Consider the following 54,609-nt stretch of genomic DNA (forward strand, 5'->3'; position numbering starts at 1 on the left):
CGTTCGGCGCCAGGCCGGCGACGTCGAGGCGCTCCAGCAACTCCAGCAACAGGTCCGCCAGCCGATCATGCGCGTTGAGGCGGCTCAGGCGCGTGATCTGGGCGAGGAGATAGGCCTCCTCGGTGGCGCGGCTGAGCTTGTAGGCGCGATCAAGCGCGGGGGACTGTCCGCGCGGCGGGGCGGGGCAGACGACCACGCGCGTCAGCGCGACGACGGTGGAGGCGGCGACGGGATGATCGTAGTCGCAATTGCCGATGAGGTCGCCCGGGAGCAGGAAGTTCATGATCGCGCGACGCCCGTCGGGCAGATTGCGCACCCGCGCCGCCCAGCCGTCGAGAAACAGCAGGGTCTCGGTGATCTTCCGCCCTTCGACGAGAAGTTCGTGCGGCGGGTGATAGGCGCGCACGCGAACGAGCGCGGCGCGGAGAGCCTCGATCGCGTCTGCATCCAGAGCGGTGAGGGCGTTCAGCCGACGCACGGCGGGCGTCAGGATCGACGTATTGGGCTGGGACGTGGCGAGGCCGATCATAGGGGCGGCCTCCCACCAGCGTGCGCAGGAAGCCGCGCAGCGCTCTTCGCAGCGCGATGCGCAGTTGTCCGGATTGTCATGGCTTGTTCCTTCAGGCGACCGATGCCGTTGCCGAGAGCACGATCGACGACCTGAACGCCGCGGTTGCGGAACTTGAGGCAGAATCCGGCGGCCCAGGCGCAGCGCGCCTGAAAAACCTGTTCCCGTCCAAAATCATCCCCGATCGCTCGCGCGAGAAGGGAACGTCCTCAATTCACAGTTTTAGGGGAACGTCCTGCCGCCCACTATGATCCATGTTATTCGACCGGAGGCAACCTCGGCGATCTCGGCCGGCTCGAGCGTCGGGAGCTCCGTTCCCGTGACCGCGAACCGGTTCCAACGCGATCCATGGGCGGCTTGAAGCCTCGCGCGCCACGATGGAGAGCCCCGGACGTTGAGATTGACACGTCTTCCAGGAGGAAGGCAGCGACACCCGGCCCTGTAGGCAAGGTTCTCGTAAGCGAGACGCGGCGAGGCGCAGACAGGCGGCAGGCCCGTTGACGACCGGGCCAGCTCCTGTTCGGAGCTTTTGAGCGGACGAGGAACCTCTCTTGCGGAGACGCTTCGCGGCGACGCCCTTGGGGCCGTCGGCGTCGAGGTTGATCCACAGTTGCGGCGAGGCGGATTGCAGGGGACCGCGCTCTCGTCACGCCCGCGTTCCTCCAATCTCCGGTATGGCCCAGCGCCGCTGGGGAATAGGTCCCGCGACGTGACGTCTACGACCACTCCGCCCAGGCTCCCCACCGCACAGGTCGCATAGGTGGGCGGAACGTCGTTCATCCCGGGGTGGGCCGAGGAGCCGTGTAAATCTGGCGTCAGATGTCCGCTGCGGGCTCCGATTCCAATGTCGGCAACTTGCGAACCTGAGACGTCAGGCTGCGTCTCACCAAGAGCTGCGTCGTTCCATCCTTCGTGGTTCCGCCATCGGCTGGAGACGCACAGGTCCCTGGTTCAGCTCCCTGGTTCCCCGCCATCTGGCGGCGGACGGCGAGACGCCGTTTGGGCGGATTCACCCGAATGTCGGCGCCGCAAAAGGTGTGGGCGGATGGACCTGAAGCCCCGCGCCCGAGGTCATCCAAGCGGCGCCGCGGCTTTAGGACACCCTGGCGAGCAGTCTCTCAAGTGCGGCTCGCACCGCTTCACCGTAGCCGTCGGCAGGCAGGTTGCGCGCGCGGCCGAGCCCGGCTTGCGCGTGGAAGCGCGCCAACTCCGGGTCGCCCACGCGCCGCAGGGCGTCCCCGACATTGAGATGCAGGGACGGGAGAAACGCCGCGAGTGGCTGCGTCACGGCGTCCGCGTCACCCGATGCGTCTCCGGTCGCCGCCTCGAGGGCGATCCGATCCCAGCGAAGCTCAGCTGCCGGGTTTGTCTCGGTATCGGCGAGGAAGTGCGCCAGGGTGCAGCGACGTGTTGCAGACGCCTGCGGCGCTGACGTCCACAGGTCCATCAGCTCCAGCCTGGCCTCGACGTCCCCCGACTGCAGCCGGGCCAGCGCCGCCATGACGTCGGCCATGTCGTTATCGTTCACGTCGCTCGTCCTCGCGGGCCGGGATCGGGCGTCGGCTTTTCGTGAGACCTGTCGAAGGCGCGCCTGTAGGCGTCCCGGGCCGTCGTGCGGTCGAGGTAGGCCTGTTCGGCGTCGCTCAGCACAAACCCGGGAATGTTCGTGCCCAGCCAAAGGGCGAAACTCACCGAGATGTCGGCGGCGGTGAACCGATCGCCGGCCATGAAGGGGCCGATCGTCAGCTGCCGCGCCACGAGGCGCCGTCGGCGATCGACGGCGCCGCGCGCCCAGCGCGCGGCCCAGTTATCCCTTTCCGCTTCCGGGGCCAGGAAGCTGCTGACGAGCGGCGCCATCATTAGGGTCGCGAGGCCCGCCTCGCCCATATGCAGGAATTGCTGGTAGGCCGGGAACGCCGCGTCGTGGGAGGACGGACGCAGGGGCGTCGGGCCGTAACGCTCCATCAGGTACTCCAGGATCGCAATGGACTCGACCATTGTCGCCCCGCCGTCCTGGATCGCGGGCAGGAAGTCGCCGGGATTGACCGCCAGCCACGCCGGATCCCTCTCCGCGGCCAGCATGTCCACCTGCCGGATCTCATAGGGGAGGCCCATCTCCTCCAGCAGCCAGACCACCCGCAGCGACCGCGACGTCTGCCCGCCCCAAACTGTGATCATCGTCATTGGCCTCCGCTGCTACCTACCTACAAGACGGTGCCGGGCCGCACGGTTCGACATCGAGCGCTACGCATCAGGTGTTGCTGGCGATCCGGGGCGGGGCAGAGTCGGCTCTGGTCCTCGCGGGCCAGCCTGACGAAACCAGGAGGCGGGTTGAGGCAGCGAGCTTTCGGCGCGCCCTCAGCGCCGACGTCGCAAGACGTCTTGCGACAAAGCCTCCACGTCAACAGGACGGCCGAATTCGTCACACACGGTGACACGCCGGCCCGCCGCGGCCAGGACCAGCGTCGCCTGGACCGCCATTTCGGCCTCGACGGGTTGCGACGCGATCGCGCGGCCCGCCTCAGTCCGGCTCAGCCGAGGCCTGTCGATGGACGCCGGCCTGAGTCCGGATAGTCGGCTTCGCAGTCCAGGGGAGGGGGAGGGATGGCGGGTAGGGGGCGGCCCCGCTTCGGGGGTCGCTTCCGTGCGTGAAGACCGACATGCCCTGCCCCATTCCCGATCATTCCGAAGCGCTCGCCCGCCTCAAGGACTTCGGCCCCGCCGCGCTTGACGACCGCGAGGCCCTGGAGGTCGCGGCCGGTCTGACGGCCGAAGAGGGGGCCGCGTTGTTCGCTGAGTTCGGTTCGTTGCCGGAGGTACTGGCGGCGTCAGGCGGCGCGCTGTTGCGCCTCGCGCCGCCGGAGGCCGCGGCGCGCCTCGCCCTCGTCAAGGACATCGCCCGGCGACTTCTCGCCTCGCCGCTGCGTCAGCGGCCCGTGCTGAGCGGCTGGGAGACTGTCGCGGCCTACCTGCACGGTGTTCTCGCCGGACGCTCGCGCGAACAGCTGCTGGGCCTTTTTCTGGACAAGCGTAATCGGCTGATCCGTGACGAAGTCCTGGGCGAGGGGACCGTGGACCACGTGCCGGTCTATCCGCGCGAGGTGATGCGCCGGGCGCTCGAATTGGATGCGGCCGCGGTGGTGCTCGCCCACAACCATCCCGGCGGACACCGTGTCCCGTCGACAGCAGACATCGAATCCACCCGGCAAGTCGTCGAGGCCGGCCGGCTGCTGCGGATCGCCGTCCACGACCACTTTCTGGTCGCCGACGAGCAGGTCGTCAGCTTCCGCGGCCTGGGCCTCCTGTGACCCGGGACGGGACGCTGGCGGCGATCGTCCGTGCGCTGGGCGGAGATCTCTGGGCGGGCGGGCGCCGCGCCAATGTGCCGGGACCCCGTCACGGCGCGAACGACCGGTCGGTGTCGCTGTTGCTTTCGCGCGGCCGGGTGGTGGTGAACTGCTTCGCGGGCGACGACTGGCGCGAGGTCCTCGCTCTTCTGGCGGACCTCGGCCTGGTGGATGGCGAAGGCCGGTTGATCGCGTCAGATGGCGCGGCCGTGGCCGGGCCGCCCGCGCCCGGCCGTCGTGAACGCCTGGCGGCCGCGCAACGGCTGTGGTCGGAAGGCCGTCCGCTCGGGCATTCGCTCTCGATGCGGCATCTCGAACTGCGGGGCGTCGCGGCGCCGGCTGAGGGGCTGCGTCACCATCCCGCGGTTCCGGCGGCTGTCTACGCCTGCGCGGGTCCGCGACGGCCGGCCCTGCTGGCCGCCATCCGGGCGCCGGCCTCGGGGGAGGTGGTGGGGGTGGAGGTGACCTATCTCGCCCCCAACGGCGACCGCGCTCGCCTCCGGCTCCCGCGCAAGACCGTCGGCCTCTGTCCGGCCGGTGCCGCCGTGCGTCTGGCCGCTCCCGGCCCGCGTCTGCTGGTGGGGGAGGGCGTGTTCACCTGCTTGTCGGCGGCCGAGCGGTTCGGTCTGCCGGCCTGGGCGCTGCTCGCGACCCGCAATCTGCGTCGGTGGCGTCCGCCGCCCGGCGTTCGCTTCGTGCTGATCGCCGCGGACCGCGGCGCGGACGGGGAAGCCTCGGCGCTGGCGCTCGCCGCCGACCTTCGGAGGCTTGGCCTTGCGGTGGCGCTGCGCTGGCCGCCGCCGCCGTTCGGGGACTGGAACGAGGCGCTCGGGGCGCGCCCCGGGGAGCGGGAGGGGGAGGAAGGGCGGGACCGGGCGGGCGCGGCGGACGGGTGGTCCGGCCCGGCGGCCCGGAGACCTCTCCCATGATCGACACCGAGCCCCACGATGACGGCCTCGTCCTCATCCCCGATGCGCTTCGGCCGCAACTGGCGGCCAACGCCGCCGAGCCGGACGGCGATCCGATCCCGGTCCTGAAGCTGTTCAACCCGACCGGGCCGGGAACCTGGCTGATCACGGAGCTGGATTCCGACGGCGACACGATGTTCGGCCTCTGCGACCTCGACATGGGCTCCCCCGAGTTGGGCTCGGTGAGCCTGCGCGAGCTCGCCGGCGTGACCTTACCCTTCAAGCTGACCATCGAGCGCGACGTCCACTTCGAAGGCCGGCTGCCCATCTCGCGCTGGGCCGAGATCGCGCGGCGCTGCGGCTCCCTCCGTGAGGCCGAACAGATCGTACGCGCCGTCGCCCCGCTCCGCAGCCTCCTCGCCTGAACTCCCGCCCTTCGCCGACGGCTGCGGCCGCCGGCGGGCCTGTCCGGCCGCCTGGCTAGGCGATCCGCGCCATCCCGGCGCAAGCGCCCTCGCGGTTGTCCCGCCGAAGCGTGGGTGGCGAGGGCCGACTCACACCCCTGACCCCCAGGCCAAGGTCTGGGGGTGTGGTGACGGCGCCGGCGGCTGCATCCTAGATCGCTGCATCACGATGATCGCCTGGGGGCAGGCGGCCTCACCAGGGGAACTCGCCCACCTGCAGCGCGAGGTGGACCAGCTGCGCGACGAGCTCGTCGCGCGCTTCGGGCGCAAGGCGCCTGTCCGCGTGCATTGAGACCCAGGGCCGGTCCCGGCGGCGACGCTCCGGCGGACGGCGCGCCCGGCGACGGCCTTGCGACGCCGGCGGTCGTAGGCCTGATGCCCACATCCTCAAGATCGATCGTGGCCGTGCGGCCGGATCGCGCGCCGGGAGAGTCCGGTTTACAGGGGCCCTGTCGCCGCCCCATCTGCCTGAAGTTGCGTTGGGGGGAAGTCGCGTGCGTCTAAATTGGTTTTGGTCCCAAGCGGCCGCAGCGTTTGTGCTGGGCCTGGCGATGATCGCCTCGCCGGCGCCCGCGGGGGCGGGCGTCCTTTTCGAGACTCACAGCCAGGGGGATCGCGAAGGTTCGGTATCGATCTTCTCGGGCGACTACAACGACGTCCTCGGCAACCCGCAATGGCTCGGGGTGCGCTTCACCCTGGACGCTGCGGCGCACGTGACGGCCATCGGCGCCGCCTTCGATTATGTCGAAGGCTCGCTTTTCGGGGCGATCGTGGCATTGCCCGACGGGCTGTTGCTGCCAACAGGAACGCCCTTCGACGACGGCGAGGTCCTGGGCTACACGACCTTCTCGGGCGGCGAGCCGCTCTATGATCTGTCGCTCGACCTTGGGCCTGGCGTCTACGGGCTGGTCTTCGGCAGCGGCTATTTCGGCACCCAGGGCTTCTCCGGCATCTGGGCGGGCGGCTTCGACGAGCCCGACGACGGCTACTTCTTCTACGGCAATCAGGGCCAATTCCCCGGGGGGCCGCGCTGGCAGCACGCCGGCTTTCGGGGAACCTACCTTACCGTGCACGGCGAGCTCGCGGCCGTTCCCGAACCCGCCGTCTGGGTGACCCTGATCCTGGGGTTTGCGCTCGTCGGACGGGCGATACGACGCAGCTCGGCCCGCCCACGGGCGGCCCTTCCGAGCGGCGAAGCCCACCCAGGCTGAAGCCAAGGGGCCGTCCCTCGAACCGCCGCGGCGGATGGCGTCGGCGTGTGGCTCGCCGTCCCGGTCTCGGGCGCGGCCGAAGCGGAGGATCGCGACGGAGCGCCACCGGCCCGGGCCGCCGGCAAGGGTGCGCTTCGCCGCCTACGGCGCCCTGGCCCGCGGCCCGGGCCGGCGGCCGGAGGTCGCGAGCTTCGGCTCGCAACCCAGGAGACCGCCATGCGACCGCTTCCAAGCTTCTTCAATACCGCCGACCTCGACGGCTTCGACGCCCGCACCGCCGCGCTGCAGGACCCGCGTCCCCATCCGACCGAGCCGCAGCTCGCCCAACTCGGTCGCGCCCTGATGGGCGAGGTGCTCGACATGCTGCTGGGCGGCGCGCTCGAGGACCAGGTCGTGCCGATCTGCGAGACCCTCATCGGGGGGCTGCACGCGGGCGTGCATCGCCTCGAGCGGGACGCCGACCGGGAACGCGAGCAGCTGGCGGACCGGCTGCGCGACTTCGACGGCTCAGAAGTCGCCGACGTCGATCTGCAGGAGGCCAAGGCGCGCGCCGACGCGCTCGATGTGGCCGCCGACGCGATGGGGTTCGTGCGCGACGCCGCCGCCGAGGCCTATGCGGTCGCGACCGGCGAGGTCTGGAGCCCCTGGCGCGGATCGGTGCGCGGCGGGACCAGCGCCGCACAGCTGGACGCGCAGGCGGCGCTCCGGGCGCTCGAGGATCGCAAGCGGGCCGGGGCCGATCCGGGCGACGCGGTGGTGGCCTTCCGCGCCTCGCCCCGCAGCGACGCGCCGGAGGATGCGAACCGCATCTTCGACGCCCTGAACTGGGCGCGCACGGAATATCCCGGCATGAGCCTGGCGCTCACCGGCGCGAAGGGCGGCGAACGGCTGGCCAAGCGCTGGGCCCAGCAGAAGGGCGTCCGCCTGGTCCTGGCCCGGCCCGACTTCGAACGCTTCGGCCGCGCGGCCCCGTTCCGCGCCAACGACCAGCTGATGGCGCTGCAGCCGGTCTGCGTCCTGGTGTTGCCCGAGAGCCTGGGCCCGGCGGCCGAGGCGGGCGCCCCGCCGTTCGGGCCGGCGATGAACCTGGCCGAGCAGGCGCGGGAGCGGGGCGTGCGCTGCGTGCGCATCGCGCCGAAGGCCGAAGGCGCGCGTCGGGCGTAGGCGACCGGACCGGCGGGCCGTGTCGGATCCGGCGACCGGCCCGCCATTTCCTGGCGTGCATTGTGAATATTCGCGGGCCGGCCAGGCGGCGCCGCGCGCGCTGGGGAAATATCGCCCTTGTCACGGTCCGGAGCCGCCGCGCCTCCTTGCCGCTTCGCCTGACCCAGGCCCGCGGAGTTTGTGATGGCCGAGCCCCAGGCCGAGCCCTTCCATGTCGCCCTGTCGGCGCTGCGCGAGCGCCTGCAGGACGGGACGCTTGCGCCGGGCGTCCGGGTGACCGCCGTCGACCTCGCCGACGAGCTTGGCCTCTCGACGACCCCGGTGCGCGAGGCGCTCTCGCGCCTGGCGGGGGAGGGGCTGCTGGAAGACCGGCGCGGGCAGGGCTACTTCGTGCGCCTGCTCGGCGCCGTCGAGGTCGCCGACCTCTACCGGCTGAGCCTGGCGCAGCTCCTGATCGCGCTGGACCCACGACGCGCGAACCGCGTGGCCCCGGCCCTTGCCGGGCCGCCGGACGCCGAGCCCGCCGGCCCCATCGATCCGGTCGCCGGCGTGGAGGCGCTCTTCCGCCGATGGGTGGCCGCCACCGGAAGCCGGCCGCTGTACGCCGCCTTCCGCATCGGCCAGATCCAGCTCGGGCCGGTCCGCCGGCTGGAGGCCCGGCTGTCGGCCGACCTCGACGGCGAGGCGCTGGCGCTGCTCGCGAGCGGGGCGGTGTCCCGGGCCGAGCGGCTGGCGCTGCTGCGCCAGTTCCATGCCGTCCGGATCCGGGAGTCGGACCGGCTCGCCGCGCTCCTCGAGGCCGGTGTGCGTGACCTGAAAAAATAGACCGAATATAGGTTGAATATACACATCCCAGGTTGTGGAGTTGTCGCGTCGCAATCAGCGGCGGTTACGACCCAGGGAGGTCATGATGATGAAGCTGTTCGGCCTGCGGGGCTTCCGGCTCCTGAGCCTCGGCGGCGCCAAGGCCCGCACCAACGACGACACGGGCTTCGACGCCCTCGAGCACGACCAGGTCTACTACGACATCCCGTGATCGCAGGCGGCGCCGGCTCCCCGCCGGCGCCGTTCGCCCCATGCCCCTGGCGCTTGCCCCCCATATCCACCTCGCCGTCATCGGCGATGACGCCGTCCTCCTCGACACGGCGGCGGACGCCTACCTGTGCGTGCCCGACGGACGGCGGCTCCTGCGTCCCACGGCGGACCGCGCGGCGGTGTCGCCGGCGTCCCCGGACGTGACGGCGCAGCTGACCGCGGCGGGTTTCGTCGATCCGCAGGCGCCCCCGGCGCCGCGCCGTCGGCCCGACCTGCCGCGCCGCGATCTCGGCGATCCCGCCGCCGGAGAGCCGGTCTCGGCGCAGGACGGCCTTCGCCTCGCGGGCGCCCTGTGGGACCTGTTCTGGCGCTATCGCGGCCGACCGCTGCCGGCGATCCTGGCCTGGGTGCGTCGAGCCGCGCCGAAATGCGCCGATCCCGATGAGGTGGCCCGCCTGGCGCGGGTCTTCCAACGCGCCGCCGTCTGGCTCCCGATGCCGCGGAAGTGCCTCGTGCGCAGCTTCGTGCTGCTGCGCTTCCTGCAGCGGTCCGGGCAGGACGCCCGCTGGGTGTTCGGCGTGACCACCTGGCCGTTCAGCGCCCACTGCTGGCTGCAGCTCGAGGATGTCGCGCTCGACGACTGGGCCGAGCGCCTCGTGATCTACGAACCGATCCTGGCGGTGGGCTGATGCAGGCCCCCTTCGTCGTCCTGACCTGGGCGCCGCCGGCGGCTGCCGGCCGGGCGATGGCGCGCGCCGTCGGCGAGCGCCTCGCCGACGGCGGATGGACGATCGAACATGCGGGCGACGGGGTCGCCGTCTGGGGGCGCGCATCGCGGCCGGCGCCGGTCGTCGCCGACGCCGACCTCGTGATCGTCGGCCGGCGGTTTCCCCGCCCTGGGGCGGCGCCGCAACCGCGGCCGCCGAGCGGCCCGCTGCCGCAGCGGGCCCGCACGCTCTGCGAGGAGTGCTGGGGCCCCTACGTCGCCGTGCTGCGCGATCCCGCCACCGACCGGTGGCACGTCTTCCGCGACCCGTCAGGCGCGGTCGAGGCCTTCACCTGGCCGCTGGCCGACCTGCAGGTGACCGCCTCGGGGCTGCGCCGCCTGCCGCCCGGCCTGCTCCCGGCGCGGATCGGGCTGGACTGGACGGTGATCGCGGACCTCGTCCGCCGCCCGGCGTCGCGGGACGCCAGCGTCGGTCTCGCCGGCGTGCATGGGGTGGCGCCGGGGGTCCTCCAGCCCGCCGGCGCGGGCGCCGATCGGGCCGAGCGCCTCTGGCGGCCGAAGGACTGGGTCGGCCGGGGGTGCGGCGAGGCCGCCGCCGAGGCGCGCCTGACCGGAACGCTCCGCGCGGTGGTCGAAGCCCAGGTCGGCGCCTACGGCCGCGTCGCCACCGAGGCCTCCGGGGGGCTCGACAGCTCGATCGTCAACGCCGCGGTCGCCGAGGCCGGGCTCGCGGGCCGGGTCGTGGCCGCCCTGCACTATGTGGGCGACCGGCGCGAGGCCGACGAGCGGGCCTGGGCGGCGGCCTTGTGCGAGCGCCTCGGCCTGCCGTTCGTGCCGATCGACCGTGCGCCCGGGCCGGTCGCGCCGCAGGCGGACTTCGCCGCGCTGAGCCGGGATGCGCGTCCCGCCTTCGGGGCGCTCGACGCCTTCCGCGACCGGGATACCGCCGCCCGCCTGCGGGCGGGACGGGCCCAGGCCCTGGTGACCGGGAAGGGTGGCGACGCCCTCTTCTTCCAGATGCCGTCGGCCCGGGTGATCGGCGACCTCTGGCGCGACCACGGCTGGCGCGCGCTCGGCCACCCGCTCAACGGACAGGTCGCGCGCTGGCTGCGGCGGTCGGTGTGGGCGGTGTGGCGCGAGGCCTTCGCCGAGCCGGGGACTCTCTCCGGGCGACCGGCGCGCTTCGCGGGGCCCGCGCTGGCCGACCTGCCGCCCGCGCCGCCGCACCCGTGGCTCGCGGACCTCGAGGACGTTCCGGCCGGCAAGCGGGTGCAGATCCTGGCGCTGACCACCAGCCTCGCCGGGCAAGGGGCCCACCGGCGCGGCCGGGCCGCCGACATCGTCCAGCCGCTGCTGTCCAAGCCGATGATGGAGCTGTGCCTGTCGATCCCCAGCTGGGCGCTGGTGCGCGGCGGGCGGGATCGGGGCCTGGCCCGCGCCGCGTTCGCGGGGTGGCTGCCCGATGCGGTGGTCCAGCGGCGCGCGAAGGGCGCGCTCACGTCCCTCTACGCGCGGCGGGCCGCCGCGAGCGCGCCCGCGTTGCGCGAGCACCTCCTGCACGGGGTGCTGGTCGACGCCGGCCTGCTCGACCGGCGCGCGGTGGAGGCCGCCCTCGATCCCGACGCGCTGATCCGCCGGCTGGACGGCGTTGACCTCATCGCCGCGGCGGCGCTGGAGTCGTGGGTGCGCTACTGGCAGACCCGCGTGCCGGATGCGCCGGCGGCGGTGCGGTGGAGCTGCCGCTGAAGGCGAGGCGCTCGTCCAGGAAGGCGAGGGCGCGACGGTAGAAGTCGCGCAGGTTCCCCGGGCTGCCGAACAGGTGCGGCTCGCCCCAGTAGGTCAGCAGGATGGCGTCCTTGTCCTGCCGGTAGAGCGCCGAGAACAGCTGCTCGGCCTGGGCCGGATGGGAGCCGTCGATCTCGCCGTAGGCCAGGAGCAGGGGCGTCGCGATCCGGCCGGCCCCCATCAGCGGGCTGTTGCGCAGGTAGCGCTGCGGGTCCGCCCAGGGCGGGGCGCGCATGTCGCCCTGCAGGTCCTCCACCCAGCCGGCGGTCCAGGGCGTCGAGACGCCCGCCTCGGGGTAGATGCGGCGGACGGGATTGAACGCCCCGTGGACCCCGATCAGGTCGGTGGCCGGGGCGCTGGCCACGGCGGCGCCAAAGCGGTCGGTCTGGCCGATCGAGGCCACCACCGCATAGGCGCCGAAGCTGTGGCCCCAGAGCGCCAGGCGCGTCGGGTCGAAGCGGCCGGCGAGGTCGGGTTGGCGGGCGGCGGCGTCGACGATCGCCAGGAGGCGGCCGGCGAGGTCCTCCGCCGGACCGGCGTCGCCCGCGGGCGGGGGGAGGCTCGGCAGCAGCACGGCGTAGCCGTGCCCCACCAGCACCGACGCCGACGCCATCGGGCTGTCCAGCCGCGCGGGATCCGGCGGCCGCCGGTAGACCGAGCCGGGGTAGGGCATCACCACCAGGGGCGGCGGGGCAGCGCCGGCGGCGCCGGGCGGGACCAGCAGCCAGCTGGTGAGAGGCTCGCCGCGCGGCCCGACGTGGCGAACCGCTTGCGGCGTCGGGCGCTCGATGTCGGCCTGGTCGGGGTTCAGTCGAACGAGGGGGAAATCCCGGGCGGGGGTCCGCCACGCGAGCGCCGTCGCGTCGCCGGCGATGGACTCTTCGATTAAGGCCCCGGTTCGCCCGGCGGCGAGCGCCCGGGTCCCCGGCGGCAGTGCGGCGAGGCGGCTCGCGCCCCGAACGGCGTCGAGGTGCGCCACCCAGGTTGCGCCGCCGTCGGACGCCAGGGCGCGCAGCCCTTCGGGACCGTTGAGCGGGGCGCGTGTGCGGTCGGGATATTCGCCGCCGGGGCGGGGCAGGGGGCGCACGTCCGGCGTGGGGAGTCGCCGCGCCTGGCCCTCCGCGGTGATCGCCCAGGCCGCGCCGTCGGCGAGCGTCAGCAGTTCGCCGCCGGCCACGACGCTGTCGGCGGCGCCGGGATGGGCGAGCGCGCCGGTCAGCACGGGCGTGGTTCCGTCAGGGGCCAGCCGCAGCCAGTCGTCGCGCGCCGCCGCCGCCGGGCGACCGAACACGACGGGATCGTCGCCCAGCCAGCCCGCGTAGACCCGTTCGGGACGCCCGGCGATTGCGGCCCGCACGTTCGGGCCGAGCGGGGTCGCCGCGCCGGAGGCCGCGTCGATTCGCACGAACCGCCCCGCCGTCCAGGGCGCGCCGTCCGCCCGCGCATAGACGAGCAGGCGCCCGCCGTCCGCCGACCACGCCAGCAGGCTCGCCAGGAGATCGCAGCCGGGGCACGGCGCGACGTCCGCGCCGGACGCCAGGTCGAGGATCCGCAGGCGCATGCGACGGTCGGCGACGCCGTAGGCGCCCTGCACCGGGCGCCCCGGCGCGAGGCGGATGTCCTCCGCGGCCTCGAGCAGCGCGATGCGCCGGCCGTCCGGCGAGGCCTCGAGGTCGACGATGTCGCCGCGGGCGATCTCCCGGACCCGGCCGTCGGCCGCGATCGTCACCAGCCGCTTCGGCGGCCCGTGCGGCCGCAGGCCGATGTACCGGCCGCTCCCGACCGCCGTCACGGCGGCTTGCCCCGCCGCGGTGGCCGCCCAGCGCGCCGGCAGGGCGAGCTGCGGCCGCTGGGCGCGTATCTCGTAGGGAAGCGCCCCCGGCGGGAGGACGACCGCGGCCAGTCGGGTGGAGGTGAGCCACTGCACCGTCCGACCTGCCGAGGGCGCTTCGGGCGTGGTCCCCGTCCAGAGGACCTCGCCTGTGGCGATGATGACGATTCCGAGGTCCCAGCGCCCGGCGGTGAGCCGGAACACGGCGACGCGGGCGCCGTCCGGCGAGACCGGCCCCGCGAGGTAGCCGGCGCCCGGATCGTGACGCATCAGCGGGCGCAAGGCGCCGCCGGCCCTGAGGTCCGCCACCATCAGCCGGGTACGGAAGAGCGGATTGAACCGCCCGAAGTCGAAGCGCGCGGCCTCGGCGGGACCGCCGCGCAGCTCGACCAGCGCCCAGCGGTCGTCGGGCGTGATCGAGACCGCCCCGACGCTCTGCTGGCGCAGCAGGTCGTCGAGTTCGAGCGGCCGCGCGCCGGCCGGGACGCCGCCGAGGAGCAGCGTCGCGGCCAGGGCGAGGCCGGCGGCGTGGGCCGCCCCCCGTCCGGACCCTGCGGGGGACATCACCAGCTCCGGGTGAGCTGGACTTTGACGAAGCGCCCGACGATGTCGGCGTTGGCCGGGTCGAAGGGGAAGCCGAAGGGGTTGTTGTAGAAGGGCGGGTCCTTGTCGAAGGCGTTGCGCACATAGAGGTTGAGGCCCGCGCCTTCGAAGCGGCCCTTCGGCGCCTTCAGCCGCAGCTGCAGGTCCACCGTGGCCTGGTCGTCGACCCGTTGGCCGGTGAGGTCGTGGAAGGCCCCCACGTAGTTGATCGCGACGCCGCCGCTCGCCCAGCCCTTGCGGAAGTCGGCGGAGAGCCGCCCGCGCAGCTTGGCCGGATAGGTGGTGACCCCGGCCAGGTCGATCGCCGGAGCCGCCGGCGTCAGCCGCTGGTCGTAGGCGAACAGCCGGGTGGCGTCGGCCCGCACCGTCAGCTGCCCGCCGAACGCCGCGAGCTCCTGGCTGGCCTGCACGTCGAGGCCGCGGATGTGCAGCTGTCCGGTGTTGACCTGCCGCAGCTCGATCACCGCGATGTAGCTGGTCGGCGGGAAGAGCCGCGCCGAGGCCTGGGTGATCGGGAGCGCCAGCGCCGCGTTCACGAAGGCCAGGTCGTCCGGGTTTGTGGCCGGGCTGATGCGGCGCACGAAGGCGGCCAGGCGCGGGTCGGTGAAGACGCCGGCGAGGTTCTCGGTCACCGGCCGGCCGATACGGTCCTGGAAGTCGGTGTCGAAATACGTCAGCGACAGGCGCGTGCCCCGCGACCAGGCGGGGCGGTAGTCGAGCCCGGCCGTCCAGGTCTCCGCCGTCTCGGGCTGCAGGTCCGGGTTGCCGCCCTGGAAGGCCAGGGTCTGCTGCTGGACGCCGTTGATGGTGAAGCCGACCGCCGTGAGCATCTGCTCGTTGAGGAGCTGGGTGAGGCCCGGCGCGCGGAACGACTGGCCGTAGGTGGCCCGCAGGGTGAGGTCGCGGATCGGCGACCACATCACCCCGACCTTCGGGTCCACTGTGCGGCCGAAGTCGCTGAACCGCTCCAGGCGCACGGCGCCGGAGAGCTCGAGGCGCGCGACGCCCGGCCGCGCATTGTCCCCGCCGACGAGCGGGGCGCGGACCTCCGCGAAGGCGGCGGCGACGGTGCGGTCGCCGTGGACGCCGGTGGAGATCACCGGCGCGGCGGTGGAGGTGTAGCTCGCGCCGCCGCGCAGGAAGGTCTCGCGCCGGGCGTTCAGCCCGACCGCGAGCTTGAGATCGCCGCCGGGCAGCCGGAAGAGCGGGCCGTCGGCCTGCAGGTTGACGCTCGCGACCCGGCTCTTCGAGCGGCTCTGGGTGAAGCCGGACGAGATGGCGCTGAGCACCGACTGCGGGTTCGACGGCGCGCCCGTGTACGGGTTGAAGAAGCCGTCGCGGGCGGGGCTGTAGGCGGTCTCGGGCCGGTCCGGCGAATTTCCCAGCGCCTCGGCCAGGATCAGGGTGTTGATGAAGCCCCGGGGACGCGCCTCGTCGATCTCCTGCGCCCAGGCGACGTAGCCGTCGGCCGCCCAGTCGCGGGGCAGCCGCACGCGCGCGCCGAACGAGGTCGAGATGGTCTCGGCGGTGGCGCGGGTGATGGGGTTCGGCAGCTCGCCGATGAACGAGTACTGGATCTGGTTCGAGGCGGCGCCGTTGGGCGAGACGAAGAACGGGTTGTTGCGCCCGACGGTGAGGTTGGCGGTCGGGGCGGCGATGTGGGTCTTGGCGGCCCGGAACCCGTAGCGCAGGTCGCCCGAGACCTCGACCCTGTCGCTCAGCTCCTGGTGCAGCGCGACGTAGCCGCCCTGCCGGCGCTGGCCGGGCAGGAAGTCGAAGCCGGTCTGGCGGCTGGCGCGGTTCAGCTGGCCGGGGCGGAAGTCGGACGGGCGCAGGCCGACGCCGGCCTGGCCCGGCGGGATCCCGTAGTAGGGGCCGGTGACGCCGGTCGCCGGATCGATGGCGACCACGTTGCCGGGGTAGGCGTTCGTGGACCGCCGGTCTGTCCCGCCGAACGGGCGCAGGTCGGCGGAAGCGGCGAAGGGCCGGTCGTCGGCGTTGAGGGCGTCGCGCTGGTAGCCCTCGTAGGCGAACAGGACGCTGCCGGTGCGCCAGGTGTGGCCGAGGACCACGCCCACCTCGAACTCGCGGGGGCTGTCGGCGCGGCCCGCGCCCGCGCCGACGCGGATCTCGCCGCCGTCGAGGTCGCGCCGCAGGATGACGTTGACGACGCCGCCGACCGCGTCCGAGCCGTAGGTCGCCGAGGCGCCGTCGAGCAGGATCTCCACGCGCGAGACCGCGATGCTCGGCAGGTTGGAGATGTCGACGAAGTCGCCGTTGCTGCCGGACCCGCCCGAGCGGCGGCCGTTCACCAGCACCAGGGTGGCGTTGGCGCCGAGGCCGCGCAGGTTGATCCCCGTCGCATAGGTGTTGTTGCCGCCGGTGGTGTCGGCGCTGGTGGCGACGGTGCCTTCGGTGCTCTGGCCGCCGAAGGCCTGGGGCAGGGTGTTCAGGGCCTCGGCGAGGGTGGTGCGCCCCAGGCGGTCCAGCGCGTCCCGGTCGATGACGACGAGGGGCGAGGCGGTGACCGCGGCCCCGCGGATGTGGCTGCCGGTGACCTTCACCTCGTCGAGGAGGATGGGCGCCGCCTTCGGGATCGGCTGCGCCGTGGCGATCGCGGTGTCGGCCGGCGCCGGGGCGGATTGGCCTTCGCCGTCACCGCCGAAAGGGCCCGCGGCCGCGCCCCCCGCCGCGCCCCGGTCCGCCGCCGGGCGCCGGGGCTTGAGCACCACGATCCGCGGGCCGGTCCGGCGGGCCTCGATGCCCTGCGCCGAGAGCAGGCGGCGCAGCGCGTCCTCGGTGGTGAAGCGGCCGGCGAGGGCCGGGGCGGTTCGGCCGGTCACGAGGTCCGGCGGGAAGATGAGCTGGTCGCCGGTCTGGCGGGAGAGGACGCCCAAGGCCTGTTCCAGGGAGCCGGCGGGGAGGCTGATCGGCTTCGGGCCCGCCGCCAGGGCGGGCGTCGCCGCGGCGGCGAGGACGCTCGTCGCCAGGGACCCCAACAGAACGCGGCGCAGACTCCGACCCAACGCAACCCGTCGCATGCAAGCTTCCCCCGCGGGCCGCGGTCGAGCCGGTCACGTCAACCGGGCTTTCTGACGTCGCAGTCCGTCAGGCGCGGGAGACGTGCACCGGCGCGGGCGACCCTACCGGGGGACGAAAAAAATCTGTCATGCGCCCGGACCGGGCGGGGCGGCGGCCGCGGGCGCGAGCTTCCAGGCGCCGCGGTCGCCGCGGCTGAGGCTGAGGTCGAAGAGGTCGGCGACGCCGCGGGCGAAGGACTCGGAATCGCCGACGTCGAAGAAGCCGCTGACCGGGCGGTCCGCCAGGCCGGGACCGGCGAGCTCCACCTTCCGGTCGCTGTAGCGGTTGACTTCGGCCACGGCGGCGGCGAGCGGGGTGTCGCGGAAGACCAGGCGGCCGGTGGTCCAGCTCGTGGTGCGCGCCGCGTCGGTCGAGACCTTGCGGATCGCGCCGTTCGAGGAGACGAGGGCTTCCTGGTTGGGGGCGAGGACGACGCCGCCCGGACCGGCGTCGGGTCCGACCCGGACCGAGCCCTGGAGGAGCGTCACCCGCACGCCGCCGTCCAGCCGGCGGACGTCGAACTTGGTGCCGAGCGCGCGGATGCGCGCGCCGTCGGCTTCGACGACGAACGGGCGGGCGGCGTCGTGGGCGACCTCGAAGAAGGCCTCGCCGCGCGTCAGGGTGAGGCGGCGCTCGCCGCCTGTGAAGGCGACCTTCACCTGGCTGTCGACGTTGAGGTGCACCCGGCTGCCGTCCTCGAGCCGGACGACCTTCTGTTCGGCGGCGTCGGTGGCGTAGGCGGGCTCGAGCTGCTGGACGGCCAGGACCGTGGCGCCCGCCGCGGCGAGGGAGGCGAGGGTGAGGGCTCCGGCCAGGCGCGGGCCCCTCAGCCAGGCGCGCCAGCTCGTGCGGCGCTTGCCGCGGTCGAGCGCCTCCTGCGTCATCCGCAGGATCTCGGGGTCGGCGGCGTGCTGGCCGGACGCGTCCCAGAAGGCCTCGGCCTCCACGTAGGCGGCGTCGTTGGCGGGGTCGTCGCGCCAGTCGCGGAATTCGCGGACCGTCTGGGTGGAGATGGAATGGTTGCCGAGGCGGGCCAGCCATGCGGCGGCCTCTTCCTGGGCGCGCGTCCGCGGGGGTCCTGGGGGCTTCGGTTGGGGATCGCTCATTGCGTCGTCGCCTAGCCGCGGTATCGCGCCATGCAGAGCTTGAGCGCCTGGGTCATCCGCTTCTCCACGGCCTTGACCGAGATCCCGAGGTGCGTGGCGATCTCAGCATAGGTCAGACCGCCGAAGCGGCTCAAGACATATACGTCGCGCAGGTTGCGGGGGAGCTTCGCCACCACTTGGCGGTGGAGGAGGGCTTCGTGCTGGTCGGGGAGGGCGACGCCTTCGGGGACGTCCTCGCCGGTGACCAGGCGGGGACGCTTCTGGGCCGTCTCGCGGCGCAGGTGGTCCTGGCCGACGTTGAGGGCGATCCGCGCGAGCAGGGCCTTGGGGCTGCGCCAGTCCAGCGGGTGCTGGGTGAGCCGCAGGAAGGTCTCCTGGGCGAGGTCCTCGGCGATCTCGCGGCCGAAGCGGCGGGCGAGGAAGGCGACGACCCAATTGCCGTAGGTGCGGTAGAGGTCGGCGACGGCGGCGGGCCAGTCGCTGGCCGGCTCGGCCGCCGGTCGGCGATCCTTCTTGAACTCGAACATCATGCGCTCCGGAGAGCGACGGTAAGCGAATATGGAAAATCGTCATATGTAATATCGTCATCTAGTTGGAAGGCCCTCCCGCGGACGGGCCTTCATGCCGAAGACGATCTTCACCGGCGCAAATCAGGTGATCGTCGACGTGCTGCGCCGTACGCGAGAAGACGCTGGACTGAGGCAAGAGGAACTTGCCTCCCGTATTGGTCGCGACCAAAGCCATATCTCATTGATCGAAGGCTCTCAGCGACGTCTGGATCTGGTCGAGTTCATGCGGATCGCGCAGGCACTCGGCCGCGATCCAATCGAGCTGTTCGCTGAATTGTATCGCGCGGTCCAACGCTCAGGCCATGACTTGAGCTGAGGGCACAGTTCGGGCGGATTTCCGTAAAGGGTGGCGGGTCGAGTTCTTCCGCCAGGGGAGGGGGTGCTGCTCGTTTTATGTGGCTTGCCCAAAGGTCGCGACGCTAGCTCCGTCTCCGACACCGCAGTCGTCCCTTGCAATGTCACTGACGCGCCAGGAGGCAGACCTTCTGCGGCCAAGCGCCAGGGGTGCCTGAAGGTGGATGTCTCCATCGTCAGCTAGGCGCCATCAGGCGACATTGGGATCGATCCAGCAAACGGACGTTCGCATCGCCACGGCAACGGAAGCAACGGTTCGCCAGACTAGCTGTGGAGCCGACGTTGAATTCGGATCGGAGAGCGGACGTTCTGCCGCTCTCCTCCTCCACGCCGAGCGCAACCAAGAGACCGCAGATGTACTGTCAGCCGGCCAGACGCGCCCGATCCACGTCGGGCATGCGGTACTTGTCCTCTGCGATCTCAGCCAGGCGGGACGGCACGATCTCAGTGTTCGAGACCCCGTAGAGCTTCTGAAAGTTCATGATCAACGGCTGCCACTTGCCGGGGTCGATCCGGCTCTCATGGCCATCCATGAGCAGACTCGGGTGCACGTGGACCCGGGTGATGCGCACCTCGAAGGCCGAGATCAGACCTGCGACCTGAGGGTCGTCGGCCATGATGTCGTGACGCTACGCAAGGACCGCTTCCAGCTGGATCGGGCATTCCAGGACGCGCGGTGCGGCCACCGTCTGCGACGCGACGGGGGTCAGGCCCGCGACCTCGAACTTGCGGGGCTCGTAGGCGTAGCCGAGTTGCTTCTTCAGCTCGGGAAGCTCCTTCGTGCCCGTCAGACGCGCCAGCCGGTTCACGGCGTCAGCTTGCGCCGCCGAGGTGAGGTTGAGGACGCACTCGCCGGTGCGGATCATGTTCTGAGGCGTCTGGGAGGCGGTCTGCAGGCCCAGCATGGCCCGCCAACCCAGCCACCAGGCCGACGACATCGGGGCGACGTTGGCCGTACCATCCTCGTTCTGGGTGCTGATCAGGACGACCGGCGTGCCGAGGTAGAGGATCGACGGTTCAATGGTGACGTGGGGGGCGGTCATGGTGGCTCCGTGGGTTTGAATGACCCCACAGATGCCGCGCCCCGGACCGGCCCGAACTCCGGTTCTTGCGCTGGAATCGGACTCTGAGCGACGCGTCCGAAAACCGCTGCCCGTCCGGCAGCGCGCTCTCGTGAAAGGTCGTATTCCAGTTTGAAAGCAAGACCCGGAGTGTTGGCCGATTTCGCTGGCGGCAGGATCGCGTCACTGGTTCTCGGAGGACACGACGATGGCGAATTCAGCGACACCCCTGGCCGCGAAGTCTGCGCCCGCGAAGGACGATCCGCGATGGGCGCGCGTGGTGGCGCGTGATCGTACCGCCGACGGCGCCTTCTGGTACTCCGTCGCTACGACGGGGATCTACTGCCGGCCATCCTGCCCGTCCCGGACCGCCAATCCCAGGAACGTCCGCATCCACGACAGCCTCGCCTCCGCCCAGGCATCGGGCTGTCGGCCCTGTCAGCGCTGCAACCCGGACGGCGCGTCGTTTGACGCAGAAAACGCTGCCCGGGTCGCGCGGGCCTGCCGCTTGATCGAGGACAGCGAGGAGATGCTCTCGCTGGGCGAGGTTGCTGACGCCGTGGGCCTCAGCCCCAGCTACTTCCATCGGCTGTTCAAGGCCGTCACCGGTATCACGCCCAAGGCCTACGGCAAGGCGCGACAGGCAGACCGCGTGCGCGCCAACCTGGCCCAGGGCCAATCGGTGACGTCGACGATCTACGAGGCGGGCTTCAACTCGAGCAGTCGGTTCTACGAGAAATCCAACCAGATGCTGGGCATGACGCCGAGCCGGTATCGCGCGGGCGGGCCCGACGAGGAGATCCGCTTCGCAGTGGGCCAGTCCTCGCTGGGCGCCATCCTCGTGGCGTCCAGCGCCAAGGGGGTGGCTGCGATCCTGATCGGCGACGATCCGGAGGGCTTGGTCCGCGATCTCCAGGACCGTTTCCTCCGTGCGCGTCTGATCGGCGGCGACGGCGACTACGAGAAGCTGGTCGCCGATGTGGTCGGCATGATCGAGGCACCGCGGATCGGGCTGGACCTGCCGCTCGATGTCCGCGGCACGGCCTTTCAGCAGCGAGTCTGGCAGGCGCTGCGTGATGTGCCCGCGGGCCGCACCGTGAGCTATGCGGATGTCGCCGCGGCCATCGGCGCGCCGAAGGCCGTCCGCGCCGTCGCCGGCGCTTGCGCGGCCAACAACATTGCGGTCGCCATTCCCTGTCACCGGGTCGTGCGTAATGACGGCTCCCTGTCGGGCTACGCCTGGGGCGTGGATCGCAAGCAGGCGCTGATCGAGCGCGAAGCGGCGGCTTAGATCGCAGCAGCGCGACCAATGCGCTGTGTTACCTGTCCCAGCAAAGGGTCAAGTCTCTGTTCGCAATGCGTCAACAGCCGACCTTGGGATCCGGTCAGAAAGCGGACCTTCGAACGCCCTCCGGTCCTGTGACCGCTTCCGGCCCATTGCTGACCTCAACCATAGTCTCTGGCTAAAGGCGAAGAGGGTTCTGCTCCGCTACGTCTGTTCGACCGCGCCGGAGATCGCGATCTCGCAGACAACCCCTTCCGGAAGAAACTGTAGGGCGACGTCATCCAAACCGCTTTGACGGGTCAGGAGGCGAGATCCCAAACCGACTCTCTTGGGCTTCTTCACCGGCGGCCCGAACGCCTCGCGCCAAGTCAGCCGGAAGCCCCCGCCTGCGACCTCCCATCGAACCGAGACGTGACCCGCAGGCGTGGAAAGCGCCCCGTACTTCACCGCGTTCGTGCTCAGTTCGTGCAGCGCCATGACCAGCGGAACACAGGATTGAGCGGGAAGCTCGCAATTCGGCCCCTCGATCGCGAAGACGCCTTCCGAGCGAAAGGGGCGAACGGCAGCGTCGACCAACTCAGGCAAGCGACAGCCGGTCCACTTGCCCGACACCAGCACGTCGTGAGCCTCGCTGAGGGCGATCAGTCGGCCCCGGAACGCCGAATAGAATTGGTCCGGCTCCGGCGTCGAAGCGACGGTCTGGCGCGCCAGAGCCTGTACCACGGCCAGATTGTTCTTCACGCGGTGCTGCAGTTCGGCGTTCAGGTCTCGCTCAAGCGCCGATTTTGCCTCCAGCTCACGGACTGATGTCCGTAGCGTCGCGGCGGTCACAACGATGAGGCCGCCGGCGAAGAGGTAGAGTCCGGTCACGAGTACGTTGTCGGATGAGACCGACCAAGCGAACAGCGGGGGGATGAAGAGGTAGTTCGCCAGACCCGCCGAGCACACGAGCACCGCTGTCCCCCATGCAGGACCCAGGAACAGCGCCGCCAGCGTGACCGCCGGGAAATAGGTGAGGAATGGCGGCACCACCCCCGCGAGCGCAGTATTAAGAGCCAGCATCGCCAAGGTGGGCAGGGCCACGGCCAAGGCGGCCCATCCCGAGCCAGCCCAACCCGATAGGCTATCGCTGCCGATCGCAAATCGGACCCTCGCAATACGGATCACGCTCTTCCCCCGCATGCCTTCGCGAGCCCTGGCCATTTAAGGTCGGGCGGCGGCTGACGTCGACTGTCAGCGCGGTTTGAGGGGCAGGCTTCGCCGCGCCTGGCCGCTTCGGCCAGGCCGCCCACTCTGCCCCGGCAGGGCGCGCGGCAATGACGAAACGCAATGTGTTCGACCAAGCTAGGCGTTAGGATGTAGGATGCCGCATAAGCTCGCGTCGGCCCTGTCAGTGGCTCGACGTAACGGCGCGACGTTGTCGCGCGCCATTCCCAACATCGTCGCCACCTGAGGGCGTTGCTGCTCGACCACCGCACTCGACAGAGGTTGCGTCCGGGGTGGCAACGCGGCAGGTTGCCGCACCAATCGCTCTCGGTCGGTTGAATACAGCGTGCAGCCCACAGAGTCAGAAGTATACGCCAACATCGTCGAAAGTTCGAGCGAGGCAATTACGGCCTTGGACCTCGAATTTCGCATACTGGCGATCAATAAAGCCAACGTGGACGCCTTCGAGCGTGCTTTCGGAAGGCGTCCACGCGTTGGGGACAACTTCCTATCGCTGTTCGCTGAGACCCCTCAACATGCGGCTCAGCAGCGTGAAATTTGGATGCGTGCGTTGAACGGCGAGGCCTACATCGTTGTTCAGCAGTTCGGCGACCATCGCCTGGAGCGTCGCTACTACGAGGTCCGCTTCAGCCCGCTCTTCAACAAGGACGGCGAGCGGATCGGGGCCTCGAGCACCTCTTACGATGTGACGGAACGCGTCCACGCGGAGCAGCAGTTGGCCGAGACGCGGGAGCAGTTCCGGGTGCTCGTCCAGGGCGTGAGCGACTATGCCCTCTACATGCTCGACAGCAACGGTCACGTCACAAGCTGGAACGCTGGGGCCGAACGGATCAAAGGCTACCGCGCCGACGAAATCATCGGCCAGCACTTCTCCCGCTTCTATACCGCGGAGGAACAGGCCGCCGGCGTGCCGGCCACCGGGCTGGAAACCGCCCGCCGAGATGGTCGCTGGGAGATCGAAGGGTGGCGCCTGCGCAAGGACGGGACCCGCTTCTGGGCTCATGTGATCGTCGATGCGATCCACGACGAGGCCGGTGAGTTCGTGGGATTTGCGAAAATCACCCGTGATGTCACCGAGCGGATGGAGTCCGAGCGCCAGCTTGAGGAGGCCCGACAGGCGCTCTTCCAGTCGCAGAAGATGGAAGCCGTCGGCCAGCTCACGGGCGGCGTGGCGCATGACTTCAACAACCTGCTGACGGTCATCATTGGGGGCCTGGACCGGATCGCGCGCAGCAAGCCGAGCGCCCAGGCGAGCCGCGCCCTGGACATGGCTCGGACGGCGGCCGAGCGAGCCGCGGGGCTCACGGCGCGGCTCCTGGCGTTCTCGCGCAAGCAGGCGCTTCAACCCACGCCGCTCGACCTGAATGTGGTCGTCCGCGACATGACCGAACTCCTCCACCGGACGCTCGGGGAGGATGTGGAGCTCGAGGGCGTGCTCTCGCCGCGCCTATGGCGCGTGGAGCTGGACAGGAATCAACTCGAGAGCGCCGTCCTGAACCTCGCCGTCAACGCGCGCGACGCCATGCCGGACGGCGGAAAGCTCACCTTGGAGACCGCGAACACCTACCTCGACGCCAACTACGCGACGAAGGACGTCGAGGTGGTTCCCGGCCAGTATGTGATGATCTCGGTCGCGGACACCGGCACGGGCATCCCCGGCGATCTCCTCCAGAAGGTCTTCGAGCCGTTCTTCACGACCAAGGAGCCTGGGCGGGGGACGGGCCTCGGACTCAGCATGGTCTACGGCTTCGTAAAACAATCCGGAGGCCACGCCATGGTCTACAGCGAGGAAGGCCAGGGCACCTGCGTGAAACTGTACTTCCCTCGCTACTATGGGGAGGCGCCGGTCGCCGAGAGGGCCCAGACCGCAGCCAGCCCCGTGGCAAGGGGCGGCGAGGTGGTCCTCGTGGTCGAAGACAATCCGGACGTCCGCACCTACAGCGTGACGAGCCTCCGTGAGCTTGGCTACGAGGTCGTGGAATCGTTCGAAGCCGAGGCGGCGCTGCGACTTCTCGCCGGTGAGCGACGGATCGATCTGTTGTTCACCGATGTCGTGCTTCCCGGCAAGACCGGTCGTCAGCTGGCCGACGAGGCTCGGAACATGCGGCCCGGACTGAAGGTGCTCTTCACGACCGGCTACTCCCGCAACGCCATCGTCCATCAGGGCCGCCTGGATCCGGGCGTCGAACTTTTGCCAAAGCCCTTCACCTTCGAACAGCTCGCGGCACGGGTCCGCGCCGTCATAGACGCGTGACACCGCCAGAGCCGCGCGGCCCCAATCTCCGGCCTGGGGCCTCGCGCGGGTTCGCCCCTTCTTGAGAGCTGTGCCGCAGACATATACTGCCGACCAGCGGGTTGGAGGGCACGTCGTGAAAGCGATTTCGATCGTCCCCACCGAGGGCGGCTGGATGCTTCGCAGCGACGCGATCGGGAACGAGCTCTTCTTCAGGAGTGGGGGTTCCGCTGAGAGCGCCGCGATACGCCTCGCTCAAGGGCTTGCCGACGCCGGCGAAGGCGCACAGGTCGAAATCTACCTTCGCGATGGGACGCTTGCGCGCCGATTTGCCGTTCCTGCGCTTCGGTTGGTCGCGAAGCCCCCTCAGCCAACTTCGCGGTCAGATTAAGCTCGGTGGCTGCCCGGCGCCCGTTGCGGAGCTTCAGCTCGAACCGGAAGCGGACCTTCGTCTGAACTCGGGAGGTAGTGCGCCGTATCGACGGACGCTCGCCCGTCCAGGAGCCGATCAGTCGAGGCCCGAACCCAGCTCTCGATGAGCTTTGGCGCTTAACTCCCTCGCCGCTTCGAGCAGGCTGGCGCGGCGGCTGGGGACGGACTCCTCGGCAGCGGCCAGAGCCCTGTCTTGCGCCAAAGCCAGATATCTCTCCGCGCGCGCCCCAGCATCGAGGCCGCCCACCTGGGGGATGAGACCTGACTGCGATGAATGGGACATGCCGGCCTCCGGATCATCAACTTGACAGCGCCACCTTGGTTCCGGTGCGCGAAACGCGTTCAAGGCTGCGGCAACAAGAGTTCGCAGGCCACGCCCTCCGCTCGCCAATCAACGCACACTTGGCCCGCTGCGGGCCCGTCCAGCGCCCGTTCAATGACGCTGGTCCCGAAGCCTCGGCGCGTCGGCGCCGACACAGGCGGCCCTCCCGTCTCCGTCCAGCGGATTCGGGCGCCTGCCGGCTCCACGGTCCAAACCACGGTCACCTCTCCGCGCTCGCAGGACAGCGCGCCGTACTTGGCGGCGTTGGTGGCGAGTTCATGCAACACCATCGCGACGGCCTGGGCGTTGGCCGGGCTCAGCAGAAGCTCAGGGCCCTCGATCCGCACGCGCGGCGTGGACTCGCCGAGGCTGAAGGGCGCAAGTTCTTCGCTCGCCAGGCGCCGCAGGTCCGCGCCGGCCCAACGCGACTCCGCGAGCAACTGATGCGTCCGCGCGAGCGCGTGCACGCGTCCCCGCAGAACGTCCCGCAGCTCCTGTTCATCCGCGCCACGGCTGAGGGCGATGATGCTCTCCACCACCGTCATCAGGTTGTTGGCGCGGTGGTCGACCTCACGAGCGAGGAACCGCACCCGTTCTTCGCTCAGCTTCTTGTCGGTGACGTCCATCGCAATCCCGACGACGCCGGCGGCCTCGCCAGCTTCATCCACGAGGGCTTCGGCCCGTGTGTTGAACCAGCGGACTTCCCCGTCGGCGCGACGATACCGGTACTCGACCTCGAAATGGCGCTCGCCGCGATCCCTCGCCGCCGCTGCGGCCTCGGCGATGCGGTCGAGTTCGCCGGGTAGATAGTTGGGCGTCAGGTCCTCCATCGTGGGGCGCGCATCAGGCGCCAGGCCGATCAGCCGGTTCAGATCGGGACTGGGTTCGATCACGCCGTCCGGGGTGATGCGCCATGCCGCCATCCGGCCCGCGCGCAGCGCGATCTGCAGCTGGTGCTCGGACTCACGGATCTCGTCGTTGGCAAGCTTGCGAGCCGTCACGTCGATCAGGGTCCCGACATAGCGGGTCGCCTCCGGCCGTCCTTCCAGCCCTGTCTCGAACACGGCCTCGCCGACGGCCGCGACCCAGCGCACTTCCTTGTCCGGCCGAACGATACGGTATTCATAGGGCGAGCGGTCGCGGACGGCGGGATCGAGCGCCCGCGCGGCCTGCGCGGACGTCCGTGGGAAATCCTCCGGATGGGTGGCGGCCACGACCATGTCATAGGTCACGACGCCTTCAGGGTCGAAGCCGCAGATCGCCCGGGCCTGCGGCGAATAGATCATCTTGTTGCTGTCTAGCCGCCACTCCCACACACCTACGCCGGCCACCTCCGTCGCGAGCCGCAGCCGAGCCTCGTTCTCCCGGAGTTCCGCCTCGGTCTGGCGGACGCGCATCTCGGCCTGGGTCTGGCGGCTGATGTCCGTGTTCGTCCCAAACCAGCGCCAGACGCGGCCCGCCCCGTCGCGAATGGGCACCACACGCGTGAGGAACGGCCGGAACGCCCCGTCTCGCCCCTTCAGCGGGAAGACCATCTCGTCCGGTTCCTCGGCCGCGCGCGCGGCCGCCCACCGGCGGCGGACCTCCGGCAAGGCCGTGGGATCGTGGATGACGGCAAGTCCCTCCCGGTCCAGGTCTTCTGGATCCTTCCCGACGTAGGCCAGCCAGGCGTCGTTCACCCAGATGATCCGGCCGGTGGCGTCCGAGATCCAGCAGGGCGTCGGGAGGTGCTGCGCCACCTGTCGGAACGGCAGGTCGCCGTCCGGCCGCTCCCCAGGATCCATCCGTTCGCTCCCCACGCGATCTCTGTCGCTCCATCGTCAACGTGCACAGTCAAGGTCCGTTGCAACGCTCGACGCGGCTAAGCGAGGAGGCGCGCTCCGCGGCCAACTCGGTCAGTGGGTAACGACAGCCCAGCGCCAGGAGCGGACTTTGGGATCAGATCCGAGAGCGGACATTCACCCCACCACGCTCGCCGCGGGCCCGCGCCCTGCTGGAACGCGCGCGAGCTTAGCGGCCAGCCACGTCAAAACTCGTCCCAGCCCTCGTCGGCCTGCCGGAGAGCAGGCGCGGCGGCCGCGACAGCGCGCCGGGCGCGTCGGCGATCATCACATTCGTGCGAAGACAGCTGAGCGCCGCCAGCTTGGCGACGGACTGTGAGCGGTTCGGCAGCTGGAGCAATGGTGTGTTCCCGCGCAGTCGTCTGCCGTTGTCAGCTCGGCGCCGAGAGGAGACATCCGGATCAATACGGGAAGCGGACCTACCTCTCGACGTGCCGAATGAAAGGGCGCAGCTTGCTGTCGACCCTTGTCCCGATCCGCCAGAGTTCTGCTGGCTCGGTGGGCCTTCTCCCGAGGCGACGTGATTGTCGGCGAGATCAAGCGCGCGCTCGACGGGCACGACCGGCGACAGATGCATTGCGCCGGCGGCCCGCCACCGACTAAAGTTTCGCCTCGCCGGAGGGGGTGGCAATGCAAACTAGAGTGATCCTGTGTGCCGTGAGCACGTTCGCGGTCGCGACTGCAGCTTCAGCAGACACCTACACCTGCAAGCCCAGCGAAGCCTACAGGCTCTCTGACAGTATGAATAAGATTCCGGTCGAGCCCGCGATGGGCATCAGCTTCGACACCTTCAAACTCACGGGAACCGTTGGCGGGAAGCCGCGCAAGTTCGAGTTCACTGGGGATAAGAGAAATACTGGCCTGGGCTTTCAGCTTCGCGCTGGCGAAGTAGCGGTAGCCTACACAGATCGACTGCAGACTGGGGAGACGCAATACGCTTACACCGCGACTTGGACGACCCCGCATATCCTGCTGATCACTAAAGGGAAGTGTCTGAAGGCTGGTTAAGTCAGTGGGGGACTGGCTATGACGAGTAAGTTCGTCCGATGCGTCGTCGCGGCTGTCACCTCGGCCACGCTGAGCGCGTGCGACCGACCCGTGACTAAGGCAGAAAGCGCTGACCGTCCGAAAGCGAGCTATGCCAGCGCTGTGCGCTGCCTCTGGCTCGCCGATGAGGTTACCTACCAAGCGAGCCAGCCGCTCATAGACCAAGCCAAACGGGTAAAGATCAGTGCTGCGGCAGTCGCCTATCAAATGGCTGACGGCGCAGGCAGAGCGCCAAGCTCTATCGCTGAAGATCTCACGGCGATGACGGCAGCGGAATCCGCGAGGCGCCCGCCCTCGCCAATTGAGTGCGACGCATACACGTTCGGAGGTCCGCCAGCGGAGCCAACACAGGCGTGCCAGGAAGCGAGCGCGAAGAGGCAGCCGGAGTGGGACGCAATCTTTGCTGCGGAGAAGGCGGAGTTTGCCGCCAACTGCTCCGGCTTCCTAAAATAGCGCTTGTTCAACGCGACAATACTGACAAGCACTTCGCCCTCGCGCCAGCAGCGGAAGTTGTGGCCAGGTCCAGAAGTGGACATTCCCTCCCCCGCGCAATCTGTCGCACCCTGTTCTTCGAACTTCGCTATTGAAGCTGAGCCTTGAGCTCACCAGCTCCGCCGTGCCCGCAACAGCAACTGAAAGCACGATGAGCCGCACGATCCCTGAAATCCGTTCTCGCCTCCATGAACTCGCGATCGAGCACGGACTTCCGGAACTGGCGCAACTCGCCGAAGAAACCAAGCGTCAGTATCATGGGCGCCGCGCGTCGCCTCGGGCTCGTCCAGTCGACATGGCGATCGCGGCTCGCGTCCAACGGTTCGCCCGCCTGCACCCAAACATGCCGCAGCGGGAGATCGGCCGCCGCTTCGGCATCGACGGCGGGCGCGTGTCGGAAATTCTGTTTGGCAAGCGGGGTGAGCCGGAGACCTAGGGCCGCTGGGCGCCAGTTGCGAACATTGGGCCACCCGCCGAAAGCCGACGTCGAGCACCTTGCCGGGCTGTTCCGCTACCGAACCCAGGTCAGACATTGGGTGGGCCGCTCTAGCGCGATAGGCTTGGAGGACCGGCCCCTGCCATTTGGCGAACGCAGAGGCTTCGCGTGAAACGGCCGCAGCGAAGCGAGGCTCGCGGGAGGCGCGTGCAGCACGCCAGGTGGAGCACGTCGGCCCGCGACCTGGGGTTGCGCAATGCCCCCTAGAAACCTTTTCGTAGAGGTGCTGAAATTCTCTCGCTTCAATGGGGGGAGGCGTCGAATGCCCGAGTTCTTCCGGGACCATAGTGGTGCGCTCGCGCTGCAAGCACTTACAGCGCCCAACACTGGCTTTAGGCCAGGACAGCTTGGCGCCCTCCATGCTGTTGTTTCGCACTTCTCGGTCTACGACGAGCCCGCTGTCGTTTCCCTTCCAACTGGCTACGGCAAGACGGCTGTTATCATGGCGTTGCCCTTCATCCTGGGCGCACGTCGCCTACTCGTTGTGGAGCCCACGGACGTTCTGCGCAGGCAGACTGCAGCCCACTTTGGTGCCCTTTCGACCCTTAAGAAGCTGCACGTCTTGAAGGAGGGACTAGATGCCCCGGCCGTGCAGGGCCAGAAGGGGCGACCTGCCACCGACGAAGAATGGCGTGCACTGGAGGCATTTGATGTGGTTGTCTCCACGCCTGCCAGCACCTCCCCCGTCAACGAACCGAAAAGCGGCCCAGACTTGTTCGACCTCATCGTTTTCGATGAGGCGCATCATGCCCCCGCTGACACTTGGAAAGCCTATATCGAGCATTACCCCCATGCTCGGTTCGTGTTCCTGACAGCCACGCCGTTTCGCCGCGACAAAAAGGCGATCCCGGGTCGTCTCGCCTACACCTACCCAGTTTCAAGAGCCTCCCGCGAGCAAGCTTTCGGGAAAGTGAGCTTTCGTCCAGCAGTTGTCCGAAATGACCAGGATGAGGACGAAATTGACCGCGCGATCGCTGCCGCAGCAATTGCGCAACTCCGAGCAGACCGTGAGGCGGGGCTGGATCATCGTCTCTTCGCACGGGCGTCTTCGATCACAGCCGCAAGGGCCCTCGTTGATGTCTACACGGCGCTTGGGGCCCAGGTGGCCGCGATCGACAGCAGTGTTTCGAAGCGCCGACAGGATCAGGTCGAAGAGGCTTTGCTCGGTGGTCAGCTCGACGGTGTCGTCTGTGTTGATATGTTCGGCGAGGGCTACGATTTCCCGAAACTAAAGGTTGCCGCACTTCACGCGCCGCACCGTTCGTTGGTGCCGACGCTCCAGTTCATCGGGCGCTTTGCTAGAACGAACGGCGAAAACACCGGCGATGCCACCTTGATCGCTCCTGTTAGTCGCCTGCGTGACGCGACCTCGAGATTGTTTCAAGAAGGGGTCGATATTGCGCAGCTCATCGACGACGCCGCTCAACGGCAGATCGCTGACGGCGCTGTTGATCGCGCGATCCTCGATATTCTGAAGACTAAGGTTCAGGCGGAATCCGATTACGACGCTGTCTCGCCGCTATCACTCGAACTCTACGCCCACGCACGCATCTTCGAGTGCGATGCAGAGCCGGATTTCAATAAATTTGGCGCGATTGTTGGTCGGAAACTGAAGCTCGCGAAGCAGTGGATTTCCGATGACGGTCTGATCACGCTGCTTCTCACCGTCGATCACGAACCACCGAATTGGGCGACGTCCGATGTCCTCGTTAACGTCCGGCACGACGCCTTCCTGCTAGCTTACAATGCCGCGACCCGCCTGTGCTTCATCGGATCAACGCGACGCACGGATCGCCTCTATGTGGAGCTAATCCAGACCGTCGCTCCGGATCACCACCGACCGATCAGCTATGAGGCCACCCAACGGGCGCGCGCCGGCCTCTCGGACATGCGTTTCTACGCTGTTGGTCTCCGCAATACGGCGATCAACTCGCAGGGCGAGTCCTATCGCATGCTGACCGGACCTCACGCTGAGCGTGCTGTCACGCCGGGAGATGGGCGGGCGTATATGCAAGGTCACTACTTCGGCAGCGGTGTCGAAGAAGGTTCTGACCGGCGCGTGACCATAGGCGCGAGCGGCAACTCGCGCATCTGGAGCAATCAGCGCCTTACCGTCTCCGAATACCTCGACTGGATCACGAAGCTAAACGGTCGGATTAATGGCGACGACACGATTTCGGCCTCGCAGCTCGACTTGGTGCAGCATTCACGAACGCTGCGCCGTCTGCCCGCCCTCATCATAGGAGGAAGTTGGCATAAGACCGCGTACCGACAAGCGCCCCGGGTTCGGTTCCGGCGCGGTGGTGGCAACTGGACCTATGTTCAGATTACCGACCTTGAGCTGGCCGGTTTCGCGGTGAATGGGCAAGAGCTTTCGTTCGACATCGTTTCTGAGCAACAGGCCCTGCCCTTCGCATTCTCAATCGCAGGCGGCCAGCTCTTCAGACTTCGCGATCCGATTTGGGAAGTCGAGGTGTCGAGCTCGCTGGACGACTGGATGGAACTAGCGGCGTGGCTGTCACTGCACGCGCCGATCTTCTACGCGGCGGATAAGTCAGCGTTCGAAGGGATGAACGCGTTTCCCGCCCCCGCGCTCGTTGCTACCAGGCTCGAGGATGGCGACGTCGTACCGTTCGACTGGACCGGCTGCGATATCGGTCGAGAGTTCGACTATGCCGACCCTGAGCGGAAGACTGTGCATCGCCATCTAGAAGATCAGCTTCAACTTGAAGATGGGATCGAAGTGCTCCTGTATGACCATCGCACGGGCGAAGCTGCGGACTTCATCGCACTAAAGCGAGAAGCAGACGATCGCTATCGCGTATCGCTCTACCACTGCAAAGGCGCGGGCGGTGCACCCAGCGGGACGCGGGTAGACGACGTCTACGAAGTGACCTGCCAACTTTTGAAGTCCGTCGTCTACTGCGACGCCAACACGCTCTGCGCTCACATCGAGCATCGTATCAACCCCGGCCGCCATAACAGGCCGTCGCGCTTCATCGTCGGCGATATGGATCAGGCGCGCGCCATCCTGTTGAACACGCCGGCCGACAAGCTGCTGTTCGATATTTACGGCGTTCAGCCTGGGATTTCCAAAGGTGCAGTCGATGGCCATCTCACCGACCTCATGGCGTTCAGCCTCGATTACGTGAAACGAGGCGGCGCAGCTGTCGGCAAGTGGTTGGTTAGCGAATAGGCGTGATGCCGGGACCCAGATGCAATCAGCGGCGCTCTAACACCCAAAGATTAGTCGAAATTGTCTGCATGCCGTTCGCCGCTGAACGGACATCCCGAACGTCTGCCAAGAGTCATCTGCGGCCCCGTCGAGACGGGGCCGCAGGTCGGGTAGGGCTAGGGCCGGCGGGACCAGCGGAGTTGGTGCGCGCCGTTGGCTTCGACGAGGAGGGCATTGAGCGGCGCGGGGAGGCTCGGCTCGTCGATGCGGACGGAGAGGCAGGGCGGCTTTCCCGGGCGCGTGACGGTCCAGGCGGCGCCGATGTCGGTGGGGCCGGCGAGGACGCGGTGGTCGGGCGCCTTGTCGCCAGTGCGCTCGATGGGCCGGATCGTGACCGCCTTCACGTTGAGGGTCAGCGTCCGGATGGCGCCGTGGAAGCTGCCGTCCTCGGCCTGGCTGAAAGTTCCGATCGTGGTCATGGGATGGCTCCTCTCGTGGGGCCGCGCCAGCCGCGGCTCCGATGGCGGTCTCGGGGCCGGGAGGTGAGGACGCCGGGCAGCCGCAGGCCCTGAGCGTCAGCGGTGGACGGCGGAGCCGTTGCCGGGCGGCCGGTCCCGGCCGAGCTTGAGCCGATGGAGGTGCGCGGGCGTGGCGCGCGGGAGGGGCGTCCCTGGCCGTTCGAGGGGTGGCTCCGCGAGGGCGGCGGGTCGGGCGGTCGTGCTCATGGCGCGGGCACGGGCCCCTTGACGTCGTGGTGGGTCTGGATCGGGCGGGGCAGGGGCGTCGCCGGTGGGCGCGAGGTCGCTGGGGCGGTCCTGGGTGTGCGGCCGGCCTGCGCGGCCTCTCGGGGCTGGACAGGGTCAAGGTCCGATCCCGTCGCAACGGCGGCGCCGGCTTTCTTCCCCTGGGCTGCGCCCATTCCTCGCGAGGCAAGAAAGCCGGCGCGCTCGCCGTCCTCCGCTGCGCTGCGGGCCTGTCGGCTGCGGCGGGCCCTGATGACCTCGACTCCTAGTCGCCATCGAGGCCGCGGCAGGCGCGGTCCGACCAGAACAGGAGACTTCCCATGGCGACCATCGGCACCTTCACCAAGGGCGGCGACGGCTCCTACAGCGGCTCGATCAAGACCCTCAGCCTCAACGTCAAGCAGGCCCAGCTGCGGCCCGTCGACAAGGAGAGCGACAACGCCCCCGACTACCGGATCTTCGCCGGCGGCACCGAGTTCGGGGCGGCGTGGAAGAAGACCTCGCGCGAGAACCGCGACTACCTCTCGGTGAAGCTCGACGATCCCAGCTTCCCGGCGCCGATCTACGCGAACCTGGTGGACGCGGAGGAGGGCTACAGCCTGGTCTGGTCCCGCAGCCGGACCGTCAACTGAGGCCCGCGGCGATGGCTCCCCAAGCCGGAGCCATCGCCGGACTCCCCGGTTCGGCGAGCCGGGAACCGCCAGATAGGACTCGCCATTTCGTCGATGTTCTGTTTTTGTTCGGTCCTATGGAACCTTGGCAGTCCCGCCCAGCGGCCTCGCGGCCGCCCGACGACGCACGCCTGGATCGCGCAGGTCCGCGCTGATGGTGCACCGGACCTACGCCGGCCTGGGCTCGCCCGACGCGGCCGCGCGCGACTTCGAGGCGTTGCGCCCCTATGTGCGCGCGCTCTGGGGCCTGCAGGCGGCGGTCGGCTATTTCACGCGCGACGGCAGCGCGCTCGACATCGCGCTGGACAGCCTGCAGACCGCCGCCTTCCACTTCACGCGGCGGCCGCACTTCTACGGCCCGAAGGCGCCGCTCGAAGACGCCTGCGACCTGCGCGACCGCGCGGTGGTCGCCGGTGCCTTCGAGGCGCTGCGACCGTACGCGTTGGCGCTGCGCCATCTGCAGTCGCGGTGCCGGCCGTTCGGGCGCGATTGGCAGGCGCTGAACGTCGCCCTGCAGGGCCTGGACACCACCGCCTTCCACTTCACCGGCATGGCCCACTTCTACGGCAGCCGGGGCGACAGCGCCGGGCCGACGCCGCCGCCGGAGGCGCGGCCGTGACCCGCTACGCCGAGCTGCAGGCCGCCTCGAACTTCTCGTTCCTGCGCGGGGCGTCGCATCCCGGCGAGCTGGTGATCGGCGCCGCGGCCCTCGGGCTGGAGGCCGTGGGCGTCTGCGACCGCAACACCCTGGCGGGCGTGGTGCGCGCCTGGTCGGAGGCGCGCAAGCTGCGGGAGGAGGGCGGTCAGAGGATCCGGGCGTTGACCGGCTGCCGCCTGGTCTTCGCGGACGCCACGCCCGAGCTGCTGGTCTATCCCACCGACCGCGAAGCCTACGGCCGGCTGACGCGCCTGCTGACCGTCGGCCAGCTGCGGTCCGAGAAGGGGGCCTGCCGACTGCTGTGGGAGGACTTCGTGGACGCCGCCGAGGGCCAGCTGGTCCTGGCCCTGCCGCCGGACCGGCTGGACGAGGTGTTCGCGGGTCAGCTCGCCCGGCTCGCCCGCGCCGTGCCGGACCTATGGCTGGCCGCCACCCGGCGCTACGGACCTCGCGATCTCAATCGTCTCAGCCGGCTCGCGCAACTGGGGCGCGACGTGCGCGTGCCGCTCGTGGCCACCAACGACGTGCTCTACCACGGGCCGGAGCGGCGACCGCTGCAGGACATCCTGACCTGCATCCGCGAGGGGCGGACGGTCCACGACGCGGGGCTGCGCCTGCAGGCCAACGCCGAGCGGCACCTGAAGACGCCGGACGAGATGGCGCGCCTGTTCGCGAACTTCCCGGGCCTCGTGGAGCGGTCGATGGAGGTGGCCGAGCGGATCGACTTCGACCTCGGCCAGCTGAAGTACGAGTACCCGGACGAGCCGGTGGCGCCGGGCAAGACCGCCATCGAGCACCTGCGGGACCTCGCGTGGGAAGGCGCCGCCTGGCGCTTCCCGAACGGTGTCCCCGACCACGTGCGGGCGACCATCGAGAAGGAGCTCGACTTGATCGAGCGGCTCGATTTCCCGAACTACTTCCTGACCGTCCACGACATCGTCCGTTGGGCGCGGTCGGAAGGCATCCTGTGTCAGGGCCGCGGGTCGGCCGCCAACTCGTGTGTCTGCTTCTGCCTCGGCGTCACCGCGGTGGATCCGACCAAGCCCGACCAGGACCTGCTGTTCTCGCGCTTCATCTCCGAGAGCCGCGGCGAGCCGCCCGACATCGACGTCGACTTCGAACATGAGCGGCGCGAGGAGGTGATGCAGTACATCTACCGGCGCTACGGCCGCGAGCGCGCCGCGATCGTGGCGACGGTGATCCACTACCGGCCGCGGATGGCGATCCGGGAAGTGGGCAAGGCGCTGGGCCTCACCGAGGACATCACCGCCGCGCTCGCGGGCACCGTCTGGGGCAGCTGGGGCGACGAGATCCCGGAGGGCCACATCCGCCAGGCCGGGCTCGATCCGACGGCTCCGGAGATCGTCCGGGCCACGACCTTGGCCCAGCAGCTGCTGGGCTTCCCCCGCCACTTGTCGCAGCATGTCGGTGGCTATGTGCTCACGAAGCGGCGGCTCGACGAGACGGTCCCGATCGGCAACGCGGCGATGCCGGACCGCACCTTCATCGAATGGGACAAGGACGACATCGACGCGCTCGGCCTGATGAAGGTCGACGTGCTCGCGCTGGGCATGCTGACCGCGCTGAAGGAATGCCTCGTCACGCTCGGCATGGCGGACATCGCCGAGATTCCGCAGGAGGAGCCCGGGGTCTACGACATGCTGTGCAAGGCCGACTCCATGGGCGTCTTCCAGGTGGAGAGCCGCGCCCAGATGTCGATGCTGCCGCGGATGAAGCCGCGTCGGTTCTACGACCTGGTCATCGAGGTGGCGATCGTGCGGCCGGGACCGATCCAGGGCGACATGGTGCATCCCTACCTGCGGCGGCGGGAAGGGACGGACCCGGTGGAATATCCGTCACCGCATCCGGACCACGGGCCGGCGAACGAGCTCGAGGCGATCCTGGGGAAGACGATGGGCGTGCCGCTGTTCCAGGAGCAGGCGATGCGCATCGCCATCGAGGCGGCGAAGTTCTCGGAGAACGACGCCGACGGATTGCGGCGTTCGATGGCGACCTTCCGCCACTACGGCAGCGTCGGCGTCTATGGAGCCCGGTTCGTGGAGGGGCTGACCAGGCGTGGGTATCCGGAAGAGTTCGCGCTGCGCTGCTTCCACCAGATCGAGGGGTTCGGGTCGTACGGCTTCCCGGAGAGCCACGCGATCAGCTTCGCGCTGCTCGTCTACGCCTCGGCCTGGGTGAAGTGGAAGCACCCGGACGTCTTCCTGATGTCGCTGCTCAACGCCCAGCCGATGGGCTTCTACCAGCCGTCACAGCTGGTGCGCGACGCGCGCGAGCACGGGGTCGAGGTTCGTCCGCCGGACGTGGCCTTCAGCGACTGGAACACCCTGCGCGAACCGGCCGACGATCCGCGCGTGCCCTACCGGCCGGTGCGGCTGGGCCTACGGCAGATCAACGGTTTCAAGAAGGCCGAGGCCGAGGCGCTGGCAGCGGCGCGGGCGGAGGGCCTGCCGATGACGCCGCTGGACCTGGCCCGCAGCGGCGGGGTGTCCCGCCGCGGCCTGGAGCTGCTCGCGGAGGCCGACGCCTTCCGCAGTCAGGGGCTCGACCGGCGCCAGGCGCTCTGGGCGGTGAAGGGCTTGGCCGGGGAGTGGGACGCCGACGCCAAGGCGCCGCTGCTGCTGCGCCAGCGGCAGAAGGAGGAGCAGGTGCAGCTGCCCTTCATGTCGGACAGCCAGCACGTGGCGGAGGACTACCGGACGACCAGCCTGTCCCTGAAGGGCCACCCTGTGGCGTTCTTCCGGGAGGCGCTCGCGTCCCGCCAGGTCGTGCCGTGCTCGGCGCTGAGCCACGCACGCGACCGCCGGCGGCTGAGCGTGGCCGGGCTCGTCACCGTGCGGCAGCGGCCGGGCACGGCCAAGGGCGTGGTCTTCATGACGCTCGAGGACGAGACCGGCATCGCCAACGTGGTGGTGTGGAGGGACACCTTCGAAAAACACCGGCGCACGGTGATGAGCGCGGCGTTCCTGATCGTGCAGGGCCAAGTCCAGCGGGCCGGCGACGTGATCCACCTGGTGGCGGCGGACTTCGTCGACCTCACCGGCCGGCTGTCGGAGCTGCGCGACGACCAGAAGGCGGTCGTCGCGCGCTCGCGGGTGGATGGCCGGCTGATCCGCAGCCGCGACTTCCACTAGGCGGCCGCCATGACCATGTTCCAGAACCTGCATCGCTCCCTCGACCAGGGTCAGACGCTGAAGATCCAATGCGAGGCTTGCGACCACCTGGCGACGCTGACGGCCGCCGACGCCAAGGCGCGCTGCGGCGCCGACGCCACGCCCATGGACATCCGCCGCCGGGCCCGGTGCCGCGGCTGCGGCGCGGAAGGGCGGGTGCGGGTGTGGATCTGAAGGGCGCGCCATGACCTCGACCCTCAAGCCCCCGCCGAAGGCCGCGCTGGAGCGTTTCCACGTCGGTCAGGTCGGCGACGACACCGTCGAGACCTACCTGGCGAAGGGGTGGTCGCTGGCGATCTGCTGCAAGGGCTGCGCGCGGCTGGTGGAGTGGACGCCGCCGCAGCTGCTCGAGCGCTTCGGCGATCGGCCGCGGCTGCGGATCGCCGCCCTGGTCGAACGCTTGGCCTGCGGCGGGGACGGGGGCTGCGGCAGCCGCGAGATCGCGGTCTTCCCGCACCTCTACGACGCACCCTGGACCTGGCCAGGGTGATCGTCGCCGTTCAGCCGCCGCAGTCGGTGTCGGCGACCGCCGGGGTCTCGCCCTGGGCGAGCGCCTCGCGATAGCAGGCCGCTTCCCGGGCCTTGCGCTCCCAGGCCAGCGCGAGCGCCAGGCACATCAGCGCGAGCAGCACGCAGGCGAGCGTCAGCGCCCGCAACGGCCAATGGGCCTGGCCGTGTGCATGGGCAGCGGCGGCGCGATCAGGCGGGGACGATTTCGTCTCCCTTCACCCCTTCGTTGACGACCTTCAGCGTCCCGTCCGGCAGAGGCCGCTGCAGGTGCTTGACCGCATCCCAGGAGGCGTCGCTCATCCAGAGGTCCCAGTCCGCCGGGTCGGTGAGGATCACCGGCATGGCCTTCGAATGATAGGCCGCGACCTCGGCGTTCGCATCGGTGGTCAGGAAGCCGTAGACCTCGCAGTCCTCCCAGCCGACGCTGATCTTTCGCACGCAGCTGTGGGGCGTCCAGACGCCGGCGAAGAAGGCGAGCGGGCGCGCGTCGCTGAGCGCGAACCAGATGTTGCGCAGCGAGCCGCCGACCTGGTCAGGTTCTGCGAAAGACGTCAGGGGGACGAGGCAACGGTGCGCCGGCTCGAGCCAGGCCTTCCAGTGCCGGCTGGACGTGTTGCGGACGTTGGTCACGCCCTTGTCGGGCTCCATCTTCAGCAGTTCGTTGAAGTCGATGGGCTTGCCCTTCGCCCGCAGCTTGTCGGCCCGGCGGGTGGCCGCCTCGTACAGCGCTTGGGACGAGGTCGGCATGCCCCAACGCAGGTTCCGCATCTCCCGGGCGCCGTCCGCGCCGTTGATGACCACGGGCGCCGAATAGTCGGGATAGATGCCCGTCTGCGGCGGCTGGTTGTTGTTGCGGTCGGTCATCGCGCGCGCCACGGCGGCGACTTCGGCGCGGGTGCGCATCATGGCGTAGAGGTTGCACATCGCTGTCGCCTAGCGCGCCCGCCGTTCGAAGGCCATGGCCGGAGCGAAGCACGGCGCTGCCGAAACCACCACCCCACCGCCGGTTGAATTGGCCCGGCTGGGGCGCGCCTGCGGCGCGGCGGGTGGCCGGCGCAGGGGCGTACCCTTGCGCCCTCGTGACGGCCGAGGGGAGGGGCCAATCTGCAAGGCGACGGTCTAGGGCAGGATAGCCTTGCCGGCAGCTTTGTAGACAGGAGCCCCTATGGCGCCGGTGCTCAGCACGCGCGTTTCCGACGAGCTGGCGAGCGGCTTCGACTCGGCGGCGCGCGCGGTGGGCGGGCGCTCGGCGCTGCTGCGGCGGCTCGTGGAAGGCGCCGCAGCAGCCGGCCCGGCTGTGGCGTCCAAGGCCTCGGGGCGGCGAGATGCCCTGCGGTTGATGGTGCGGCTCGCGGCGCCGGAGGCGCGCCACGTGACCGATCAGGCGGCGGGCCTGAGCCTGCCGCCGGCAACCTGGGTCGCGGCGCTGGTCCGGCGTCACGCGTCCGGCGCGCCGCGCTTTGCGCGGCCGGACGAGCTCGCGTTGATCGCCATCCACGGCGAGGTCCGGCGCATCGGCGTGAACGTCAACCAGATCGCCCGCGCCCTGAATACGGCGGTGATGGAGGGGCGCGTCCTCGACACGGAACTGGGCGCGATCGAGGACCTGCGGCGTGAGCTCTGCGCGCATATGGCGGGGCTTGGCGAGGCCTTCGCCGGCAACCTGGCGTATTGGGCGGCCGACCTGTGAGCGAGTTCCGGACGGTGCCGGGGTTCGAGGACGTCTGGCGGCCGCCCGTCCGCCCGCGGCGGCGCCGGCCGGAGGAGGTCCTGTCGGCATCTGGCCACGCGAGCGCGGTGCGGGCCCGTCTGCAGCGGATTGTCCGGCGCGCGACGGAGGTGATGGTGAAGGTCACCGGACGCACCCGCGATCCGGCTCACCTGGCGGCGCATCTCAGCTACGTTACCCGCAACGGAGAGCTGTCGGCTGAAGACCGCGACGGCTGCGCCATTGAGGGTCGACAACAGGTCGCCGACACGGCCCGGGATTGGTCGGCAGCGGCGCTGATGGACAGCCGCCGACGGGAGACCTCGCCGTTCAGCGTCAGCCTCATCCTGTCGATGCCGGCGGGTACGGATCCGCTGAAGCTGCGAGACGCGGCCCGCGCCTTTGCCCTCGAGACGTTCGCTGAGCGCCACGAGTACCTCTTGGCCCTACATATCGATACGCCGCACCCGCACGTGCATCTGACCGTCCGGGCCCTGGCGGATGATGGGACGCGGCTACATCCAAAGAAGGCCAACCTCGCGGGGTGGCGACAGGATTTCGCACGGGCGTTGCGCGATCGAGGCGTCGACGCCGAGGCGACTCCCAGGCGGGCCCGGGGCGTTACGCGCAAGGCCGAGCGCCCCGCGATCCGCCAGCTTCGGGAGCGGCATGAACAGGGGAGGGGGCGCATTGGTTGGGTTGCAAGCGAGAAGCTTCGGGATGCAGCTCAGTTGGCGTTTGCGGGGCAGGCGAGCGCCTCGGCATGGGATTGCCGCATTGCAGACGGCCAGATGCGGATCCGCCGTCTCTACCTCGCGCAGGCTAAGCTGCTTCAGTCGTCGCAGGATGCTGCCGATCGAGCGCTGGGCGCCGAGGTGGAGACGTTCGTCAGGAGCCTTCGGCCGCCGGATACGGAGCGGCTCGCGTTGGCGCGGGCGCTGCGAGAGGCAAACGAACGAGCGCGGTCAACGGGGGAACCAACTCGCCAGGCAAGGGACCGGTCGTGACTCTTAGGCGAAGTTCGGGAGGTCCGCTGTCGGACTAGTATCTGCTAGCTGGCGCCACAATCAGCGGCGGCTTGGATTACGACCCTCTATCCTTCTTCCGCTCTAACAGTGGCATCCGTTTCGGTCGCCGCGGCCGGCCTGGACGGACGACCTTCTTGTCGCGAATTCGATCCAATGGCTGCACCTTTGAGCCTGGATTGAAACTGCGGGGCAGGCGGAACTGTGTTCCGGGCGGGTGCTGTTCAATCAGCTCGATCATTCTGGTGAGCCAGCGAAGAACGAACGCCACCTGCCCGAGCCGCTTTAGTGGGCGCCAGAAGGAGGCGGGCACGGAAAAGAGCGTGATGCCAAGCTCCTCTGCCAGCGCCCGCTCTGCTGGCGTGAAGTCGTCGGCCGAGAAGGCGGCACGACGGTCTCTGGGCCGGCCCCGCTTCGCGAAGAGTTCCATCCATGTAGCGTCCGGCAGCCCCTGCTCGTTTAGCGGAACGGGCGCTTCAATAACGACGTGCTGCGGAATCCCGATCTTCGTCGCGAAGGCCGCGATGTGGTGAGACAGGTTTTCATCCAGACGGATGAAGATCACGCCGCGAGACGCCTCTCGAACTGGAGTGCCTGGCGAGCGGCGTCCACGGTCACGTCGAACCAGTCAGCAGCCTCCTGCAATCCCTCATCTTCCGCCGCCGCAGCAAGTGCGGCGGTCTCAACCACGCGCTTACCGGGCTCGAACACAACTGGACGGCCGAACGCGAGACGCGGGTCGACCCTCACCAGGGGCGCTTCGTTCGGATCAGGCAGGAAGTAGCGCGCTTTGCCAGCCTCGAAGACTACTCGCCCGACGAGGGCAGGCTTCATGAGGTCGTTGTGCGCGTAGACTTCGTTCGCCAAGTTCACGAGACGCCCGTCATCTGTGAGTTCGAGCAAGCGGAAGCCGTCTGTTACTAACTTGCGCTCGGACGCAAGCGGATGAAGGTGGCCAGTCGACCTCCTCAGTCCGTCCATGATTTCCCGAAGTCTCCCGGGATCGACGCCTTCTTCGAGGAAATGCGCGATCGCTCGAGCCTCCACCAAGGCATCGAAGGAGAGGATGAGGCTGCCGTTGATAGGCTCGTAGTCAGGGTGAATGAGCGGACGCTCGCCCCGAAGCCAAGCCCCTAGAGTTCTTGGTGGGATGCCAAGCAGGCGGCCGATGTCCTCGGTCGTGAACCCGCCGGCCACCCCGATCTCTCGCCAGTCGCGGAGCTTGTTCACTGATCGTCTCCAATCCTGCAACGGTACTACCACAAATCGCAGCGTCAGCATTGGACGCCCGGACGCCATCTTCGGACGCATGTGGTCACGCGCGGGCCGTTGAACTCGCGGGGGCTACTTCAAAGGAGGTGGTCATGAGCCAACCCGACCTGTTCCGAACACCCAAGAAGCCCTGGAACGCTGGACGCATCATCGGCCCGAAAGCGCCGCTGGAGCCCAAACACATTTGGTCGATCCGGCAGCAACTGAAGACGAGCGGGAGGTGCCGCGACCTGGCGATGTTCAATTGCGCGATCGACGCGAAGCTCCGCGCTTGCGACCTCGTGCGCCTCACCGTCAGCGACGTGGCGCCCGGCGGCGTCCTCCGCACGCGATCGACCGTGATCCAACAGAAGACGGGAAGGCCCGTTCCGTTCGAGATCACCGAGCCAACCCGCGAGGCGCTGGCGGCGTGGTTGGCCCTACGCGGGCGACGGCTGGACGATTGGCTGTTTCCGAGCCGCAGCCGCAGGGGTGACCACATCACAACGCGGCAGTACGCCCGTCTCGTAGATCGCTGGGTTCAGCTAGTTGACCTCGAACCCGGGGCTTACGGCACGCACAGCCTGCGCCGGACAAAGGTCGCGCTTGTGTACAAGAAGACCGGCAACCTCCGAGCCTGCCAGCTGCTGCTAGGCCACCGGAAGCTAGAGAGCACCGTCCGCTATCTCGGCATCGAGGTGGACGACGCCCTCGCGCTGTCCGAGCAGCTCGAAATCTAACGCCACCGGCAGGTCCGCCCAGCGGACCTGCCATCGTCCGCATGCTGGAGGGCGGAAGTTGCGCCGGTGGCGAGGTTTCGTAAGCTCTCAGCGGATCGCGGGAGACGCAGATTTGGATCTGGATCAAATCTCGATGCGTGAGTTTGTGACGGTCGCTGCAGGGGCCCCGCGGTTCCGCGCCAAACTGATGCCAACCATGACGCTGCGGTCGGAGCTTCATACCCAATTTTCACGAGAGGTTGGGACGCTCTTCCTTGCCGACGACGCCGACACATTCGTCCTGCACAACCGTTGGGTGGGAGGCGATGTTTGGAGTGAAGAGCTGGGCGACTACACGGACCCGATCTGGGAGACTGTGATCCTTCGGTCCAACGCGGCCACGTTTAAGGACGTCGCGGCGGGACCCGAGAGAACGGGTCGCCTGGAATGGTCCGGCGGCACCATCGCCTGGAACACTGCCGCCATCGAAATTCTGGCGGAAGGGCCGCAGCCGGTCGCCTTGGGAGTCGCGGGCGCGCTCGTCTACACGACGAGCAGCGGCGGTACTCCATACGAGTTCTTGGTTGAGCTGGACCTCCGGAGCGCCACGGAGCACTGGCAACTGAAGCGGTCCCTCATGGGGCCTTCCAGTTTTACGCTCGCCCGCATTCAGGCGACGATGCAAGGAGCGGCTTAGCGTGCGCCCAGCCACCTCAGTGAAGGTCCATCCTCCCGCACTGTCCTAACCTTGCATCTCGGCGTAGGTCGGACGCGGAAGTGTTGGGAAGGATTCACGCTATTCAGTGCTTTGGGGTGGCATGATGTTGCGCAGCCAATCGGCGATCGCGGGGTCGACCGGCTTGCCATCATCGGAATGGACCGTCCCGTCGGCATTGATGAAGACGCTGCCGTTGGGCCCGGGCGGTGGCATCCGCGGCTGAGGCAGGGCGCCGCCACACCAGGGACAATGAAAGATGACGGTGTGGCCGATGCTGTATGCGCTGAGATGCTCGACCCAGTCGATCAGTGGCGCATCGGGCATGGATGCCCGCGCTTCCTGAGCTTCCGCGGGAGTGATGACCCCGCGATCGAGAAGTGCGGACACCGTCTCGTCGGATGGGGTGCTCATGGCTTGCATCGTCGCGCAGCAGGTGTCCGCTGGCCGTGGCATGTTCGCACCCCCGACAATAATGGCAGAGCGACGCGAACCCACGCAGGCAGGCAAGTCAAGGACCGCAGAACTCGATCGCGGCCCTTGGCGTAAACCCCTGCCAACGTCGGCTTCCGGCCTCGATCTCAACGTCCGCAACTGGCGCTAAAGCGACGTTCGTCGCGAGGCTCTCGCGCAATAGACAGCGGCAACGCATAGTGTCTCCCGGGGCGCGTCGAGAGACAGAGGTGCGGCATGGGTTCCGCTGCGAACGAAGATCGCCGAGCGTCGCTGGAGATCAACCAGTCGGATCTTCAGGCCTACGTGGCGGGGGAATTGCCCGAGCGACGGCGACGGGAGGTCGAGGGCTTCCTGGCCGCCAACCCGGACCTCGCGGCGCGTACCATGACCGCGCTGCACATGTCTGGCACGGCGGGCCGACGGCCCCGCGCGCGCGGCTGGATCGCGGCGATGTTCGGCGTGGCGGTGCTGGCGAGCGTGGGCTCTGGGGCGGCCGTCTGGGCCGCCGGCGGGGGACGGGACCTGGACGGCTGGCGCGAACTGGATGGTGACAACCCGCCCGACTATGTCGAGGACGCTGCGGAATCTCGGCAGGCCACCCGACTGCGCGAGACCATGGCCTCGCAGGTGGAGACGACGCAGTTGGACGCACGCGAGATCCATCGGGCATTGGACCTTCCGCTGCCGCGCCTGCCGGCGACCTGGAAAGTCCGAGACGTGCAGGTGTTCCCGACCGACGACGGCCCGAGCGTCAACCTCGTGCTGGACACCGAGCGGGGGCGCGTGGAGCTGTTCGCGGTCAAGGTGCGCTCGGGGACGACGGAGCGTCCCGAAGTGGCGCGGCGGGGCCGGGAACTGGCGGCTTTCTGGGAACGCGGGGATGCGGCCTACGTGCTCAGCGGGCCACAATCCCTCTCCGACTTGCTTTCGGATGCGTCCACCTTGGCCCGGAGCGCGAACCTATAGAGCTCCGCCGTGTTGGTGGCGCACGGCAAACATCCTACCTGCACAACATGCATCTGGACCTCAACGACGCTCAGTCTCCCCAGGCCCTCCTGACCGAGGTGTGCATCGTCGGATGTGGCGCCGCGGGCATCACCGCCGCGCGCCGGCTCCTGGAACTGGGTCGAACCGTCGTCCTCCTGGAAAGCGGAGGGCTAGACTACGAGAAGGCCGTGGCTGGGCTCAACGCGGGCCAGAACGTCGGGGAGGCCTATTATCCCCTGGAGGAGTCGCGCCTTCGCTTCTTCGGCGGCACGACGGCGATCTGGGGCGGCCGCATCGCGGAACTCGATCCCATCGACCTTGAGCGGCGCGAATGGGTGCCGAACTCGGGTTGGCCGATCAATTGGGCCGAACTCTCAAGATACTACGCGCCGGCGCGCCGGATCTTCGGCGAGCCGGAGACGGCCGCCACGGTGAAGGACCTTGCCGCCGCCGGCGTCTCGTTGCCGGGGTTTGATCCGAAGAGGATAGAGATCGGCCTCTGGACCTTCGACCGCCGATTCGATCGCTTCGTCTTCGACGCCTGCGCCGACTTGGTGGAGCACCCGCGCTGCACGATCGTGACCCACGCGACCGTCAAGAACATCGCGCTCGATCGCGGCGCAAAGGCGGTCCGCCGTCTGCAGGTGCGCTCCCTGAAGGGACGAGATCTGACGGTCACGGCCCAGGCCTTCCTGTTGGCCGCGGGAGGGCTGGAAAACCCCCGTCTCCTGCTCGCTTCGAATGACGTCATGCCTCACGGGATCGGCAACACCTACGACCAGGTCGGTCGCTACTTCATGGAGCATCCGCATGCCCGGGGTGGCCGTGTGGTGGGCGCCAAGGCCTGGGCGCTGCTCAAGGCGTTTGGGCGGAGCCACGTCGCCGGTGCGCGCGAACTGGCGGGCCTCCTGAAGCCCAGTCCCGGTGTGCAGGCCGAGCGGCGCATCCTCAACAGCTCGCTCACGATCGCCGCCCGCCAACCCGCTAACGCCGCGCCGAATTGGGGCATGCAGGCCTACATGTCGCTGAAGCATGGCATGGCGCCGTCCCGTCAGGGACGAGCGCTATGGAAGCTGACCAAGAGGGCGACCAAGTGGGTCCAGCGGCGCACGGACCCCCTCCGCCCCTGGCTGCTGCACCGGGCCGGGCTTCGCGACCTGACGCTCCTAGTCCGCGCTGAGCAGTCGCCGAACCCGCTCAGCCGTGTCGTGCTCACCAATCAGCGCGACGACCTGGGCGTGCCGCGGATCGCGCTCGACTGGCGGACGACGCGGCTGGACGTCGAAAGCGTGACCGGGCTCGTGAGCGCCCTCGACGAGGAACTGCGCCGCCTGGGGCTGGGCCGCGTGCAGCCCGCGGACTGGCTCGCGGATCCTGACGGCGGCTGGCGTACAGATCCCCTGATCAGCGCCCATCCCATCGGCGGCTATCACCACATGGGCACGACCCGGATGGCGGATGATCCGCATCAAGGGGTCGTTGACGCCACGGGCCGTGTGCATGGCGTCGAGAACCTCTACGTCCTCGGGAGCTCGGTCTTCCCGACCTCGGGTTGGGCGAACCCGACCCTAACGATCGCTGCGCTGACGTTGCGAACCGTGGACCGCTTGGAAGCCCGCCTCGCGCGACAGCGCGCCGCCTAGGCTTCGGCCTCGTCGTTGCCCCGGCGGTCGGCGTCGAAGCTTTGGGCCTCGATGAAGACCTGGCCGATCTCGGGGTAGGCCTCACGCAACTTCCGCTCGATGCGGGTGACGATCCGTTCGACCTCGCCGGCGGGCAGGCTGTCTTCGAAGTCGAGGCTCAGGGCGACGAACACCTCGTTCGGTCCGAAGTGCATCGTCCTCGCCTGGTTCAGGCCGACGACACCAGGTTCGGCGCGGGCGATCCGGTTGATGCCCACCCGGGTCTCGTGGCTGGCCGCCTCGCCGGTCAGCAGGCTCTGGCTTTCGGCCGCGAGGAAGAAAGCGGTCACGGCGAGGATCCCACCGATGAGCAGCGACGCCACACCATCCAGAACGGGCATGTCGAGCGCCTCGCTCAGGAACACGCCGAGGAGGGCGATGACCAAGCCCGCAAGGGCGGCCGTGTCCTCGAACAGGACGGTGAAAACGGTCGGATCCTTGCTCGACTTGATTTCCGCGATGATCGATCGGCTGCCGCGCTGTTGGTTGAAGGCCTTCAGGGCGACCAGCCAGACACCCCCTTCGAAGACGATGCCGAGCCCGAGGACCAAGTAGTTGACCCAGGCGTGCTCGATGCTGTGCGGATGCTTGACCTTCTCAAGGCCGTGCATGAACGACACGATCGCGCCGACGCCGAAGATCAGGACGGCGACGACGAAGGTGTAGAAGTAGAGCTGCAGTCCGTAGCCGAATGGATGCCGCGCATCTGCGGGCTTGGCCGCCCGCCGGAGGCCAAATAGCAGCAGCAGCTGATTGCCGGTGTCGACGACGGAATGGATCGCCTCGCTAAGCATCGCGGCGCTGCCGGTGAAGCCGGCGGCGGCGAACTTGGTGAGCGCGATCGCGGTGTTCCCCGCCAGCGCGGCGTAGATGACGGTCTTCGATGTGTGGGAGGCCATGGGCGGCGGACACTACGAAGCGCTCGCACTTGCCGCAATAAGGGGGCCGCCAAACGCGGAACCGCCCCCCAACGAGCCAGGCGAGCCCTTGAGCCTCCCGCGCGAACGTCCGCTCTCTGGCCCGACCTCTATGTCAGCTCATGGCGCAAAGGTGACCACCGCGCGCTGATCTATCAGGATGACCCTGGGTCAGGGATCGCGGCAAGCGCGTCGCCCCCGTTGGTGAGATGCGTGGTGGCGGCCTCGAAACGCGCCGTTCGATCTCGGCGGCGTCGAGGTCAGATCCTTGGGCTGCCTTCGTCCACGCGATAGCGCGCGTAACCGCGGCTGCGGCCGCCCAGGCGACGCGGGTCTGGCCTTAGGGACATCGATAGCCGCGATAGGCGCCCAGCTTGGGAGGCGGGCTGGCCAAGGATTCCCGCACCTCTCGGCCGGAACTCATCGTGCGCACGAGGGTCTCGCCGTCGCGCCGTGTCGTGAAGGTCTCTTTCGACCCCTGGCGCTCGATCGAGCCCGAGCCGGCGGAGTTCAGCGTCTCGACCAGATTCGCGCCGTCGGCGTACAGATACTGCAGGCTAACCCCGGGCTCGACCCAGCAGGTCCACAACACCAGCGCTCCGCGCGCGTCCATCACCTCATAGCCGGCGTCACGGCGCTGGCCCCATTGGACGAGATTGGGGGACTCGGCGCTCAGGGACAGCCTGTAGGGCCTTGACGGATCGATCCGGGTCACGGCGAAGATATAGACCGCGTCCTTGGGCAGTACAGCCTTGAGCGTCGCCGCGCCTTGGCCGCCGGACGTCAGCATTTCCGCGCCTTCCGGCGTGAAGATCGTGACGCCGAGGACGCCTGTTCCGGTCACGGCGGCGGTCAGCACCGCGCCGGCCTCGCCGATCACGCCGTAGAGCTCGGTCTTCGCGCCAGCCGGGCGGGACAGCGTCTGGCCGAAATCCATGACGGTGATCCCGTCCGGGAGCTCCAGCTTAGGCAGGACCGCCGGCGCAGGCGCCTCGGCCGGCCCAGGCGCGGGCTGGGGCGGTGGAAGAGCCTGGGCGATCTGCACTGCCGCGGGGGGCGGCGGGGCGAAGGACGGGGCGCTCGTTCCGTCGCCGATCGACAACAGATAGGACCCCACCTTCTGCGGCTTCCGCGTGAACAGCGCGATGTAATAAGGCCCGTCCGTGGGCAGCACATACCGTAGCGGAGCGTCCCTGGCCGGGCCCTGGACCACCATCTTCTGACCCTTCGCTCCGGCGCGGATGCCGACCTCCAGGTCCGGGATGTCGGTCTGCAGCTGCAGCGTGACCGTCTGGCCGGCGACGCCGGTCAGGACGAACTGCTCAAATCGCCAGCCCGGCAGGCCGTTGAAGGCCCCATTGGCGAGGTCACTGGCGATGAGCTGACCGGGCTTCACGGGAGTCGGGTTATTGAAGCTTTCGGCAAAGGTCGGCGTGACCTCGACGCGCTGGCCCTGCGCTGCGACCGCCGTCGGCCTTGGCAGGGGCGCGGGCGACGGCGAGTCGAACGACGGCGCGCTCGTCCCATCGCCGATCGAGAGTTGATAGGCGCCGAAACGCTGGGGGCCCTTGGCTTCGACGATGATCCAATACCTCCCGTCCTTCGGCAGGACGTAGGTGATCGGCTGGCCGGGGCCGGGCTGGAACACGGTCTTGCGGAGGCCGAAATCCGCGCCGAACGACATGGAGATCGTCGGGATGTCGCTCTTCAGCCGAAGGTTGACGGTCTGGCCGGCCTTGCCTTGCAACTGGATCAGTTCGTAGCTCCGCGCGGGCGCCAGCCAATACTGATCGACCTCGGAGATGTGGCTCGAGATCGTCTGTCCGACCCGCGCCAGGATCGGGTCGCTCGCGGGCGTCGTGCGGGTCGCTTCGATTTCGACGAGCTGGGCGTGGGCCGTGCCCGCGGCCAGCGCCGCCAGGCCCACCAGCAAGAGGGCGCGGATCATTGGGCGGGCCCCCGGCGGCGGCGCTCGTCCATCACCTGCTTGATCCGCCGCTGCATCTCGGCGTCGGCCTGCGCGCCCTTGGCGGCGGCCTCGGCGCGCTTGCGGTCCTGGGCGGCGAGATCCTTCGCAACCTGCTCGTCGAACGCCTTGCGGAAGTCCTTCGCCGAGGTGTCCTCCTTGATGATCAGCGCGGCCGGCGGCGGAGCCGGCTTCGGCGGAGGCGGCGGAGCAGGTTTGGGCGGCGGCTTCGGCGCCGGCGCGCCCGGCTTTTCCGGCTCGGGCGGCTTCGGCGCCCTGTCGGCCGGGATCATTCCCATGCCTTCCACCCAGATAGGCCGCGCTCCTTCCGGCAAGCCCTTGGGCCAGGGTGCCTCCTGGATGACATAGCCGTGCTTGATCCGGGCTTGGATCGCGAGCTCCGGCGTGTCTTCGGGGACGCAGCGGATGTTGTGATGCTGCGGGTAGATCGGAAGCGCGCGATCGCGGATGTAGTTTTCGAAGTTGTTGAACATCTCCTTCCCGTTCGTCTTCACGACCGGGAGGCCGGTGGCCACGGGCTCGCCTGACGTGAAGAGGTAGCAGGCGATGTAGAACACATCGTCGGTGGTCGGCTTCCATCCCCTGCGTTCGGCCGACGCCGCCGATGGAAACCCCAACAGGAGGCTAAGGCCCGCGACCAGGATTCGACGAAACATCCCCACGCCCCCGCGCAACTGAACTCCCGTACCTAGCTTGACCTTGAGGTCCTGAACGCCAGATGTATGGGAACCTTAGAGGATCTCGACTAGGGCCTGGACGCTCGTGGCCGAGTGGTGCGCCGCCATTTCGCCATCTCGGGGTAGGTGAGGCGGATCTCCTCACCGGCCAGGCTCAGAATGTCTAGTTTCCGGAGCCGAGCCGATGACCGCTCCTGGCGCGTCGCGGCTATCGAGTGCCAGAGGTCGCGGCTATAGACCTCGCGTCGGCCTTCAAGGATTTTACGCCCCGAGGAATCGCTACTTTAAACTCAGCCCGATCAATTCGAGCAGCATCCGCAGCCAACGAAACGAATGCCCCTCCCGCGCAAGATCGAACAGCTGGGCTGCGTTTGCCTTGAGGAAGTTTACAATCGAATTGCCGAGTCCAGATGCGCTGTCGCCGGTCCAGCGAGCCGCCATCTTCGGCCATTCTGAGCCGTAGTGTTTAAACCCAGCGATGACAACTCGGCCCATGCTAGCGAGCGCACCGCGCAGCCATCGTAAGCCTAACGCGGTCGCGGCCGGGGATGGCGGCGTCGATGTGTTAGCCACAGGACGGGCTACTTCACTGCTGAGCAACTGAGTGTCCGAGTCGAAGATATCTTCGCTCGTCGCGAGGCGGTGGAGTAGGGGTGCGACTAACCGCTTCCTCATTTCGTCTAACGCAGCGAGGTTTCCCACATAGACGTCGAGTTCGCGAGCAAGAGCCGATACGTCCGGAAACAGGCTCATCCGGACCCCCGACCTCGACAACCAAGGCGGGGGCGGAGGTGCGGCTCGGCTCTGTCGCATAAACCCCCGGCGGTCGACCGGCTGGGGATTCGGTCCGTGGTCGCATCGGGGGTCGCGGCGGCGGGCTGGCCGCCTCCGAGAGCTCAGAACCAGGCCCACAGTGAGGCGAAGGCCCGCCAATCCTTGTCCCGGGCCTCGAAGGGCGTGCGCGTCAACGGGCGGGCTGCCTCCAGCCGCATCGTGAGGCGCCCGTTGAGCGTCAGCCTGGCGCCTGCGCCCGCGGACGAGAAGGCGGCGGACCGGCCTCCGAAGGCGGTGCGCTTGTTCCAGACCTTGGCCGCGTCCACGAAGACGTAGGTCTGCAGGAAGCTCACGGGTGATCTCTGAGGCGCAAAGCCGTAGCGGAACTCCGCCAGACCCGCGACGCCGCTGTCGCCGGAGATCTCGGCGTAGTTGTAGCCTCGGCCGTAAGGCAGGCCGCCTGGGGCGAACTCTTCCGACAACAGCAGCGGGTCAGGAGCCCACTGACCGTCGGCGGAGACGTAGACGCCCGCCCTTTCGCCCACGTCGCGATAGTGGCTGACGCCCGCGTTGAACTTCCAGAACGACCCATCGGCGTCAAAGCGGGAGTTGTCGAAGCCGACTTTCCGTGTCGCCCCCAGGATCTCCAGACCGCGCGAGACCTGCAGATAGCCGCTCAGCGAGCCGTCGCCCCGGCCACGGTCGGCCTGCAGAGAGGCGCGCAGCACGCGCAAGTCGTCCGCGTACGCGGCGCCGTTGCTGAAGGCCTGTTCTACGTGCCGCCCATCTAACATCACCGAGGCCCACAAGGACTCGCGTCGTCCTCGCACGATCGGATGGGTGATCCGCAGGCTGGCGGCCTGGCTCTGGGTCCCGACGTTGTTGTTGAGCGGCGTGGTTCCCTGACGGGACCGCGACGCCGACGCGGCGCCGCGGATCCGTGAGCCGCCCGGCAGGGCGGCGGCGTAAGACACCTCGCCTTGCACGAATTCGCCAGGGTCGTCGGGGACGGTCAGCACCGAGAGAGCGAGTTGGTCGCCCGGTCGGGCCAGGCTGTTGCGAGCGATCCGGGCGTTGGCCTGGACCGGCCCGACGGACTCCGTGCCGCGGTTGTCGACATAGAGACTGCCCGTCCAGCGTTTCAGGCCGGCGGCGACCACCAGCCGATGCCGCGCCGGATCCTCGATGAACGGCTCGATGCTCGAGCGCGGCTGCACGCCAGGCAGGTCGGCGGCCAGGGTGAGCCGTCGCTCGAGGTCGGTCAGGCGCAGCGGCCGCCGGTCGGTCAGGGGCGAAAGGAGCGATCCAAGCGCCGGGGCCGCGTCGCCGCTGATCTTAATCTCACCGATGTAGCCCTCGTAGACCCGGATGCGGGCGTGCCCACCCGGCGCCTGCGGGGGAACCACGGCGCGCGTGAGGAAGTAGCCGTCCGCGCGGTACTTGTCGGTGATCGCCTGCGCAATCTTCACGAGGTCTGCCACCGTGACCTCACGAGCAAGGTAACCGGCGTACAAGGGGGCAAAGTCCCGCAGCGGATAGGCCGTGACCCCATCCACCGTCAGAGCGGTCAGCACGAACGAGGGCGGTGTCGAAGCGTCCGCGGGCGGCTGCGCCGCCGCGGGCCCGGGCCCTGCCGCGCCCAGAAGCCCGGCCGACAGCGCCAGGGCGACCGCCCGCAGCGGCCGTCGTTCACGGTATGGGTCGTATGCCACTTAGCAAATGATGTTCTGGATTGAGTTGGAGAATCCAGCTTGAGCCGCACAAATAAAGCGAGCCTTAACGAAGAATAGAAACCACGTCTCTTATCTCTAGATTAGACCAATTCGTTTATATGTCGGCAAGCTAACAAAGGGCCCCTGGGCCTTGAGAGGGTTTCTGCATGCCGCTTGTTCGCGCTGCCATCGCGGCCACATTCACGACGCTTGTCACCTTCGGATTCAGTTCCGCTCTTGCGGCCGACTGGACGTTGGTGGAAGTCAATGGCGTCGTCCGTGTGACGGCTCCCGGGAAGGCGCCGGCCCCTGCCGGCGCGAACCAGGTGGTCCCAGTGGGAAGCGTGGTGACGACTGCGGGCGGCGGCCGCGCCGCCCTGTTCAATGGCGCACAGCGGATCACCCTCGGCCCGAACAGCCGCATGACGGTCGCGCCGGACTCGAACGCCGGCATGACCCGGGTCATTCAAGATCTCGGGTCGATCCTGTTCCAGGTGGACAAGAAGCCTTCGCAGCATTTCCGCGTCGAGACGCCGCTGCTTGCGGCCATCGTCAAGGGCACCACGTTCACGGTGAACGTCGAGATGGGCGCCGAGTCCGTCCACGTGGCCGAAGGCCTCGTCGAGGTGCGCGCCAACCAGGGCGGCGAGGCGCGGGAAGTTGGCGCCGGCGCGACCGGCAGTGTGGCCCGTGACGCGCCGAACCAATTGACGGTCCAGGCTCCCCGCGCCGCGGTGGACGACCCGGCCCCCGCCCAGGTGACGGCGCTCGACTACAACCTCGTGTCCAGTGGCCTCGTCGAAGGGCCGGGCGGCGCCGGCACGGGCGCGGGCGCTGGCGTCGTTCAGGCCGCACAGGGCTCGCCCGCCAGAGCCGATGGGCCGTCGGAGCAAGCCGGTCTTCCCCGCGAGCCCGCCGCCGCCATGAACGCCGGATCGGGCGCGCCCTCGAGCGCAGACGGCTTCCAGGTCGCTGAAAGCGAGCGCCCGACGAACGGGAACGCCGGAGGCAGCGGAAACGGCTCTGGCGGCGCCAGCGGTAACGCGGGCGGCCAGGGCAACGGCGGCGCGAACGGGAATGCTGGCGGCAACGGAAGCGGCTCTGGCGGCGCCAACGGCAACGCCGGGGGCCAGGGCAACGGCGGCGCGAACGGGAACGCCGGAGGCAACGGAAACGGATCTGGCGGCGCCAACGGCAACGCCGGCGGCAACGGAAATGGCGCGGGCGGGGCCAACGGCAACGCCGGGGGCCAGGGCAACGGCGGCGCGAACGGCCGCCAGGGCAACGGCGGCGCGAACGGGAACGCCGGAGGCAACGGAAACGGATCTGGCGGCGCCAACGGCAACGCCGGCGGCAACGGAAATGGCGCGGGCGGGGCCAACGGCAACGCCGGGGGCCAGGGCAACGGCGGCGCGAACGGCAACGCCGGCGGCAACGGAAACGGCGCGGGCGACGCCAACGGCAACGCCAGGGGCCAGGGCAACGGCGGCGCGACCGGGAACTCTGGCGGCAACGGAAACGGCGCTGACGGCGCCAACGGCAACGCCGGGGGCCAGGGCAATGGCGGCGCGACCGGGAACGCCGGCGGCAACGGAAGCGGCGCTGGCGGCGCCAACGGCAACGGCGGCGGCCAGGGCAATGGCGGCGTAAACGGGAACGCCGGCGGCAACGGAAACGGCGCTGACGGCGCCAACGGCAACGGCGGCGGCCAGGGCAATGGCGGCGCGACCGGGAACGCCGGCGGCAACGGAAACGGCGCTGACGGCGCCAACGGCAACGGCGGCGGCCAGGGCAATGGCGGCGCGACCGGGAACGCCGGCGGCAACGGAAACGGCGCTGACGGCGCCAACGGCAACGGCGGC

Annotated in this window: 49 protein-coding genes; 27 read left to right on the forward strand and 22 right to left on the reverse strand. The window is 69.1% G+C overall.

All coding sequences use genetic code 11. The features are described 5' to 3' along the window. From Q0L11_RS03610 to Q0L11_RS03620, 3 genes are all read right to left on the reverse strand, one after another. The coding region (locus Q0L11_RS03610) for a cyclic nucleotide-binding domain-containing protein (protein WP_296595482.1) at nt 1-529 on the reverse strand (529 nt) is incomplete at its 3' end. Between the two features lie 1,132 nt (nt 530-1,661). Beyond that, nucleotides 1,662-2,096, reverse strand: a complete 435-nt coding sequence (locus tag Q0L11_RS03615) for a hypothetical protein (RefSeq protein ID WP_296595483.1) — start codon at nt 2,094-2,096, stop codon at nt 1,662-1,664. Beyond that, nucleotides 2,093-2,746: a glutathione S-transferase family protein gene (locus Q0L11_RS03620; RefSeq protein WP_296595484.1), complete on the reverse strand. Its 654-nt coding sequence runs from the start codon at nt 2,744-2,746 to the stop codon at nt 2,093-2,095. Before Q0L11_RS03620 ends, Q0L11_RS03615 begins: the two co-directional genes overlap by 4 nt. Nucleotides 2,747-3,216: 470 nt before the next feature. Here Q0L11_RS03620 and Q0L11_RS03625 point away from each other — a divergent pair, with 470 nt between their 5' ends. The 9 genes from Q0L11_RS03625 to Q0L11_RS03665 all read left to right on the forward strand — a co-directional run bounded on the left by Q0L11_RS03625 (nt 3,217) and on the right by Q0L11_RS03665 (nt 11,170). Next, the gene (locus Q0L11_RS03625) at nt 3,217-3,876 is read left to right on the forward strand and encodes a RadC family protein (protein ID WP_296595485.1); all 660 of its coding nucleotides are present in this window, start codon (nt 3,217-3,219) and stop codon (nt 3,874-3,876) included. Further along, nucleotides 3,873-4,844: a toprim domain-containing protein gene (locus tag Q0L11_RS03630; protein ID WP_296595486.1), complete on the forward strand. Its 972-nt coding sequence runs from the start codon at nt 3,873-3,875 to the stop codon at nt 4,842-4,844. The genes Q0L11_RS03625 and Q0L11_RS03630 overlap by 4 nt, the downstream gene beginning before the upstream one ends. Continuing rightward, a complete protein-coding gene (locus Q0L11_RS03635) occupies nt 4,841-5,248 on the forward strand; it encodes a DUF2958 domain-containing protein (RefSeq protein ID WP_296595487.1) in 408 nt (135 codons plus the stop codon). Before Q0L11_RS03630 ends, Q0L11_RS03635 begins: the two co-directional genes overlap by 4 nt. A gap of 590 nt (nt 5,249-5,838) precedes the next feature. Continuing rightward, nucleotides 5,839-6,498, forward strand: a complete 660-nt coding sequence (locus Q0L11_RS03640; RefSeq protein ID WP_296595488.1) for a PEPxxWA-CTERM sorting domain-containing protein — start codon at nt 5,839-5,841, stop codon at nt 6,496-6,498. 216 nt (nt 6,499-6,714) lie between these two features. Further along, entirely contained in the window at nt 6,715-7,662 is a 948-nt protein-coding gene (locus Q0L11_RS03645) for a DUF2493 domain-containing protein (protein ID WP_296595489.1), read from the forward strand. Nucleotides 7,663-7,845: 183 nt separating this feature from the next. Then, nucleotides 7,846-8,487: a GntR family transcriptional regulator gene (locus tag Q0L11_RS03650; protein ID WP_296595490.1), complete on the forward strand. Its 642-nt coding sequence runs from the start codon at nt 7,846-7,848 to the stop codon at nt 8,485-8,487. An 85-nt stretch (nt 8,488-8,572) separates the two neighbouring features. Next, nucleotides 8,573-8,698, forward strand: a complete 126-nt coding sequence (locus tag Q0L11_RS03655) for a hypothetical protein (protein ID WP_296595491.1) — start codon at nt 8,573-8,575, stop codon at nt 8,696-8,698. Between the two features lie 40 nt (nt 8,699-8,738). Next, nucleotides 8,739-9,386: a lasso peptide biosynthesis B2 protein gene (locus Q0L11_RS03660; protein ID WP_296595492.1), complete on the forward strand. Its 648-nt coding sequence runs from the start codon at nt 8,739-8,741 to the stop codon at nt 9,384-9,386. Beyond that, nucleotides 9,386-11,170: an asparagine synthase C-terminal domain-containing protein gene (locus Q0L11_RS03665; RefSeq protein ID WP_296595493.1), complete on the forward strand. Its 1,785-nt coding sequence runs from the start codon at nt 9,386-9,388 to the stop codon at nt 11,168-11,170. The genes Q0L11_RS03660 and Q0L11_RS03665 overlap by 1 nt, the downstream gene beginning before the upstream one ends. On the opposite strand, the gene Q0L11_RS03670 is transcribed toward Q0L11_RS03665, so the two are convergent. From Q0L11_RS03670 to Q0L11_RS03685, 4 genes are all read right to left on the reverse strand, one after another. Continuing rightward, nucleotides 11,079-13,604, reverse strand: coding sequence for a prolyl oligopeptidase family serine peptidase (locus tag Q0L11_RS03670; RefSeq protein ID WP_296595494.1), 2,526 nt, complete (start codon nt 13,602-13,604; stop codon nt 11,079-11,081). The genes Q0L11_RS03665 and Q0L11_RS03670 overlap by 92 nt on opposite strands. Then, nucleotides 13,604-16,684 carry a TonB-dependent receptor gene (locus Q0L11_RS03675; protein WP_296595495.1) on the reverse strand — a complete coding sequence of 1,027 codons (3,081 nt, stop codon included), beginning with the start codon at nt 16,682-16,684 and terminating at the stop codon, nt 13,604-13,606. Before Q0L11_RS03675 ends, Q0L11_RS03670 begins: the two co-directional genes overlap by 1 nt. Nucleotides 16,685-16,810: 126 nt before the next feature. Beyond that, entirely contained in the window at nt 16,811-17,830 is a 1,020-nt protein-coding gene (locus Q0L11_RS03680) for a FecR family protein (protein WP_296595496.1), read from the reverse strand. Between the two features lie 11 nt (nt 17,831-17,841). Next, a complete protein-coding gene (locus tag Q0L11_RS03685) occupies nt 17,842-18,357 on the reverse strand; it encodes an RNA polymerase sigma factor (protein WP_296595497.1) in 516 nt (171 codons plus the stop codon). Nucleotides 18,358-18,451: 94 nt separating this feature from the next. Here Q0L11_RS03685 and Q0L11_RS03690 point away from each other — a divergent pair, with 94 nt between their 5' ends. Then, on the forward strand, nt 18,452-18,715 hold the full coding sequence (locus Q0L11_RS03690) for a helix-turn-helix transcriptional regulator (protein ID WP_296595498.1): 264 nt from the start codon (nt 18,452-18,454) through the stop codon (nt 18,713-18,715). A gap of 400 nt (nt 18,716-19,115) precedes the next feature. Here the strand turns inward: Q0L11_RS03690 and Q0L11_RS03695 are convergent, their stop codons facing one another. Both Q0L11_RS03695 and Q0L11_RS03700 read right to left on the reverse strand, forming a co-directional pair. After that, complete coding sequence (locus Q0L11_RS03695; protein ID WP_296595499.1) at nt 19,116-19,370, reverse strand: hypothetical protein; 255 nt, start codon at nt 19,368-19,370, stop codon at nt 19,116-19,118. A gap of 12 nt (nt 19,371-19,382) precedes the next feature. Beyond that, complete coding sequence (locus Q0L11_RS03700) at nt 19,383-19,796, reverse strand: flavin reductase family protein (protein WP_296595500.1); 414 nt, start codon at nt 19,794-19,796, stop codon at nt 19,383-19,385. 226 nt (nt 19,797-20,022) lie between these two features. Here Q0L11_RS03700 and ada point away from each other — a divergent pair, with 226 nt between their 5' ends. Further along, entirely contained in the window at nt 20,023-21,105 is a 1,083-nt protein-coding gene (ada, locus tag Q0L11_RS03705; RefSeq protein WP_296595501.1) for a bifunctional DNA-binding transcriptional regulator/O6-methylguanine-DNA methyltransferase Ada, read from the forward strand. Nucleotides 21,106-21,303: 198 nt separating this feature from the next. On the opposite strand, the gene Q0L11_RS03710 is transcribed toward ada, so the two are convergent. After that, complete coding sequence (locus Q0L11_RS03710) at nt 21,304-22,188, reverse strand: HWE histidine kinase domain-containing protein (RefSeq protein ID WP_296595502.1); 885 nt, start codon at nt 22,186-22,188, stop codon at nt 21,304-21,306. 463 nt (nt 22,189-22,651) lie between these two features. Between Q0L11_RS03710 and Q0L11_RS03715 the strand changes: the two genes are divergently transcribed. Beyond that, entirely contained in the window at nt 22,652-24,580 is a 1,929-nt protein-coding gene (locus Q0L11_RS03715) for a PAS domain-containing sensor histidine kinase (protein WP_296595503.1), read from the forward strand. Nucleotides 24,581-25,333: 753 nt separating this feature from the next. Here the strand turns inward: Q0L11_RS03715 and Q0L11_RS03720 are convergent. Next, complete coding sequence (locus tag Q0L11_RS03720) at nt 25,334-27,097, reverse strand: PAS domain-containing protein (RefSeq protein WP_296595504.1); 1,764 nt, start codon at nt 27,095-27,097, stop codon at nt 25,334-25,336. Between the two features lie 714 nt (nt 27,098-27,811). Here Q0L11_RS03720 and Q0L11_RS03725 point away from each other — a divergent pair. The 3 genes from Q0L11_RS03725 (at nt 27,812) to Q0L11_RS03735 (ending at nt 32,385) form a co-directional block, all read left to right on the forward strand. Further along, nucleotides 27,812-28,162: a hypothetical protein gene (locus Q0L11_RS03725; protein ID WP_296595505.1), complete on the forward strand. Its 351-nt coding sequence runs from the start codon at nt 27,812-27,814 to the stop codon at nt 28,160-28,162. Nucleotides 28,163-28,844: 682 nt separating this feature from the next. Then, complete coding sequence (locus Q0L11_RS03730; protein ID WP_296595506.1) at nt 28,845-29,129, forward strand: hypothetical protein; 285 nt, start codon at nt 28,845-28,847, stop codon at nt 29,127-29,129. A gap of 322 nt (nt 29,130-29,451) precedes the next feature. Next, nucleotides 29,452-32,385: a DEAD/DEAH box helicase family protein gene (locus Q0L11_RS03735; protein WP_296595507.1), complete on the forward strand. Its 2,934-nt coding sequence runs from the start codon at nt 29,452-29,454 to the stop codon at nt 32,383-32,385. Between the two features lie 155 nt (nt 32,386-32,540). Here the strand turns inward: Q0L11_RS03735 and Q0L11_RS03740 are convergent, their stop codons facing one another. Continuing rightward, nucleotides 32,541-32,843 (reverse strand): DUF736 family protein, encoded by a 303-nt coding sequence (locus Q0L11_RS03740; RefSeq protein WP_296595508.1) that lies wholly within the window; start codon nt 32,841-32,843, stop codon nt 32,541-32,543. A gap of 584 nt (nt 32,844-33,427) precedes the next feature. On the opposite strand from Q0L11_RS03740, the gene Q0L11_RS03745 reads away from it, so the two are divergent. The 5 genes from Q0L11_RS03745 (at nt 33,428) to Q0L11_RS03765 (ending at nt 38,117) form a co-directional block, all read left to right on the forward strand. After that, nucleotides 33,428-33,739, forward strand: a complete 312-nt coding sequence (locus Q0L11_RS03745) for a DUF736 domain-containing protein (RefSeq protein WP_296595509.1) — start codon at nt 33,428-33,430, stop codon at nt 33,737-33,739. 193 nt (nt 33,740-33,932) lie between these two features. Beyond that, complete coding sequence (locus tag Q0L11_RS03750; protein ID WP_296595510.1) at nt 33,933-34,397, forward strand: hypothetical protein; 465 nt, start codon at nt 33,933-33,935, stop codon at nt 34,395-34,397. Continuing rightward, nucleotides 34,394-37,588 carry an error-prone DNA polymerase gene (locus Q0L11_RS03755; protein ID WP_296595511.1) on the forward strand — a complete coding sequence of 1,065 codons (3,195 nt, stop codon included), beginning with the start codon at nt 34,394-34,396 and terminating at the stop codon, nt 37,586-37,588. The genes Q0L11_RS03750 and Q0L11_RS03755 overlap by 4 nt, the downstream gene beginning before the upstream one ends. A 9-nt stretch (nt 37,589-37,597) precedes the next feature. Next, complete coding sequence (locus Q0L11_RS03760; RefSeq protein ID WP_296595512.1) at nt 37,598-37,801, forward strand: hypothetical protein; 204 nt, start codon at nt 37,598-37,600, stop codon at nt 37,799-37,801. 10 nt (nt 37,802-37,811) lie between these two features. Further along, entirely contained in the window at nt 37,812-38,117 is a 306-nt protein-coding gene (locus Q0L11_RS03765; RefSeq protein ID WP_296595513.1) for a hypothetical protein, read from the forward strand. A gap of 10 nt (nt 38,118-38,127) precedes the next feature. Here Q0L11_RS03765 and Q0L11_RS03770 read toward each other — a convergent pair whose 3' ends face one another. Beyond that, nucleotides 38,128-38,283, reverse strand: coding sequence for a hypothetical protein (locus Q0L11_RS03770; protein ID WP_296595514.1), 156 nt, complete (start codon nt 38,281-38,283; stop codon nt 38,128-38,130). 43 nt (nt 38,284-38,326) lie between these two features. Next, nucleotides 38,327-39,061 (reverse strand): SOS response-associated peptidase, encoded by a 735-nt coding sequence (locus Q0L11_RS03775; RefSeq protein ID WP_296595515.1) that lies wholly within the window; start codon nt 39,059-39,061, stop codon nt 38,327-38,329. 241 nt (nt 39,062-39,302) lie between these two features. Between Q0L11_RS03775 and mobC the strand changes: the two genes are divergently transcribed. Further along, nucleotides 39,303-39,827 (forward strand): plasmid mobilization relaxosome protein MobC, encoded by a 525-nt coding sequence (mobC, locus tag Q0L11_RS03780; RefSeq protein WP_296595516.1) that lies wholly within the window; start codon nt 39,303-39,305, stop codon nt 39,825-39,827. Continuing rightward, the gene (locus tag Q0L11_RS03785) at nt 39,824-40,852 is read left to right on the forward strand and encodes a relaxase/mobilization nuclease domain-containing protein (RefSeq protein WP_296595517.1); all 1,029 of its coding nucleotides are present in this window, start codon (nt 39,824-39,826) and stop codon (nt 40,850-40,852) included. Before mobC ends, Q0L11_RS03785 begins: the two co-directional genes overlap by 4 nt. Nucleotides 40,853-40,928: 76 nt before the next feature. Here the strand turns inward: Q0L11_RS03785 and Q0L11_RS03790 are convergent, their stop codons facing one another. Next, on the reverse strand, nt 40,929-41,435 hold the full coding sequence (locus Q0L11_RS03790) for a hypothetical protein (RefSeq protein ID WP_296595518.1): 507 nt from the start codon (nt 41,433-41,435) through the stop codon (nt 40,929-40,931). Continuing rightward, entirely contained in the window at nt 41,432-42,100 is a 669-nt protein-coding gene (locus tag Q0L11_RS03795; protein ID WP_296595519.1) for a hypothetical protein, read from the reverse strand. The genes Q0L11_RS03790 and Q0L11_RS03795 overlap by 4 nt, the downstream gene beginning before the upstream one ends. A gap of 134 nt (nt 42,101-42,234) precedes the next feature. On the opposite strand from Q0L11_RS03795, the gene Q0L11_RS03800 reads away from it, so the two are divergent. Together Q0L11_RS03800 and Q0L11_RS03805 are read left to right on the forward strand one after the other, a co-directional pair. After that, nucleotides 42,235-42,861, forward strand: coding sequence for a tyrosine-type recombinase/integrase (locus tag Q0L11_RS03800; protein ID WP_296595520.1), 627 nt, complete (start codon nt 42,235-42,237; stop codon nt 42,859-42,861). A 112-nt stretch (nt 42,862-42,973) separates the two neighbouring features. Further along, entirely contained in the window at nt 42,974-43,537 is a 564-nt protein-coding gene (locus tag Q0L11_RS03805) for a hypothetical protein (RefSeq protein WP_296595521.1), read from the forward strand. A 99-nt stretch (nt 43,538-43,636) separates the two neighbouring features. On the opposite strand, the gene Q0L11_RS03810 is transcribed toward Q0L11_RS03805, so the two are convergent. Continuing rightward, complete coding sequence (locus Q0L11_RS03810; protein ID WP_296595522.1) at nt 43,637-43,969, reverse strand: hypothetical protein; 333 nt, start codon at nt 43,967-43,969, stop codon at nt 43,637-43,639. Nucleotides 43,970-44,245: 276 nt separating this feature from the next. On the opposite strand from Q0L11_RS03810, the gene Q0L11_RS03815 reads away from it, so the two are divergent. Together Q0L11_RS03815 and Q0L11_RS03820 are read left to right on the forward strand one after the other, a co-directional pair. Beyond that, entirely contained in the window at nt 44,246-44,977 is a 732-nt protein-coding gene (locus Q0L11_RS03815; RefSeq protein ID WP_296595523.1) for a hypothetical protein, read from the forward strand. 47 nt (nt 44,978-45,024) lie between these two features. Next, the gene (locus tag Q0L11_RS03820; RefSeq protein ID WP_296595524.1) at nt 45,025-46,641 is read left to right on the forward strand and encodes a GMC family oxidoreductase; all 1,617 of its coding nucleotides are present in this window, start codon (nt 45,025-45,027) and stop codon (nt 46,639-46,641) included. Here the strand turns inward: Q0L11_RS03820 and Q0L11_RS03825 are convergent. The 5 genes from Q0L11_RS03825 to Q0L11_RS03845 all read right to left on the reverse strand — a co-directional run bounded on the left by Q0L11_RS03825 (nt 46,638) and on the right by Q0L11_RS03845 (nt 52,747). Continuing rightward, nucleotides 46,638-47,579, reverse strand: a complete 942-nt coding sequence (locus tag Q0L11_RS03825) for a cation diffusion facilitator family transporter (RefSeq protein ID WP_296595525.1) — start codon at nt 47,577-47,579, stop codon at nt 46,638-46,640. The two genes, Q0L11_RS03820 and Q0L11_RS03825, sit on opposite strands and share 4 nt — an antisense overlap. A 358-nt stretch (nt 47,580-47,937) precedes the next feature. Beyond that, nucleotides 47,938-49,545, reverse strand: a complete 1,608-nt coding sequence (locus tag Q0L11_RS03830) for a hypothetical protein (protein WP_296595526.1) — start codon at nt 49,543-49,545, stop codon at nt 47,938-47,940. Further along, complete coding sequence (locus tag Q0L11_RS03835; protein ID WP_296595527.1) at nt 49,542-50,240, reverse strand: hypothetical protein; 699 nt, start codon at nt 50,238-50,240, stop codon at nt 49,542-49,544. The genes Q0L11_RS03830 and Q0L11_RS03835 overlap by 4 nt, the downstream gene beginning before the upstream one ends. Before the next feature lie 300 nt (nt 50,241-50,540). Next, nucleotides 50,541-51,014, reverse strand: coding sequence for a hypothetical protein (locus Q0L11_RS03840; RefSeq protein WP_296595528.1), 474 nt, complete (start codon nt 51,012-51,014; stop codon nt 50,541-50,543). A 143-nt stretch (nt 51,015-51,157) separates the two neighbouring features. Then, nucleotides 51,158-52,747, reverse strand: coding sequence for a ShlB/FhaC/HecB family hemolysin secretion/activation protein (locus Q0L11_RS03845; RefSeq protein WP_296595529.1), 1,590 nt, complete (start codon nt 52,745-52,747; stop codon nt 51,158-51,160). Nucleotides 52,748-53,094: 347 nt separating this feature from the next. Here Q0L11_RS03845 and Q0L11_RS03850 point away from each other — a divergent pair. Further along, on the forward strand, nt 53,095-54,609 hold a 1,515-nt coding region (locus Q0L11_RS03850), incomplete at its 3' end, for a FecR family protein (RefSeq protein WP_296595530.1).

It is taken from the genome of Phenylobacterium sp. (assembly GCF_024508875.1).
Classification (GTDB): domain Bacteria; phylum Pseudomonadota; class Alphaproteobacteria; order Caulobacterales; family Caulobacteraceae; genus Phenylobacterium.

Coding starts and splice junctions, on each gene's coding strand:
- Q0L11_RS03680 (WP_296595496.1), bottom strand. CDS start 17,830: ATGAGCGATCCCCAACCGAAGCCCCCAGGACCCCCGCGGACGCGCGCC.
- Q0L11_RS03765 (WP_296595513.1), top strand. CDS start 37,812: ATGACCTCGACCCTCAAGCCCCCGCCGAAGGCCGCGCTGGAGCGTTTC.
- Q0L11_RS03745 (WP_296595509.1), top strand. CDS start 33,428: ATGGCGACCATCGGCACCTTCACCAAGGGCGGCGACGGCTCCTACAGC.
- Q0L11_RS03735 (WP_296595507.1), top strand. CDS start 29,452: ATGCCCGAGTTCTTCCGGGACCATAGTGGTGCGCTCGCGCTGCAAGCA.
- Q0L11_RS03660 (WP_296595492.1), top strand. CDS start 8,739: ATGCCCCTGGCGCTTGCCCCCCATATCCACCTCGCCGTCATCGGCGAT.
- Q0L11_RS03800 (WP_296595520.1), top strand. CDS start 42,235: ATGAGCCAACCCGACCTGTTCCGAACACCCAAGAAGCCCTGGAACGCT.
- Q0L11_RS03835 (WP_296595527.1), bottom strand. CDS start 50,240: ATGTTTCGTCGAATCCTGGTCGCGGGCCTTAGCCTCCTGTTGGGGTTT.
- Q0L11_RS03675 (WP_296595495.1), bottom strand. CDS start 16,684: ATGCGACGGGTTGCGTTGGGTCGGAGTCTGCGCCGCGTTCTGTTGGGG.
- Q0L11_RS03635 (WP_296595487.1), top strand. CDS start 4,841: ATGATCGACACCGAGCCCCACGATGACGGCCTCGTCCTCATCCCCGAT.
- Q0L11_RS03810 (WP_296595522.1), bottom strand. CDS start 43,969: ATGAGCACCCCATCCGACGAGACGGTGTCCGCACTTCTCGATCGCGGG.
- Q0L11_RS03830 (WP_296595526.1), bottom strand. CDS start 49,545: ATGATCCGCGCCCTCTTGCTGGTGGGCCTGGCGGCGCTGGCCGCGGGC.
- Q0L11_RS03665 (WP_296595493.1), top strand. CDS start 9,386: ATGCAGGCCCCCTTCGTCGTCCTGACCTGGGCGCCGCCGGCGGCTGCC.
- Q0L11_RS03685 (WP_296595497.1), bottom strand. CDS start 18,357: ATGTTCGAGTTCAAGAAGGATCGCCGACCGGCGGCCGAGCCGGCCAGC.
- Q0L11_RS03695 (WP_296595499.1), bottom strand. CDS start 19,370: ATGGCCGACGACCCTCAGGTCGCAGGTCTGATCTCGGCCTTCGAGGTG.
- Q0L11_RS03840 (WP_296595528.1), bottom strand. CDS start 51,014: ATGAGCCTGTTTCCGGACGTATCGGCTCTTGCTCGCGAACTCGACGTC.
- Q0L11_RS03700 (WP_296595500.1), bottom strand. CDS start 19,796: ATGACCGCCCCCCACGTCACCATTGAACCGTCGATCCTCTACCTCGGC.
- ada (WP_296595501.1), top strand. CDS start 20,023: ATGGCGAATTCAGCGACACCCCTGGCCGCGAAGTCTGCGCCCGCGAAG.
- Q0L11_RS03825 (WP_296595525.1), bottom strand. CDS start 47,579: ATGGCCTCCCACACATCGAAGACCGTCATCTACGCCGCGCTGGCGGGG.
- Q0L11_RS03690 (WP_296595498.1), top strand. CDS start 18,452: ATGCCGAAGACGATCTTCACCGGCGCAAATCAGGTGATCGTCGACGTG.
- Q0L11_RS03640 (WP_296595488.1), top strand. CDS start 5,839: ATGATCGCCTCGCCGGCGCCCGCGGGGGCGGGCGTCCTTTTCGAGACT.
- Q0L11_RS03730 (WP_296595506.1), top strand. CDS start 28,845: ATGAGCCGCACGATCCCTGAAATCCGTTCTCGCCTCCATGAACTCGCG.
- Q0L11_RS03650 (WP_296595490.1), top strand. CDS start 7,846: ATGGCCGAGCCCCAGGCCGAGCCCTTCCATGTCGCCCTGTCGGCGCTG.
- Q0L11_RS03720 (WP_296595504.1), bottom strand. CDS start 27,097: ATGGATCCTGGGGAGCGGCCGGACGGCGACCTGCCGTTCCGACAGGTG.
- Q0L11_RS03815 (WP_296595523.1), top strand. CDS start 44,246: ATGGGTTCCGCTGCGAACGAAGATCGCCGAGCGTCGCTGGAGATCAAC.
- Q0L11_RS03645 (WP_296595489.1), top strand. CDS start 6,715: ATGCGACCGCTTCCAAGCTTCTTCAATACCGCCGACCTCGACGGCTTC.
- Q0L11_RS03655 (WP_296595491.1), top strand. CDS start 8,573: ATGATGAAGCTGTTCGGCCTGCGGGGCTTCCGGCTCCTGAGCCTCGGC.
- Q0L11_RS03775 (WP_296595515.1), bottom strand. CDS start 39,061: ATGTGCAACCTCTACGCCATGATGCGCACCCGCGCCGAAGTCGCCGCC.
- Q0L11_RS03750 (WP_296595510.1), top strand. CDS start 33,933: ATGGTGCACCGGACCTACGCCGGCCTGGGCTCGCCCGACGCGGCCGCG.
- Q0L11_RS03670 (WP_296595494.1), bottom strand. CDS start 13,604: ATGTCCCCCGCAGGGTCCGGACGGGGGGCGGCCCACGCCGCCGGCCTC.
- mobC (WP_296595516.1), top strand. CDS start 39,303: ATGGCGCCGGTGCTCAGCACGCGCGTTTCCGACGAGCTGGCGAGCGGC.
- Q0L11_RS03620 (WP_296595484.1), bottom strand. CDS start 2,746: ATGATCACAGTTTGGGGCGGGCAGACGTCGCGGTCGCTGCGGGTGGTC.
- Q0L11_RS03740 (WP_296595508.1), bottom strand. CDS start 32,843: ATGACCACGATCGGAACTTTCAGCCAGGCCGAGGACGGCAGCTTCCAC.
- Q0L11_RS03820 (WP_296595524.1), top strand. CDS start 45,025: ATGCATCTGGACCTCAACGACGCTCAGTCTCCCCAGGCCCTCCTGACC.
- Q0L11_RS03760 (WP_296595512.1), top strand. CDS start 37,598: ATGACCATGTTCCAGAACCTGCATCGCTCCCTCGACCAGGGTCAGACG.